The organism is Acinetobacter sp. Root1280, from assembly GCF_001425285.1.
Taxonomy (GTDB): domain Bacteria; phylum Pseudomonadota; class Gammaproteobacteria; order Pseudomonadales; family Moraxellaceae; genus Acinetobacter; species Acinetobacter guillouiae.
On sequence record NZ_LMED01000003.1, the window covers coordinates 171,657 to 226,079 of the forward strand.

Annotated in this window: 54 protein-coding genes and 1 riboswitch (1 of these 55 cut by a window edge); of the genes, 28 read left to right on the forward strand and 26 right to left on the reverse strand. The window is 39.1% G+C overall.

Features of this window, described 5'->3' with window-relative positions; translation table 11 throughout:
* The 4 genes from bamB to ASC84_RS05245 all read left to right on the forward strand — a co-directional run.
* On the forward strand, nucleotides 1–2 hold a 2-nt sliver of the coding sequence (gene bamB, locus ASC84_RS05230; RefSeq protein ID WP_056512306.1) for an outer membrane protein assembly factor BamB. Its footprint begins 1,147 nt before the window's first position; just 2 of its 1,149 coding nucleotides fall inside the window; its start codon lies off the left edge, out of view; only part of the stop codon is in view: it crosses the left edge, with 2 bases visible at nucleotides 1–2.
* 200 nt (nucleotides 3–202) lie between these two features.
* Nucleotides 203–1,612 (forward strand): ribosome biogenesis GTPase Der, encoded by a 1,410-nt coding sequence (gene der, locus ASC84_RS05235; RefSeq protein ID WP_004725892.1) that lies wholly within the window; start codon nucleotides 203–205, stop codon nucleotides 1,610–1,612.
* A gap of 59 nt (nucleotides 1,613–1,671) precedes the next feature.
* Nucleotides 1,672–2,343, forward strand: coding sequence for a 4'-phosphopantetheinyl transferase superfamily protein (locus ASC84_RS05240; protein WP_056512309.1), 672 nt, complete (start codon nucleotides 1,672–1,674; stop codon nucleotides 2,341–2,343).
* 380 nt (nucleotides 2,344–2,723) lie between these two features.
* Nucleotides 2,724–3,956, forward strand: a complete 1,233-nt coding sequence (locus ASC84_RS05245; RefSeq protein ID WP_056512312.1) for an ammonium transporter — start codon at nucleotides 2,724–2,726, stop codon at nucleotides 3,954–3,956.
* A gap of 84 nt (nucleotides 3,957–4,040) precedes the next feature.
* On the opposite strand, the gene rsfS is transcribed toward ASC84_RS05245, so the two are convergent.
* The 5 genes from rsfS to ASC84_RS05270 form a co-directional block, all read right to left on the reverse strand.
* Entirely contained in the window at nucleotides 4,041–4,442 is a 402-nt protein-coding gene (gene rsfS / locus ASC84_RS05250) for a ribosome silencing factor (protein WP_056512315.1), read from the reverse strand.
* A 102-nt stretch (nucleotides 4,443–4,544) separates the two neighbouring features.
* Complete coding sequence (locus tag ASC84_RS05255; RefSeq protein WP_056512317.1) at nucleotides 4,545–5,339, reverse strand: hydroxypyruvate isomerase family protein; 795 nt, start codon at nucleotides 5,337–5,339, stop codon at nucleotides 4,545–4,547.
* A 91-nt stretch (nucleotides 5,340–5,430) separates the two neighbouring features.
* Nucleotides 5,431–6,306, reverse strand: a complete 876-nt coding sequence (locus tag ASC84_RS05260; protein WP_056512320.1) for an NAD(P)-dependent oxidoreductase — start codon at nucleotides 6,304–6,306, stop codon at nucleotides 5,431–5,433.
* Between the two features lie 36 nt (nucleotides 6,307–6,342).
* Nucleotides 6,343–7,131: a crotonase/enoyl-CoA hydratase family protein gene (locus ASC84_RS05265; RefSeq protein ID WP_004725906.1), complete on the reverse strand. Its 789-nt coding sequence runs from the start codon at nucleotides 7,129–7,131 to the stop codon at nucleotides 6,343–6,345.
* A gap of 333 nt (nucleotides 7,132–7,464) precedes the next feature.
* On the reverse strand, nucleotides 7,465–10,272 hold the full coding sequence (locus tag ASC84_RS05270; RefSeq protein WP_056512323.1) for an ATP-binding protein: 2,808 nt from the start codon (nucleotides 10,270–10,272) through the stop codon (nucleotides 7,465–7,467).
* A gap of 314 nt (nucleotides 10,273–10,586) precedes the next feature.
* On the opposite strand from ASC84_RS05270, the gene cysM reads away from it, so the two are divergent.
* Genes cysM through ASC84_RS05290 form a run of 4 tightly spaced genes read left to right on the forward strand, consistent with a single transcriptional unit; the run spans nucleotide 10,587 to nucleotide 16,125 of the window.
* Complete coding sequence (gene cysM, locus ASC84_RS05275) at nucleotides 10,587–11,507, forward strand: cysteine synthase CysM (protein ID WP_004725909.1); 921 nt, start codon at nucleotides 10,587–10,589, stop codon at nucleotides 11,505–11,507.
* Between the two features lie 59 nt (nucleotides 11,508–11,566).
* A complete protein-coding gene (locus ASC84_RS05280) occupies nucleotides 11,567–12,388 on the forward strand; it encodes a 3'-5' exonuclease (RefSeq protein WP_004725911.1) in 822 nt (273 codons plus the stop codon).
* An 8-nt stretch (nucleotides 12,389–12,396) separates the two neighbouring features.
* Nucleotides 12,397–13,791 carry a 23S rRNA (uracil(1939)-C(5))-methyltransferase RlmD gene (gene rlmD, locus ASC84_RS05285; RefSeq protein ID WP_056512326.1) on the forward strand — a complete coding sequence of 465 codons (1,395 nt, stop codon included), beginning with the start codon at nucleotides 12,397–12,399 and terminating at the stop codon, nucleotides 13,789–13,791.
* Between the two features lie 27 nt (nucleotides 13,792–13,818).
* Nucleotides 13,819–16,125 (forward strand): bifunctional (p)ppGpp synthetase/guanosine-3',5'-bis(diphosphate) 3'-pyrophosphohydrolase, encoded by a 2,307-nt coding sequence (locus ASC84_RS05290; RefSeq protein ID WP_004725915.1) that lies wholly within the window; start codon nucleotides 13,819–13,821, stop codon nucleotides 16,123–16,125.
* A 152-nt stretch (nucleotides 16,126–16,277) separates the two neighbouring features.
* On the opposite strand, the gene ASC84_RS05295 is transcribed toward ASC84_RS05290, so the two are convergent.
* Nucleotides 16,278–17,060 carry an SDR family oxidoreductase gene (locus ASC84_RS05295; RefSeq protein ID WP_056512328.1) on the reverse strand — a complete coding sequence of 261 codons (783 nt, stop codon included), beginning with the start codon at nucleotides 17,058–17,060 and terminating at the stop codon, nucleotides 16,278–16,280.
* 105 nt (nucleotides 17,061–17,165) lie between these two features.
* Between ASC84_RS05295 and mazG the strand changes: the two genes are divergently transcribed.
* The 9 genes from mazG (at nucleotide 17,166) to yjgA (ending at nucleotide 23,896) form a co-directional block, all read left to right on the forward strand.
* Nucleotides 17,166–17,945, forward strand: coding sequence for a nucleoside triphosphate pyrophosphohydrolase (mazG, locus tag ASC84_RS05300; RefSeq protein ID WP_056512331.1), 780 nt, complete (start codon nucleotides 17,166–17,168; stop codon nucleotides 17,943–17,945).
* The gene (locus tag ASC84_RS05305) at nucleotides 17,938–18,399 is read left to right on the forward strand and encodes a ComEA family DNA-binding protein (protein ID WP_056512333.1); all 462 of its coding nucleotides are present in this window, start codon (nucleotides 17,938–17,940) and stop codon (nucleotides 18,397–18,399) included. The genes mazG and ASC84_RS05305 overlap by 8 nt, the downstream gene beginning before the upstream one ends.
* Before the next feature lie 147 nt (nucleotides 18,400–18,546).
* Complete coding sequence (pcnB, locus tag ASC84_RS05310) at nucleotides 18,547–20,028, forward strand: polynucleotide adenylyltransferase PcnB (RefSeq protein WP_056512336.1); 1,482 nt, start codon at nucleotides 18,547–18,549, stop codon at nucleotides 20,026–20,028.
* Nucleotides 20,022–20,507: a 2-amino-4-hydroxy-6-hydroxymethyldihydropteridine diphosphokinase gene (folK, locus tag ASC84_RS05315; protein WP_056512338.1), complete on the forward strand. Its 486-nt coding sequence runs from the start codon at nucleotides 20,022–20,024 to the stop codon at nucleotides 20,505–20,507. The genes pcnB and folK overlap by 7 nt, the downstream gene beginning before the upstream one ends.
* Nucleotides 20,508–20,553: 46 nt before the next feature.
* Nucleotides 20,554–21,363: a 3-methyl-2-oxobutanoate hydroxymethyltransferase gene (gene panB / locus ASC84_RS05320; RefSeq protein WP_004725927.1), complete on the forward strand. Its 810-nt coding sequence runs from the start codon at nucleotides 20,554–20,556 to the stop codon at nucleotides 21,361–21,363.
* A 2-nt stretch (nucleotides 21,364–21,365) separates the two neighbouring features.
* Complete coding sequence (gene panC, locus ASC84_RS05325; RefSeq protein WP_004725929.1) at nucleotides 21,366–22,211, forward strand: pantoate--beta-alanine ligase; 846 nt, start codon at nucleotides 21,366–21,368, stop codon at nucleotides 22,209–22,211.
* Between the two features lie 25 nt (nucleotides 22,212–22,236).
* Nucleotides 22,237–23,088 (forward strand): RNase adapter RapZ, encoded by an 852-nt coding sequence (gene rapZ / locus ASC84_RS05330; RefSeq protein ID WP_004725931.1) that lies wholly within the window; start codon nucleotides 22,237–22,239, stop codon nucleotides 23,086–23,088.
* Complete coding sequence (locus ASC84_RS05335) at nucleotides 23,085–23,354, forward strand: HPr family phosphocarrier protein (RefSeq protein ID WP_004725933.1); 270 nt, start codon at nucleotides 23,085–23,087, stop codon at nucleotides 23,352–23,354. The genes rapZ and ASC84_RS05335 overlap by 4 nt, the downstream gene beginning before the upstream one ends.
* A gap of 2 nt (nucleotides 23,355–23,356) precedes the next feature.
* Nucleotides 23,357–23,896 carry a ribosome biogenesis factor YjgA gene (gene yjgA / locus ASC84_RS05340; RefSeq protein WP_004725935.1) on the forward strand — a complete coding sequence of 180 codons (540 nt, stop codon included), beginning with the start codon at nucleotides 23,357–23,359 and terminating at the stop codon, nucleotides 23,894–23,896.
* A 61-nt stretch (nucleotides 23,897–23,957) separates the two neighbouring features.
* On the opposite strand, the gene ASC84_RS05345 is transcribed toward yjgA, so the two are convergent.
* Nucleotides 23,958–24,578 (reverse strand): hypothetical protein, encoded by a 621-nt coding sequence (locus ASC84_RS05345; protein ID WP_004725937.1) that lies wholly within the window; start codon nucleotides 24,576–24,578, stop codon nucleotides 23,958–23,960.
* A gap of 138 nt (nucleotides 24,579–24,716) precedes the next feature.
* Here ASC84_RS05345 and baeS point away from each other — a divergent pair, with 138 nt between their 5' ends.
* Complete coding sequence (gene baeS / locus ASC84_RS05350; RefSeq protein WP_056512390.1) at nucleotides 24,717–26,459, forward strand: sensor histidine kinase efflux regulator BaeS; 1,743 nt, start codon at nucleotides 24,717–24,719, stop codon at nucleotides 26,457–26,459.
* A gap of 16 nt (nucleotides 26,460–26,475) precedes the next feature.
* Nucleotides 26,476–27,162, forward strand: a complete 687-nt coding sequence (locus ASC84_RS05355) for a response regulator (RefSeq protein WP_004725942.1) — start codon at nucleotides 26,476–26,478, stop codon at nucleotides 27,160–27,162.
* Nucleotides 27,163–27,365: 203 nt separating this feature from the next.
* Here ASC84_RS05355 and ASC84_RS05360 read toward each other — a convergent pair whose 3' ends face one another.
* The 8 genes from ASC84_RS05360 to ASC84_RS05395 form a co-directional block, all read right to left on the reverse strand.
* Entirely contained in the window at nucleotides 27,366–27,746 is a 381-nt protein-coding gene (locus ASC84_RS05360) for an MmcQ/YjbR family DNA-binding protein (protein ID WP_056512341.1), read from the reverse strand.
* A gap of 24 nt (nucleotides 27,747–27,770) precedes the next feature.
* Nucleotides 27,771–28,370 (reverse strand): murein L,D-transpeptidase family protein, encoded by a 600-nt coding sequence (locus ASC84_RS05365; protein ID WP_004817028.1) that lies wholly within the window; start codon nucleotides 28,368–28,370, stop codon nucleotides 27,771–27,773.
* A 179-nt stretch (nucleotides 28,371–28,549) separates the two neighbouring features.
* On the reverse strand, nucleotides 28,550–30,007 hold the full coding sequence (locus ASC84_RS05370) for a YdiU family protein (RefSeq protein ID WP_056512344.1): 1,458 nt from the start codon (nucleotides 30,005–30,007) through the stop codon (nucleotides 28,550–28,552).
* A 77-nt stretch (nucleotides 30,008–30,084) separates the two neighbouring features.
* The gene (locus tag ASC84_RS05375; protein ID WP_004725953.1) at nucleotides 30,085–30,414 is read right to left on the reverse strand and encodes a DHCW motif cupin fold protein; all 330 of its coding nucleotides are present in this window, start codon (nucleotides 30,412–30,414) and stop codon (nucleotides 30,085–30,087) included.
* A gap of 96 nt (nucleotides 30,415–30,510) precedes the next feature.
* Nucleotides 30,511–31,674 (reverse strand): acyl-CoA desaturase, encoded by a 1,164-nt coding sequence (locus ASC84_RS05380; RefSeq protein ID WP_004725954.1) that lies wholly within the window; start codon nucleotides 31,672–31,674, stop codon nucleotides 30,511–30,513.
* 359 nt (nucleotides 31,675–32,033) lie between these two features.
* Nucleotides 32,034–32,756 (reverse strand): glycerophosphodiester phosphodiesterase, encoded by a 723-nt coding sequence (locus ASC84_RS05385; RefSeq protein ID WP_056512347.1) that lies wholly within the window; start codon nucleotides 32,754–32,756, stop codon nucleotides 32,034–32,036.
* 113 nt (nucleotides 32,757–32,869) lie between these two features.
* Entirely contained in the window at nucleotides 32,870–33,448 is a 579-nt protein-coding gene (locus ASC84_RS05390) for a cob(I)yrinic acid a,c-diamide adenosyltransferase (RefSeq protein WP_056512348.1), read from the reverse strand.
* A 108-nt stretch (nucleotides 33,449–33,556) separates the two neighbouring features.
* The gene (locus tag ASC84_RS05395; protein WP_056512349.1) at nucleotides 33,557–35,437 is read right to left on the reverse strand and encodes a TonB-dependent siderophore receptor; all 1,881 of its coding nucleotides are present in this window, start codon (nucleotides 35,435–35,437) and stop codon (nucleotides 33,557–33,559) included.
* A 35-nt stretch (nucleotides 35,438–35,472) separates the two neighbouring features.
* Nucleotides 35,473–35,681: riboswitch (cobalamin riboswitch) on the reverse strand.
* Nucleotides 35,682–35,823: 142 nt separating this feature from the next.
* Between ASC84_RS05395 and ASC84_RS05400 the strand changes: the two genes are divergently transcribed.
* From ASC84_RS05400 to ygiD, 8 genes are all read left to right on the forward strand, one after another.
* Nucleotides 35,824–36,474, forward strand: a complete 651-nt coding sequence (locus ASC84_RS05400; RefSeq protein WP_004725962.1) for a phosphoribosylanthranilate isomerase — start codon at nucleotides 35,824–35,826, stop codon at nucleotides 36,472–36,474.
* Nucleotides 36,458–37,699: a tryptophan synthase subunit beta gene (trpB, locus tag ASC84_RS05405; protein WP_004725964.1), complete on the forward strand. Its 1,242-nt coding sequence runs from the start codon at nucleotides 36,458–36,460 to the stop codon at nucleotides 37,697–37,699. The genes ASC84_RS05400 and trpB overlap by 17 nt, the downstream gene beginning before the upstream one ends.
* A 152-nt stretch (nucleotides 37,700–37,851) precedes the next feature.
* Entirely contained in the window at nucleotides 37,852–38,571 is a 720-nt protein-coding gene (locus ASC84_RS05410; RefSeq protein WP_056512353.1) for a CPBP family intramembrane glutamic endopeptidase, read from the forward strand.
* 9 nt (nucleotides 38,572–38,580) lie between these two features.
* The gene (locus ASC84_RS05415) at nucleotides 38,581–39,114 is read left to right on the forward strand and encodes a DUF1543 domain-containing protein (RefSeq protein WP_056512356.1); all 534 of its coding nucleotides are present in this window, start codon (nucleotides 38,581–38,583) and stop codon (nucleotides 39,112–39,114) included.
* A 200-nt stretch (nucleotides 39,115–39,314) separates the two neighbouring features.
* Nucleotides 39,315–39,503, forward strand: a complete 189-nt coding sequence (locus ASC84_RS05420) for a hypothetical protein (RefSeq protein ID WP_004725970.1) — start codon at nucleotides 39,315–39,317, stop codon at nucleotides 39,501–39,503.
* A 342-nt stretch (nucleotides 39,504–39,845) separates the two neighbouring features.
* Nucleotides 39,846–41,489, forward strand: coding sequence for a nitrite/sulfite reductase (locus ASC84_RS05425; RefSeq protein ID WP_034612410.1), 1,644 nt, complete (start codon nucleotides 39,846–39,848; stop codon nucleotides 41,487–41,489).
* A complete protein-coding gene (locus tag ASC84_RS05430; RefSeq protein WP_056512359.1) occupies nucleotides 41,482–41,967 on the forward strand; it encodes a DUF934 domain-containing protein in 486 nt (161 codons plus the stop codon). Before ASC84_RS05425 ends, ASC84_RS05430 begins: the two co-directional genes overlap by 8 nt.
* Nucleotides 41,968–42,285: 318 nt before the next feature.
* Nucleotides 42,286–43,140: a 4,5-DOPA dioxygenase extradiol gene (gene ygiD / locus ASC84_RS05435; protein ID WP_004725976.1), complete on the forward strand. Its 855-nt coding sequence runs from the start codon at nucleotides 42,286–42,288 to the stop codon at nucleotides 43,138–43,140.
* 183 nt (nucleotides 43,141–43,323) lie between these two features.
* Here ygiD and ASC84_RS05440 read toward each other — a convergent pair whose 3' ends face one another.
* From ASC84_RS05440 to ASC84_RS05455, 4 genes are all read right to left on the reverse strand, one after another.
* Nucleotides 43,324–43,944 carry a rhomboid family intramembrane serine protease gene (locus tag ASC84_RS05440; RefSeq protein WP_004725978.1) on the reverse strand — a complete coding sequence of 207 codons (621 nt, stop codon included), beginning with the start codon at nucleotides 43,942–43,944 and terminating at the stop codon, nucleotides 43,324–43,326.
* Between the two features lie 83 nt (nucleotides 43,945–44,027).
* Nucleotides 44,028–44,468, reverse strand: a complete 441-nt coding sequence (locus tag ASC84_RS05445; RefSeq protein ID WP_056512360.1) for a VOC family protein — start codon at nucleotides 44,466–44,468, stop codon at nucleotides 44,028–44,030.
* A gap of 143 nt (nucleotides 44,469–44,611) precedes the next feature.
* Nucleotides 44,612–45,547, reverse strand: coding sequence for a mechanosensitive ion channel family protein (locus ASC84_RS05450; protein WP_004725982.1), 936 nt, complete (start codon nucleotides 45,545–45,547; stop codon nucleotides 44,612–44,614).
* 14 nt (nucleotides 45,548–45,561) lie between these two features.
* Nucleotides 45,562–46,383: a hypothetical protein gene (locus tag ASC84_RS05455; RefSeq protein WP_004725984.1), complete on the reverse strand. Its 822-nt coding sequence runs from the start codon at nucleotides 46,381–46,383 to the stop codon at nucleotides 45,562–45,564.
* Between the two features lie 111 nt (nucleotides 46,384–46,494).
* Between ASC84_RS05455 and gspE the strand changes: the two genes are divergently transcribed.
* Complete coding sequence (gene gspE, locus ASC84_RS05460) at nucleotides 46,495–47,982, forward strand: type II secretion system ATPase GspE (protein WP_004725986.1); 1,488 nt, start codon at nucleotides 46,495–46,497, stop codon at nucleotides 47,980–47,982.
* Nucleotides 47,983–48,048: 66 nt separating this feature from the next.
* Here gspE and ASC84_RS05465 read toward each other — a convergent pair whose 3' ends face one another.
* From ASC84_RS05465 to ASC84_RS05495, 7 genes are all read right to left on the reverse strand, one after another.
* Nucleotides 48,049–49,143 carry a hypothetical protein gene (locus ASC84_RS05465; RefSeq protein WP_056512363.1) on the reverse strand — a complete coding sequence of 365 codons (1,095 nt, stop codon included), beginning with the start codon at nucleotides 49,141–49,143 and terminating at the stop codon, nucleotides 48,049–48,051.
* A gap of 133 nt (nucleotides 49,144–49,276) precedes the next feature.
* Nucleotides 49,277–49,702: an organic hydroperoxide resistance protein gene (locus tag ASC84_RS05470; protein WP_004817050.1), complete on the reverse strand. Its 426-nt coding sequence runs from the start codon at nucleotides 49,700–49,702 to the stop codon at nucleotides 49,277–49,279.
* A gap of 89 nt (nucleotides 49,703–49,791) precedes the next feature.
* Nucleotides 49,792–50,229 carry a MarR family winged helix-turn-helix transcriptional regulator gene (locus tag ASC84_RS05475; RefSeq protein WP_034612440.1) on the reverse strand — a complete coding sequence of 146 codons (438 nt, stop codon included), beginning with the start codon at nucleotides 50,227–50,229 and terminating at the stop codon, nucleotides 49,792–49,794.
* Between the two features lie 87 nt (nucleotides 50,230–50,316).
* The gene (locus ASC84_RS05480; protein WP_056512366.1) at nucleotides 50,317–51,141 is read right to left on the reverse strand and encodes a carbon-nitrogen hydrolase family protein; all 825 of its coding nucleotides are present in this window, start codon (nucleotides 51,139–51,141) and stop codon (nucleotides 50,317–50,319) included.
* A gap of 32 nt (nucleotides 51,142–51,173) precedes the next feature.
* Nucleotides 51,174–51,698, reverse strand: coding sequence for an anti-anti-sigma factor GigB (gene gigB, locus ASC84_RS05485; RefSeq protein ID WP_016539397.1), 525 nt, complete (start codon nucleotides 51,696–51,698; stop codon nucleotides 51,174–51,176).
* 113 nt (nucleotides 51,699–51,811) lie between these two features.
* Nucleotides 51,812–52,780 carry an RsbU family protein phosphatase GigA gene (gigA, locus tag ASC84_RS05490; protein ID WP_004725998.1) on the reverse strand — a complete coding sequence of 323 codons (969 nt, stop codon included), beginning with the start codon at nucleotides 52,778–52,780 and terminating at the stop codon, nucleotides 51,812–51,814.
* A gap of 123 nt (nucleotides 52,781–52,903) precedes the next feature.
* Nucleotides 52,904–53,857: a VacJ family lipoprotein gene (locus ASC84_RS05495; RefSeq protein WP_004726001.1), complete on the reverse strand. Its 954-nt coding sequence runs from the start codon at nucleotides 53,855–53,857 to the stop codon at nucleotides 52,904–52,906.
* Nucleotides 53,858–54,423 lie beyond the last annotated feature (566 nt).

Genomic DNA, 54,423 nt, shown 5'->3' on the forward strand with positions numbered 1-54,423 from the left:
AACAGTTAATCAACAGACACGATTAGGATTCTCTATTTTTTTAGTCTTGTGTTAAAATAGAGCAATCCGTATGAATTCCATACACGGGGTGATTGAAAATCAATACCCCGTGTTTTTATTTTAGGTTTTTCCTATTCTTCTTCCTATACATTTCTGATGTTCAGACCAGTCATACTGGCTGATCTTGAATAAAGGTTATTTTATGAAACCCGTAATTGCGCTCATTGGTCGTCCAAACGTCGGCAAATCAACGTTATTCAACCAGATTACCAAGAGCCGTGATGCACTCGTTGCTGATTTTGCTGGTCTTACCCGAGATCGTAAATATGGTGATGCAACTTATGAAAATAAATCTTTCATTGTCGTTGATACTGGGGGTATCGGTGAAAATGAAGGTGGTATCGACTCATATATGGCAGAGCAATCAAAAACTGCGATTAATGAAGCCGATATCATTGTTTTTGTTGTCGATGCACGTGCTGGTCTATTGGCTTCTGATGAGCAGATTGCCCGTGAGTTGCGTACACTTGGTAAAAAGGTTTACTTGGTTGCCAACAAAGTCGATGGTGTACATGCTGAAGCTGCATTAGTTGAATTTTATAAACTTGGTATGGGTGAACCCTTACAAGTTGCGGCGAGTCATGGTCGTGGTGTTCAACAAATGCTTGAGGATATCTTGGTGGATGTCCCTGAAGATGAAAACCCAGAAGAACACGATAAGGCAACAGGTTTACGCTTAGCAATTATTGGTCGCCCAAATGTAGGTAAATCTACTTTGGTTAACCGTTTGTTAGGTGAAGATCGCGTTGTTGCATTTGACCAACCGGGTACAACCCGTGACTCGATTTATATTCCGTTTGAGCGTGATGGTCGTCAATATACCTTGATCGACACTGCTGGTGTACGTCGTAAAGGTAAAGTTGATGAAATGATTGAGAAATTCTCAATCGTTAAAACGCTACAAGCGATTAAAGATGCACATGTCATCGTGGTAGTTTTAGATGCACGTGAAGGTGTGGTTGAACAAGATCTACATTTGATCGGTTATGCACTTGAAGCTGGTCGTGCCATGGTGATTGCCATTAACAAATGGGACAACATGACAGAGTATGATCGCAAACAATGTAAATTGGATGTTGATCGTCGTTTTGACTTCATTCCTTGGGCAAAAGTGCATTTGATTTCTGCTTTGCATGGAACAGGTGTAGGTGAGATGTATCCAACTATTCACCGTGCTTATGATTCATCACACTTAAAAGTTTCACCTGCAAAATTAACTCAGATTTTGAATGATGCAACTGAAGCACATCAACCGCCAATGATCAGTGGTAAACGTATTAAAATGCGTTATGCCCACATGGGTGGACAAAACCCACCAACGATTGTGATTCATGGTAATAAGGTGGATAAGACACCTGCGGACTACCGTCGTTATTTGGAAAATGTCTTCCGTAAAGTGTATAACCTTGAAGGTACACCGGTTCGCGTTGACTTTAAAACAGCTGAAAATCCATTTGAAGGCCGTAAATCTCAAATTGATGAGCGTGTTGCAGCACGTCGTCGTCGTTATGTACAGAAATTTAAAAAGGCTGAAAAGAAATTTAGAAGCTAAATTTAGCGTTGAACACATCAAAACCCAAAGTGATCTTTGGGTTTTTTTGATTTAAGATAATGAAAAATGTTTGGGAATGGATTGTGAATCGTATTATTCAATTGGATGTTAATTCTATTCAAAATATTCTTCCGAGTTACCATTCGATCGATCGAAAGGGGCAGATCCAAGAACTGAAACAGGCGATTTATCAATATAGAAATCAATTGTTGTCCGATATTTTTTCAGTTGAAATCAGTAACCACTCGTTTGAAAAAACAGATTTTGGTAAACCCTATTTAATTGATTATCCAAAGTTTCACGTGAATCATTCACATAGCCAGCAACATTATGCTTTGGCGAGTAGCCAGCAGATACAAGATTTGGGTGTGGATGTTGAGGATTTAGATCGAAAGGTTCGCTTTGACGCTTTAGCAAAACATGCTTTTCATCCTCAAGAATATCAGGCTTGGCAAGCGTTAGACTTTGATCCTACTTTTTGGTTTAAGGTATGGACCACCAAAGAGGCGATTTTAAAAGCATCGGGCCTAGGGATTCGTTTGAGTCTAAATGAGCTAAATACTGGAGTGCATGTGGTGAATGATGGTGGAATCTCTACGCATCCGCTATTGGGCAGTTTTGCCTATCAAAATCTCCAGCTGAGCCGAGTCATGCTGACGGTGGCATGGCGTTCTGAATTATCCTGTAAGGGCTTTGCATTTCCACAGATTCAAATCATTCAACATGGTTGATTAAAGACCGTATAGACGTTTTTATTCTGCATAACACATAAATTGCAACAACGTTATTCCATATTAGAGTGTGGCATCTATACGTCTAAGTGTTGAAATTTTCAACCTTAAGCCACATGTATTGCAAATCGGCATTGTTTAATAAAACCAGTTAAATGTAAGCTGCTTATCTTTAAATAAAAATAAATAGTAATCGATCACGATCAAACAATCTTGCTCGTCGCGTGTACTTTGTAAGCTATATTTTTTACATAAAAATTAGTTTATTTCTCCATGAAATTCTCTATACTTGATAAATTAAATGATAATTAAGTAGCGAAAATACTAATTATTGTGAATTTAAAGCGATGAAAAAGCGATAGGTTAGGATTAATTATATAGTGCGATTTAAATACTTCATCAGCTTAATTTGCATCATATTTTTTTATCCAAATTTTAGTTTTGCTTCAAGTTTAGAAAGTGATCTTGCTGCTTTTAATCTCATTACCAACTACGAGCTTTTATTCTTTGGTGGAATATTTGTCATTCTGATGCAAGCTGGCTTTGCTGTAGTTGAAGGCGGATATGAAAATACCTATAAGTCAATTTCCGCATTATGGGTCAATTATGTTTCAGCAGTTTTAGGAACGCTTATTTTTGGTTTCTTCTGCGCAAAAATTCTCCTTGCAGGCGATGCCACCTCCGAAAAATATATGAATGGCATGCTGCATGGTTGGCATTGGAATTTATTATTTTTTTATACCCTAATGGCCACCACAATAACCACTGTGGTTGGGCGAGTGATTCCGAGTAAAGTTCCCTTATTTGTCAACTGGATAACTGGTTTAATGATCGCAGGTGTGATCTTTCCTTTCTTTAGTAGCTGGACTTGGGGAAATATCTTATTCGGTAAGGGCTGGTTAAAAGAGTTAGGATTTATTGATTTTGCGGGTTCAACAGTGGTGCATTCCACCGCAGCATGGATTGTGTTGGCGGGCTACTTAACTTTAAAACCTCAAGACCGACAAGAAATCTTAAAAAAAGACTTAATCTTTGAAGATTATAAAATCTTATCTTTGGCATTGGCTGGCTTTATTCTTTGGCTGGCATGGTCAGGTCTAAATGTAGTTTATATCTCAGCACTCTATGCGGATATTGGAGTCATTGTCATCAATGCCTTTGCTGCACTCTTTGGGGCAATGATTGCCCCCTTGATTTTTTCCTTGGTACTCAACAATAAAATTATTTCATGGGTTGAAATGATTAAAGGTGCTTTGGGTGGCTTGGTGGCGATCACGGCAAGTTGTGGTTTAGTGAATTTGTCATCGGCATTGATTATTGGCTTAGTTTCTGGATTATTCACAATCTATTTACCCCGTTTATTGACCTATTGGATTGATTCTAAGCATATTCGTGAAGTTGTTGTGGTACATGGTATTTGTGGAGCATGGGGCACACTGGCTGTTTCTTTGACAGATAACCCCGTGATTAATTTAGCCAACAAGGCCAGTGTTATCGATCAAAGTATTGGGATTACGGTAAATTTTGTGTGGAGTTTTGGCGTTGCATTCTTAGTATTTAAACTGATTTGTAAACTGCGTAATGCATACTCAATTAAGTCGTTAAAAAATTGAGTACTTAAAAGCTTTGAAAAAAGCCAAGCACTAAAAAAAGCGACATAAAGTCGCTTTTTTCATATTTAAGTTCTGTATTAAAAGTTAGGCAACACTTTCAGGTGTCACACGCCATAAACTTTCCAGATCATAAAATTTACGTGCTGTTGGTAGCATCACATGTACGACTACAAATCCTAAATCGATAAGGATCCATTCAGCGTCTCGTTCACCTTCAACACCAATTGGGCGAAAGCCTGCTTTACGTGCTTCTTCAGCAACATTGTCAGCAAGTGCTTTAACATGGCGTGTTGATGTCCCGCTCGCGATGACAATTGCATCTGAAACGTTGCTAATAGCGCTGACATCAAGTTGAATAATATCTTTGGCTTTTACATCAAGTAGAGCTTCTTGTACGACTTTTAAACAAGTCTGTACGTCTTGATTTTGAGTGTTCATTGCAAGTTCGTGAGAATTAGAAGCGCTGGGCGATGGTTCTAAATTCATATAAGGTATATTTTCCAGAAAATATCTCATCTTCTAATATAGCGCTTTTGTCTAAAAAATACAAATTATACAATGCAACCGTTTGCCTAAGCATACACCCATTTAATAGCTATGGTTGTTTGAAAAATATTTTTCTTTCCATGCAAATGACTGATTTGAATGCGATTGTGGCTTGTATTCTGCTGCAATAAAGCCCGTATAGGCGCTTTGTTTTAACCATGAAAAAATTGCAGAATAATCAATTTGTGCGGTATCTGGTTCGTGACGTCCTGGGCAGTCAGCAAATTGGATATGCCCAATCCAATCAATATTTTCTTGTAAGGCTGCCAGTACATCTTCGCCCATCATCGCCATGTGGTAACAGTCAAATTGCATTTTTAATGCAGGATGCTGTACTGCTTCTAACATTTCTTGGCCTTGTGCAATATTTTGAACCAAGAAACGCGGCATGTCTGTACCATTGATCATTTCAAATACAGGCTGGATATCACGATTAGAGAGCAGATGACAAGCCAGTTTTAAATTGTTTGATAAGGTGTTTAAACAGGGGAGTAAGTCGGCATCTTGTGGTTGTTTACCTGCCAAAATATTGACGTTTGGAACATTGAGCGCTTCTGCATATTCAATTGCAAGTTCCAAGGCTTGATGAAATGCCAGTTCTTGACCAGGCACACCAGCAAGTCCGTTTCCACCTTGCATCAAGTCACCGGCGGGAACGTTGATCAGGCAAAGGCTGAGGTCATATTGTTCAAGTTGCGCTTGAATCTCTTCAATGCTTAATTCATACGGAAATTGAATTTCGACATTGTGGAAGCCATGAAGATGTGCCAAAGCAAAGCGTTCAATGAGCGGCACTTCAGTAAAAATCAAGGATAGGTTTACTGCGAGTTTAGTCATAAGAACGCTCCTTGCTATATTTGGACTCTCATCTTCAATGTAGTAGGCAATAGATTATTTTTCAACTTATTTATGTGTAGTTCCGTGTATTTTAACCCGATTTATTTTCCACTTGATGAATGACTGTGGCTAAATCCGACTCAGCAAATCCGTTGTTTTGATGGCTTTGTAATTGCCCAAGTGCACGTTGAGCCACAGGGATTTCTAAATCAAATTGCTGTGCAAGTTGAATGGCATTATTTAAGTCTTTAGAAAGCGTTTGTACCTTCCATTGTACTGGCTCAAAAGTATGTGTTGCCATACGTGGGGCTAAAATTTGGAAAGGTTTTGAGTCAGCAAAACCACCAGCCAAAGCTGGCGCCAATAGGGTTGTATCTACACCTGCTTTACTGGCAAGCGCAACAGCTTCCGCGATCAAGGTGCTATTGGCAGCAACGATAAGTTGGTTACAGATTTTAGTGGCTTGTCCAGTACCTGTTTCACCCATACGTGTGACACGCTGTGACAGGATATTGTAAACGAGGCTCAGTGCTTGGATCACCTCAGCATTGCCCCCAGCAAAAATAACCAGCGTGCCATTTTCGGCGCCTGCAGTTCCACCTGAAACAGGTGAGTCAATCCAAATCACCTGTTTTGTTGTTGCGCTTTCAGCCAGCTGCTTGGTTTTATCCACAGATAAACTGGAGAAATCCACAATCACTTGCTTGGCTTGTAAATAGGGCTCAATGTGCTCATAGACTAGCTGTACAGCTTTATCATCAGCAAGGCAGCTGAGAATAATCGGATATTCTGCAATATTCTCAAGCTGTAATGGGTGAGCACCTAGATCAATAAGGGCGTCACAAGCAGATGCTGTTCTGTTCCAGACAGCGACATGCAAGCCTGCTTGGATTAATCGGGTTGCCATACGGCTACCCATTAATCCCATCCCTAAAAATGCAATTTTACTGTTACGATCAAAATTCATTTTATAACTCAAAAAGCTTTCAATAATAATTTTGGATTATTTGTATTGGCGCGGTAAAAATTTTAATTCAGGATTTTTATCCTTTTTACGTGCAATTTGACTATTTTTACCCAAGAGTAATTTTAACTGCCAAATCTTCTCTAAACGTAAAGATTTCTGAGGTTGATGTTCCATAGCATCTAAAACACGTTTAGCAGCCATCAGCGCATCTGGCGAGCGTTGCAGCATCTCTTCTGCAATGGCTTGAGCTTTTGCCAACGGTGAGTCGTCTACATGCGTCACCAAACCAATGTCTTTGGCATAATTGCCATCAAAAATACGTGCAGTGAGGGTAAGCTCTTTGGCTAAATCAATACCAATCACGCCCTTGATTGAACGGGTTAAGCCCATGTCAGGCACAAGCCCCCAACGGCTTTCCATGATTGACATTTTAGTCTCTGGGTGTGCGATACGAATATCAGCAGCCAAAGCAAGTTGCATCCCAGCACCAAAACAGAAACCTTCAATTGCTGCAATGACAGGGACAGGCAGTTCTTGCCAGATCAAAAATGCTTTTTGGAATAGGCTTTGACCAGGTTTAATCAGTTCCCAAGCAGCAAAAGCTGTATTTTTTGGACTATTTAAGTCAGCAAGGTCAATACCCGCACTAAATACATTGGCTTCACCCGTCAGAATCACCACACGAATACTGCGGTCTTTTTTAATCTGTTGTGCGACGCTTACCAGTTCACGGAGTAAAGCAAAACTCATGGCATTGCGTTTATCTGGACGATTTAATGAAACTGTTGCGATACCATTGTTTTTTTCTATATGTAGTAGTGCCATGATCTTGACTCATTTTTTCCTTGGTCATCAGCATAGCATGTGAATTGAATAGTTACATGACAGTAGAGTCACCGAAACTGTGTTGATGTGCCAATTGGGTAGTAAAGCCAAAACAGGATTGCAATAGTGACTTGTATAATTTTATTGGATCTTTAAAAAGATGATTGCAATAAAAAGATTGTTCTAATTCATGCTGTTTTAAAGAAACAATAAAAACCATACGCAGGATAAAACCCAGAGTCAACTTGGGTTTTATCCTGCGGGTTTAAAAACAGCTTAAAACGCGATAAGAAAAGCGTTTATAGCGCTGAATCGGCTAGAACTGCGCTGTATTTATGAAGCGGGTAAAATCTGCTGTGCAGCTGTTTCAACTTCATGAATCGCCAATTGAAGCTCATCAAAGCGTTTCATCACGTCTTGGATAAAGGCTTCATCTGCTTTACGGCGCTCTTTGCGTAGCATGGAAATAAATTGTTCAAAATCACCCGTAATGCGTTGCAATTTTGGTGTGCCGACATAACGGGTAGCGCCATATAAGCGATGTAACACATGTTCTAATTGCGGGAAGTCCTCAAGCTCAATGAGTTGCTCAATTTCAGCCAACTCCGTTGGGAAGCTGTCGACTAGCATTTTTAACAAATCTTGTGCGAGATCTTCTTTATTGGCCGCTAAAGCAAGGCTTTGTTTCCAATCTAGAATATAAGAGTCCAGCGCTTCGATATATACTGTATTTTCGATAGGCTGTTGATGTTGAATAAATTTATCGCTTGTCCAATTGGTGAGAATTTGAATAATTTGTTCAATCTGGATCGGCTTGGTTACATAGTCATCCATACCCACTTTGAGTAGTTTTTGCTTCTCATCAGCCAATGCGTGAGCTGTCAATGCAATAATTGGCATTCGCATACCATCTAAGGTAGATTCCAGCGAGCGAATTGCCCGTGTGGTATCTATCCCAGACATGACTGGCATTTGAATATCCATAAAGATAAGATCAAACGGTTTAGCGCCTTGTTCAACCCCTTGCTGAATAATGGTTAAGGCTTCTTGACCACTGAGAGCTTTGGTGGTTTTTACATTTAGCTCGCCTAATAGCGCTTCTAGTACGATCAAATTCGGTAAATGATCATCTACTGCTAAAACGTGTAAATCTTGCCCTTTAAAGTCTTTATGATGTTCTTGTTCAAAAACAGGCTGATTACTTAATAGTTGAATCACTGAACTACGGCTCAGTGGTTGATACAATGGACGCGCTTTATATTCAGTCAACATATTTGGATCAAGTGACATTTGATAGCCATATACCGCCAAATGACCTTGATAACGACCACGAATTTCTTTAAGTAAGGCTTCAGTATCTCCACTGTGATCAACGATCAACCAAGTATTTTCAGTATTTTTTTCTAAGCTATTTAGGCGGCTAAACAGATCTAAAATTGATTGCGCTTCTGTATGCTGGACTTGATAGTCTTCTAAGTAATGACGTAATACATTGGCGGTTGCAGGGTGTGCCAAGAAAGATACCACATTTAAGTTTTTAAATGATGGATGAACAATTTCTTCATCTTCATTTACCGTTAACATGGCAGTAAACCAGAAGGTTGAACCTTTTTCTGTTGGTGCACGTTCTTGGTTATCTTCAAAGCCAATTTGACCATGCATCAAATGTACAAGTTGCTTAGAAATAGCTAAACCGAGTCCTGTACCACCGAATTGGCGAGTGACAGAAGCATCACCTTGAGAGAATGATTCAAATAGTCGTTTACGATCGGTACCACTTAAGCCAATACCACTGTCTTGTACACTAAAGTGCAGCAAACATTGCCCGATATCATCATGTTCCATACGCGCACGAACAATAATTTCACCATCAGGGGTGAATTTAATCGCATTGGAAATAAGATTGGTCAGCACCTGTTTAAAGCGTAAGGCATCACCAATGACATGTTTAGGCACATTGTCTGCGAAATAGAATGCCATCTCGATATGTTTTTGTGCTGCCAATGGCGAGAGCATGTCCATCACATCGAAAATTGCTTCTTCAAGATCAAAAGGTGCAGTTTCGAGTTCTAATTTACCTGCATCAATTTTCGAGAAATCGAGTACATCATTAATCAATGCCAATAAATGTGCAGAAGACTTACGGATGGTCTGTAAATATAAACTTTGATCATTGCTTAAATTGTCTTGGCGCAACATCAAATGAATAAAGCCATCAATACTATTTAATGGGGTACGTAATTCATGACTGATATTGGCAAGGAAGACCGACTTCGCCTGATTGGATGAAATCGCCTGATCACGGGCTTGTTTATAGGTAATGTTCTGGACTTCTAAGGTGTCTAATGTACGACGTAAATCATCTTCCGTTTGTTCAGTATGTTCTTTTAGTTCAAGGAAACTGAAATGTAGCCGTTTCACTACATTGGCAATATCACGCTGTAATAAGCGCAGCTCCCCAGTACTGTTGATCACCATATGTTGATCAAGTGTATCTGCATTTAAACGTTGCAATTGCATCCGAATTTCGTACATCGGTGCAATCCAGCGTCTTGAATAGAAATTTAGACACAATAGAAGCAACAGTAGCGTTAATAAGGCAGTCGTAATCAATACGATCATGACGCGATAATGTGAAATTTCTAAAGGTTGATTATCAAGTTCAATCACCAACCACATATTTTCAGCAGATTTGCTGGGGTTTAGTTTAATCCCATAAATATTGTTGTACTTATTTTGAATTGGTCCAAAGAAAGTGCCTGATTTTGGAATTTTTGGCCAAGCACGTTGATTTTGGTAGCCTACACTTAAATGATTGACGTTATTTTCATCTAAAATCGCTGCGCTGAGTAAATGCTTTTCGTTAAACATTTTTTGTAAAATGCTTTCAGCTTTGGCGTGTTGAATTGGATCTTGTTCCATGACTGCGGTGAGTTGCTCAGCAGTATATTGGTAACGGCTCAATATCGCGATGGCTTGGAAGCGCTGTTTAGACTTGGCGGCAGCTGATGTTTCAGAAAGAACCAGTGCTGCTCCAACACATGCCAAAATCATAATTGGCACGAAAATTAACGCAATAAGTTGACCATAAGCGTGATTGAGTTTTAAGCGTTTAAAGAGTTTTTTATTGAAATTCGACATTGTTCCAGCAACTCATTGCCCATGGCAAAGATATTAACATGCTTTAATCATCCTGCATGACAATATGACTAAAAATCTTGTGAATTGAAAACGAGTTATGCTGTTTTATAGATAACTTTATCATTTCTAATTCTAAGTAAAGTTTATTTTTTTATATGTATTTAATTTTATTCAATAAAGAAAATCATGCTCCTACTTGGGTGTGTTGATATATATGAATTTAGTTTGATCATTCCAAGCAAAATGAAGCGGAAAGATGTGCAGTATGTTTCTTTTTTTCATACAATATGCCCACCTCGATATAGGTGCAACCGATGAGTCACACACAACCTGATTTCTTAGCCGACGAATTTTTGTTAGATCACTATGTAGGAAAAACTCCTCTGGTGCGTTTACAACGTTTGGCAAGTCATACTCAAGCAACAGTATTGGCAAAGCTAGAAGGCAATAATCCTGCTGGTTCTGTTAAAGATCGTCCTGCATATAACATGATCATGAAAGCTGAACAGCGTGGTCAAATTAAGCCGGGTGATACGTTGATCGAGGCGACGAGTGGAAATACTGGGATTGCGTTGGCAATGGTCGCCGCAATGCGTGGTTATAAAATGAAATTGATCATGCCAGGGAACTCTAGCCAAGAGCGTAAAGATGCGATGCGTGCCTATGGGGCTGAATTGATCGAAGCAACCAATATGGAGGTTGCGCGTGATATGGCTTTGCAAATGCAAAGTGAAGGCCAAGGTTTAGTCTTAAATCAGTTTGGCAACCCAGACAATGTGGAAGCACACTACCTGACTACAGGCCCTGAAATTTGGCAACAAACCGCAGGGAAAATCACCCATTTCGTGAGCTCTATGGGCACAACGGGCACGATCATGGGGATCTCTAAATATTTAAAAGAACAAAATCCAGATATTCAAATTATCGGATTACAACCTTCAGAAGGTTCAAATATTGCGGGTATTCGTCGTTGGCCACAAGAATACTTACCGACTATTTTTGATCCAAGCCGTGTCGATCAGATCATGGATATTCCGCAAATTGAAGCAGAAAAAACCGCACGCCGTTTAGCACGTCAAGAAGGCATTAGTGCTGGGACTTCTTCAGGTGGTGCTGTATGGGCATCGGTTAAAATTGCTGAAGAAAATCCAGACGCAGTGATTGTCTGTATTGTCTGTGACAGAGGTGATCGTTATCTTTCTACAGGTTTGTTCTCTGTTGAGGATGAAGAATAGTTGCTTCGAAGTCATAAATTGCTTCATGATGGCAAACTTGAGTATTGAGTAAAGCTTTTATGCGTCTTCCAGTTTTAGTTTTTGATATCGAAACCCTGACCGATCTTAAGTCTGGGGCGCATTTATATGGCTTGGATTTACCACAGGACGATTTAGAACAGGCGTTGGCAAAACTACGCCGTCAAGAATCGGGGATGGATTTTCAGCGCTTGGCTTTACATGAAATTGTTTGTATTTCGGGATTGTGGATTGATGAAAATGGTGTGATGAAACTGTTTTCATTTAGTCGAGAGCACTATACTGAAACTGAAATTTTACAAAAATTTTTATCTATCTTTGATAAAAGACATCCAACACTCGTGAGCTGGAATGGCTCACAGTTTGATTTGCCTGTGATTTTATTCCGCGCCATGTATCATGGACTATCTGCGCCAAGTTTGTTCGATCAAGGTGAGATTGACACACAAAAAAGGTATAATAACTATCAGAACAGATACCACAACCGTCATGTCGACTTAATGGATGTCATGGCGATGTTTAATGGACGTCATTTCCAGAAATTGGATGATGTTGCACATTTATTGGGTTATCCCGGTAAACGTGGTATTTCAGGTTATTTTGTTCCCGAATATGTGAATACACAGCAATGGTTGAAACTCACCAGCTATTGCGAAGGTGATGTTTTAAATACATGGTTGATTTTCTTAAGATGGGCTTTGCTTAAAGGTCAGATTTCTTTGCAAGATCACCGTTTATGGATTCAAGCCTCTATTCATTATTTGCAAGGACAAACTCAACAACATGAGTTTTTAAATGTTTGGCGTGAAACCTCACAACGAACTGAATTTACTCAAGCAGATTTTTCCTCCACACCCGATTAGGTATCCCTTTGAAACATAGAGCCAAACCTCGACCATCTCAGCTTCCACAATATATTTTTAAAGTTGAAAGATTGTCACACGAAGGGCGAGGGATTGCGCATTATGGTACAGAACTCAATCATCCAAGTGAAAAGCAGGGTAAAAAAGTTTTTATTCGCTATGCACTGCCTGGTGAAATCGTAAAAGCTCAAGTGACGCGTCAAGTATCCAAACTTGAAGAAGCGGACAGTATTGAATTACTCAGTGAGCCAAATCCACATCGTATTCAACCGATCTGCCCACATTTTGGTACTTGCGGTGGATGTAATATGCAACATATTCATCCAGATGAGCAAATTCGCTTAAAACAAGATGTTTTAAAGTCACATCTCAGCCACTTTGCGGGTTTAGTGCCTGAACAGTGGTTAGCGCCATTGCGTTCAACACGTACCGACTATCGACATAAAGCCCGAATAGGGGTGCGTTATTTAGCTAAACAAAATAAATTACTGATGGGTTTTCGTGAAGCACAGAGCAACCACTTAACTGCAATTGAAACCTGTAAAATTTTAGATATTGAATTAGATCAGGCCTTACCGGAAATCAAGGCATTACTCGAAAGTCTAAAAGGCAAAAGCAGCATTGGTCATATAGAATTAGCCAAAGGCGATAGCGAAATTTCATTATTGGTTCGCCATACTGAAAAATTAAAAGCCCATGATGTCAACCTATTGCAACAATATGCGTTACAGAAACAGTGGCAGTTGTATTTGCAACCTGCGGGTGTGGAAAGTGTACAACGTCTAGATGATGCTCAGGCAGACATGCATTTGCATTACCGTTTAAAAGATTTTGATATTGAGTTTGCGTTTAATCCAACAGATTTTACCCAAGTGAATCCCACTGTAAATCCGCAGATGGTTAATCTGGCATGTGATTTGCTTGAGTTGAAAGCAGGTGAAACTGTTTTGGATTTATTTTGTGGATTGGGGAATTTTTCTCTGCCGCTCGCTAAACGTGTGGGTGCTACAGGAAAAGTCATTGCTGTTGAAGGTAGCGAAGCGATGGTGAAGCGTGGTACAGAAAATGCACTGAACAATCGCATAAGCAATGTTAAATTCTATTCACAAGATTTAACAAAAGACTTTTCGCATTATTCTTGGGCAAATCAAGGATTTGATGCATTATTGATTGACCCTCCTCGTGCGGGTGCAGAACAAGTTATGCATTATTTGCCCAAATTTGGTGCGCAAAGAATCGTTTATGTGTCGTGTAATCCCGCAACATTGGCGAGAGATGCTGGAATTTTGGTACAACATGGTTATCAACTCACTAAAGCAGGTGTGATGGACATGTTTACGCACACAGGGCATGTAGAATCGATTGCTTTGTTTGAAAAGAAATTAGAGATAAACGATTTATAATGAAATATAGAGTTAGAGGAGTAGGGTATGGTCACAGTACGTGAGCAACTTCCTGATCAGCTCAATGAGCTATCAGAGGAAGCGACTGTAGAACATGCCGATGAAGCGCAACAGGCTCTAGCAACTTGGCTAGATCGAGTGCGTGGAATTTTAGACGGTGCTGAACTTAAGCAGTTAGAAGAAGTCGCGCAATTAGTATTACAAAAAGAATTGGCGACCACAGTAAATTCCAGAACCAATACCTTTGCAACAGGCATTGGAATGGCCGATATCCTTGCGCATTTACACGTCGATGAAGATACGCTGGCAGCAGCTGTGCTTTATCGTAGTGTGCGTGAAGATCTCACGACTTTAGAGGAAATACAGCAACAATGCGGTGAGCAAGTTTACAACCTTGTCAAAGGCACTTTGGCGATGGGTAAACTTTCTGAACTGATTGAAAAGAATAAACGTTTAGAAGATCACTTTAATAATAATCAGCGTGAACATCTGACAGGCATCTATAAGATGTTGATTTCTGTGACAGAAGATGTTCGAGTGGTCTTGATTAAACTGGCTGAACGGACCTTTGCTTTACGTGAATTGGCGCATTCTTCAAAAGAACGTCAAGAGCGTGTTGCACGAGAAATTCTCACCATCTATTCACCTTTGGCGCATCGTTTAGGCATTGCGCAATTAAAGTGGGAGCTCGAAGATCTTGCTTTCCGTTATTTGGCACCAGAACGTTATAAAGAGATTGCTTCTTTACTCAATGAAAAGCGTCTAGAGCGTGAGCAATATATTCAGTTTGTGGTGGATAAACTCAAGAATGAGCTGGCTGGGCATGATATCGAGGCCGAGATTTCAGGTCGGGTAAAACATATTTATTCGATCTACCGCAAAATGAAGAGTAAAAATCTGAGTTTTGATCAGCTTTATGATATTCGCGCGTTACGCGTCTTGGTTAAATCTGTCGCAGAGTGTTATCACGCTTTAGGCATTGTGCATCAAATTTGGCGTCATATTCCTCATCAGTTTGATGATTATATTACTAACCCCAAAGCCAATGGTTATCGCTCTTTACATACTGCGGTGATTGCAGAAAATAAATCTTTGGAAATCCAGATCCGAACCAAAGAAATGCATGAAGAAGCAGAGTTGGGCGTGTGTTCACACTTTAATTATAAAGAAGGCTCGAAAACCACTGACTATTCATTTAATCATCGTTTGCATTCTTTACGTGCAGTGCTTGAACATTATCAAGAACGTACCGAAACCAGTGCGCATCCCAATGAAGATGAAACAGAAGATTTTGAACAAATTCAAGATTTTGAAGGTTTTGAAAAAATCTATGTGTTTAGTCGTGATGGGGATATTAAAGAATTACCACGCGGATCGACGGTGCTTGATTTTGCTTATCACGTGCATACCGAGGTCGGCAATAAGTGCTATGCATCACGGGTCAACCAACGCTATGTGCCTTTAACCTATACCTTAAAAACAGGCGAACAGGTTGAGATTTTAACCAAGAAAGATCGTGAACCCAATCGTGATTGGTTGGTTAACTCTTTGGGTTATATTAAAACAGCACGTGCACGTGACAAGTTACGCCACTGGTTTAGACAACAGGATCGCAGTAAAAATCTGGAAGTTGGGCGTGAGCTACTCAATAAAGAACTTTCACGTTTAGCGATTCACCCGAAAAGTATTGATTTAAGTGATTATTGTAATCATTTCAATGTGAAAACTGGGGATGACATCTTGGTGTCATTGGTGAGTGGGGAAATTAGCCTGCATGCCTTGATCAACCAAGTCAATCGCCACATGCACTTAGATCAGGATGAACCAGAGCTGGTTTTAAAACCAACATTAAATCCACGCGCAAGTCATACCTTGTCGGCGCATGGAATTTTAATTGATGGTTTGGACAATGTTGAATTACATATTGCACAATGTTGTCAGCCTGTTCATGGTGAATCGATTGCTGGATATATCACATTGAATCGTGGTGTCAGTATTCACAAGGTTGCATGCCCAGATTATATGCGCATGATCAAGTTAGAACCTGATCGTGCGGTTGAAGCGGATTGGGAAATGCAACCGACACGTGGGCAAAGTGTGCAAATTGTGGTGGAAGCGTATGATCGCCGTGGTTTGTTAAAAGATTTGACCCAAGTGATTTTTTCAGATCAGATCAATATCCGTCAGGTGAATACGATTTCTGAAGCAGATGGTATTGCCAATATGAAATTGTTGATTGAAGTTAAAGGTTTGGCGCAATTGTCTCGCCTCTTAGCAAGATTGGAACAACAGCCTGGCATTATTAGTGCTCGACGTTTGGTTCAAGGTAATTAAGCTATGTTGGCTTGATCAGATTTTATGATTTGAACAATAAAAAACTCGCGAAATGCGAGTTTTTTATTATCTAATATAATGGTTTGCTTTATATAATTGATTTATAAAAAGAAAATTGGTCTCTATTGGGTTGGTTTTTACAGTATTAAAGCTTAGGTTTTAGATTTTCTCGTGAGTATTAAATTGCTCAAGCGATTGATAAATTGAGGGCTAATAGCAGAAAGTGTAAACATTACTTTGGTTTTTAACCCGACTGGGCGATGTGTAGCCGTGAAAAGTGAGCCTTTGGCTTTAACCTGTGCAAACACTTGTTCGGCAACATCTTGGGGCGTGAGACTGACTCCAATATTTTGAATCGCGCCTGCATCCATGTCTGTCACCATCGTTGTTTGGACAAAAAGCGGCATCACATCCAGTACGCGAATACCATATTTTTGCCATTCGATATCTAATCCTTCTGTAATACCGCGTACGGCAAATTTACTGGCAGAATAAGAGACTAAATCTGCTTGTCCATAAATGGCTGATGCTGAGGAAAGATTGATGATACGCGCAAATTTTGCTTGTTTCAGATAGGGAAGTGCGGCATGACAGCCATTTAAAACGCCATTGACATTGATATTGATTGTGCGGTGATGGGCACTAATCTCAGTTTTTTCAAAATCTCCAGAATACAGAATCCCAGCATTATTGACTAAAATGTTGAGACCATTTGCCCATTGAGAAAATTCTTTAAGCGCGGTTTGCCATTGCGCATAATCGCTCACATCTAATTTGCCCGCTTTGGCATTGTCACCCAATTGATCTGCTAAAATTTGAGCCTGCGCTTCATTGATATCATAAATACCAACTTGATAACCTTGTTGGTAGAATAGACATGCAATCGCAGCCCCAATCCCTTGCGCAGCACCACTAATGAATATGCTTTGACTCATTGCAGCATCCTTTTTAGTTTATTTTGATTGCAAAGAGTTGAACATAAAATATGCATAACAACAAGTGTTGTGCAGTCATTTGTTATTGATCTTAAAGGACATAAAATGCAACAGCTATTCGCCATCATGAAACAATTACGTGCAGAATGCCCTTGGGATCGTGAACAGACACCTGAAAGTTTAACACGCTATGCGATTGAAGAAGCGTATGAAGTGGAAGAAGCAGTACGTTCTGGTGATATAGATGAAATTAAAAATGAATTAGGTGATTTATTGCTACAAGTGGTTTTTCAATCACAGATGTACAGTGAGCAGGGGGCTTTTGATTTTAACGATGTTGTCGATGTACTTTGTCAAAAATTGATCCGACGCCATCCACATGTTTTCCAAAAACAACAATTTGATAATTTAACCCCTGAACAAGTGTCGGTGTTGTGGCAGGAAATTAAACAACAAGAAAAACAGGGCAAAACTCAATCTCGATTAGATGCAGTAAAACATGGTCCCGCTTTATCTCAGGCAGAAAACATTCAAAAAAATGTCGCAAAAGTAGGCTTTGATTTTCCTGATGTGGCGCAGGCCTACGATAAAGTCAAAGAAGAATTGGCAGAGTTTGAAGAGGCGCTGCAATCGGAAAAACCTGATGAAATTATAGATGAATTTGGTGATTGTTTATTTTCTTTAATCAATGTAGGGCGTAAACTAGGCATTTCAAGTGAGATGGCGCTGTTAGGAACCATTTATAAATTTAAATCTCGCTTTGCTTATATTGAAGATCAAATCAATTTTAAAAATAAAAGATTAGAAGATGCGTCTTTAGAAGAAATGGATCTCCTTTGGGATCAGGCAAAGCAACAATTAAAATCAAAGGTTAGCAATGAGTAATCAGTATTTTTATTTTAATCGTGTAGTAAAACTAATTAAATTATCTTTTTTATTGGTGCTTTTGAGCTGCTCCTTGAGCTTGTATGCACAACAGTTTGATCAAGCTTATCTCAACTGGAAAGCACAACAACAGGCCCATGATGCACAATTAAAAAAAGTCGATGATCAATACTATCTTTCGCGACCGAATAGCAAAACATCACCATCGAATAGCAATCACAAAGGCCCATCATCACCTACTCAATCTTTAAACAGCTCAGCTTCAAAAGTCAGTTTAAACTCTGCAAGTGTCGAGCAATTACAACAGCTCACGGGTGTGGGAGCAAAGAAAGCACAGGCGATTATTGCTTATCGCAATCAGAATGGCGGATTTAAAAGTATTGATGACTTAAAAAAAGTGAAGGGGATTGGCGAGAAACTTTTCGAGCAGAATAGGGCACGACTGAGTTTATAATGGGTTTAAGAGCCTGTAGATCGACGAATTATCAATAGTCCATAAATTCAAGTGAAGTTTGCGAGAATCAAATTGCCCTTTAGCTGTGTAAGCGATATCATTAGCACAATTATGATTTTTACGTCCTGACGTAGGAGACAGTGTCTTTTGCAAACTTTGCGTGCGTCAAAGTGTGGGTTATCCACCGCTCAATTACCTTCCTCCATTTTAGATGTTATTGATTCTTTAACTAAAGCTGGCTATGAAGCTTATATAGTCGGTGGTGGTGTACGTGATTTAATGCTTGGCTTAAATCCGAAAGATTACGATGCTGTGACCAATGCAACACCTTCACAGGTGAAAGAGGTATTTGGTCGTCGTTGCCGAATTATTGGGCGACGTTTTGAATTGGCACATGTGTATTCAGGTCGTGAATTGATTGAGGTGGCGACATTCCGTGCCCCACCGAAAAAAGCCATTACCTCTGCACAAGGGATGATTTTACGTGACAACAATTGGGGAACAATAGAGCAAGATTTTGCTCGACGTGATTTTTCGATTAATGCCATGTATTACCAACCTCGAAAAGGGGAAGTGCTCGATTTTTGTAATGCTATTGATGATATAAAAACCAAAACTTTAAGACTATTGGGTGATCCAGCACTTCGTTTTGAAGAAGATCCAGTACGGATGTTGCGTACATTACGTTTTGCTGCGAAGTTAAATTTTAGTATAGATCCTAAAATATTAGACGTTTTTACCCAAGAAATGACACAATTGCTGCGTGATGTTTCTCCGCATCGTTTATATGATGAGTCGCAAAAATTATTCACCATGGGGCATTTGCATCGTGTGATGCCGATGTTGATTGAATTTGGTATTTGGAAGCAATTATTTGCTGATATTAGCCCTGAGATTACCCAATTTATAGAGCGCGCAGCGAAAAATACCGATCAACGGATTCAAATGGGTAAAACCATTAATCCTGCATTTTTCTATGCGGTATTGCTTTGGAATAATTTCTTAGCGCGTTGTGATTTCTACCATGCTAAAGGTGTAGTTGCTGCAGAAGCACGAGCTCAAGCAGGCTTAGATGTGTTAAAACGTCAAGCGACACGAACCATTATTCCTCGTTTTGCCGAAACCTTTATTCGTGAAGTCTGGGAAATGCAAAGTCGTTTGCTCAACCCGAAACCACAACAGATTGAAGCGCTTTCGGGTCATGCACGTTTCCGTGCAGGATTTGATTTCTTGCTGTTGAGAGAGAAGTCAGGTGATGCTTCTACCAATGGCATGGGTGCATGGTGGGAAGCTTACCAAGACATGTCGACTGATGAGAAAGAACGTGCAATTGGCAGTTATAATCGTCAGCGTGCCAAAAGTCGTAAGAAACTTGCTGAAGTTGCCCCTGTTGAAGATGTAAAAGCAACAGCTTCCACGCAAATTGAACCATTGGTGAAAGAACAAGAATCTCGTAGCCGTCGTTCACGGGCTAAACCAAACTCAACATCATCTCAAGATTTTAGAAGTAGAAGTGATGCTCGAACGGCAGTAAACAAAGGCGAGATTACAGCGGATCATCCAATCACCAAGCGTAGACGCGTACAACGTGATTTAAGCAGTGTGATTTTTGGACCGACCCAATCATGATTAAAACCTATATTGGTTTAGGCAGTAATTTAGGTGATTCTGAGCAAATTCTACGGGAAGCTGTAGAAAAACTCAGAAACTTAGGTGTTGTTACTGTTTCAAAGCTGTATCAAAGCCCACCGATGGGGCCTCAAGATCAGCCAAATTATCACAATGCAGTTGCAGAATTACACACTGATTTAGCGCCTTTGGCCTTGCTGGATGAGTTGCAAGGTATTGAAAATGAATCGGGTCGAGTACGGTTACGCCGTTGGGGTGAGCGTACTTTAGATTTAGATCTTTTGCTTTATGCTGAAAAAAACATTATAAATGAGCGGCTCACAGTACCTCATATTGGTATTTTAGAGCGTGATTTTGTGGTGATTCCATTGTTGGATCTCGATCCTGAGCTTCAAGTCAATGGACAATCATTGCAAAAGTTAGATTTCGTGCAACATTCAACCATAAGTGTTTTAGCAGATCAGTCATGGGCTGATTAAAGGATTGAATGGGCAGAGGAACTCTCATTGATAGAGGAATATCGTCATGATTAGCCTAAGTGATTTAAGACAATTCAAAACTCAGGGACGTAAATTTTCATGCTTAACTTGCTATGATGCAAGTATGGCAAAAGGTATGGAAGTTGCTGAGATTGACACCATTTTGATTGGTGACTCTTTAGGGATGACAATCCAAGGGCATGATTCTACCTTGCCTGTGACTGTTGCAGATATGGCCTATCATACTGCTGCTGTACGTCGTGCAAATCAACATGCGTTTGTCCTGTGTGATTTACCCTTTATGAGTTATGCCACGCTCAATGATGCGTTGCTCAATTCAAAAACCGTGATGCAAGCGGGCGCTCAAATGGTGAAAATTGAGGGCGGTGAGTGGCTGGCTGAAACTGTAGAAGTTTTGACACGAAATGGTATTCCTGTTTGTGTACATTTGGGTTTAACACCACAATCGGTGCATGTTTTTGGTGGTTATAAATTACAAGCGAAAACACGTGAATCAGCAGATCAACTGATTGCTGACTGTAAAGCTGTAGTCGAGGCAGGTGCCGCTGTGTTATTGCTCGAATGTGTTCCGGCACAGATGGGTAAAGAAATTGCTGAATTATTCCCACACGTTCCTGTGATTGGCATTGGTGCTGGTGCAGATACCGATGGTCAAGTACTTGTGGTGCAAGATATGCTTGGTTTGACGTTTGGTAAAGTGGCACGTTTTGTACGTAATTTTATGAAAGAACAAGCAGGGGAAACTGCAATCGTGGATGCATTCAAGGCATATCATGTTGCTGTACAAGAGCAATCATTCCCTGCCAAAGAACATACTTTCCAAGTAGAGCTGTAAACATGAAAACAGAAACGACCATTCAAGGATTAACAGCATCACTTCAGCCTGCTCGATCGGCACGTAAAATCATTGGTTTTGTACCGACGATGGGAAATCTACATCAAGGCCACTTAAATCTGGTTCGTGAAGCTCGTAAATTATGTGATGTGGTGGTGGTCAGTATTTTCGTCAATCCAATCCAATTTGGACCGAATGAAGATTTTGATAATTATCCTCGTACACTTGAGCAAGACAGTAATTTACTTGCTGAAGTGGGTTGCGACATTGTTTTTGCACCTTCTGTGGAACAAATGTATGGTAAATTCCCACGCTTAACCAATATTAGTGTGGGCGAAATTACCAATGATTTGTGCGGTTTACAACGTCCCGGTCATTTTGATGGTGTCGCTGTCGTTGTTACCAAATTGTTTAATATTGTACAGCCGAACTTTGCATTTTTTGGACAGAAAGATTATCAACAATTGGCTGTGATTAAGCAGGTTGTTCGTGATTTGAATATGCCAATTGAAGTGATTGGTGTACCAATTGCACGTGCTGAAGATGGTTTGGCCTTAAGTTCTCGTAATGGTTACTTATCTGAACAAGATCGTCAAACAGCTCCTGTTATTTTTAAGAGCTTAACGACTGCTGAACAAGATTTACATGCAGGTAAAGCACTTGCAGATGTCTTGGCGCAAATTCGTGAAAGTTTAAATGATGCAGGATTGATTGTGGATTATGTCGAAGCACGTAGCCCAGCGTTGCAAAAAGTTGAACAATTCGACCAAGATGTTGTATTGTTTGTTGCAGCGAAATTAGGCAAGACTCGTCTGATTGACAATTTACAAGTAAAACATTTTACATAAACTTTGCTTTTAGGATCGCCATGCCATGAAGCGCATACTTATCGTAACAGGACAGTCTGGTTCAGGTAAATCATCTGCTTTGCAGGTGCTTGAAGATTTGGGTTATTACTGTATCGATAATTTGCCTTTGGCATTGCTTCCTGAAATCGTTGAAAAGCTTGATAGAGAAAACAATTTAGAGTTATTGGCACTCGGTGTCGATGTTCGAAGTGCCAAAGAAGATTTACAAGGTTTTGATCAGGTTTTTCAACAGTTACAGAAACATGGTAGTGTAGACGTTATTTATTTAACGACTCGTGATCAGGAGTTGATTTCGCGTTTTAGTGCATCGCGACGTCCACATCCTTTATCAAACCGCTTCCAAAGTTTGAATGAATGTATTCAAGAAGAAAAAAATTTATTGCTCCCAATTCAACTGCGAGCAACAGTACATATCGATACAACGGATAAAAGTGTACACGATTTAAAAGATACCTTATTGTCCAAACTGGGACAGTCCGATAAACTCATTTTAATTTTGCAATCTTTTGGTTATAAACATGGTATTCCATTAGATGCAGATTTTGTTTTTGATGTAAGGCATTTGCCGAATCCACATTGGGATTTAGAGTTACGTAAATATTCGGGTTTAGATGAACCAGTACGTAAATTTTTAGAAGCCAGCGAGCAAGCAAATGAGATGTATCAAGACATCTATCAGTTTTTAAATAAGTGGTTGCCTGCTTTTTCGGAAGGTCATCGTCACTATATTACAGTGTCAATTGGCTGTACGGGGGGGCAACATCGTTCGGTTTATATTGTGGATAGGTTGAAAAAGGCTCTTGAGTCGAAATGGACTATTCAGGTATTACATAGAGAAATGAAGCACTGGTCATGATTGACACAACTGTTGACGTAATTAATAAATTAGGATTACATGCGCGTGCATCTGGAAAACTAATCGAAGTCACGACTAAATTTAAATGCTCTATTCAAATTGGTAAGGGTGACAAGTTAGTCGATGCCAAGAATATCCTTTCTTTACTTATGCTCGGAGCTGGTAAAGGAACCACCTTGCGTCTAGTGATTGATGGTGCAGATGAAGAAAAAGCTTTGTCTGAAGTTCAAGCACTGTTCGCAGATAAATTTTACGAGGCAGAATAATCGTGGCACGTCGTCCGCAACGTTTTACTGAAGATGATTTTGAGTCTTTAGAAGGGCGTGCAAGTAAAACCGAACAGAAAAAAGCTGTACAACGTATGGCTGCTTTAGGTGAACAACTCGCAGAGTTGTCGAAGAAACAAATTGAATCTTTACCTGTTGAAGATCGGTTGATTGAGGCTTTGCTTGATGTGCAATTGATCACATCTTTTGAAGCACGTCGCCGTCAATTTCAACGGATTGGTAAGCTTTTGCGTAATGAAGATGAAGCCATCATTTTGTCTTATTTAACCCCTAAACAAGGGATTAAAAAGTTGGCGCAATTGGATCGTTGGGTTGATCGAATGATTGAACAGCGTGATCCTGCAATTAAAGAATTCTGTAAATCTTACAATGCTGCAGAAAGTCATTCTTTACGTCAGCATGTATTGCGTATTCATCGGGATATCACCCGCCAAGCCACTGCTGAAGAATTAGCGGCTTCTAAACTTAAGTTATTAAATTATGCCCAACAAGTGGCTTTGATTTCGGATAATTCCAAGTAAACTATCGTGACAAATAAAAAACGACCCTTTTGGGTCGTTTTTTATATTTAGCCGAGATAGATTAAACTTTTGATGGCATCATGGGCATGTTTTCGCCTGCTTTAAATTCTGGCTGGAATTTAACAACGCATTTACCATCGATGATTTTGTCATTCATTTTTACTTGAATTGCCTTGCCATCAGTTTGGCCTGCACATGATTTTTGAATCGCATCCCACTGCGCTTTACGTTCCGCTCGTTTTTGTGCAAATTCTTGCTTAATTTGAGCACGTTGCTCTTCGGTCATGTCTTTCATACGTGGTCCTTCATGATGCATCATACGGCCACGTTGTTCTCCATCACGACGGTAATCCTGTTTCATTTCTTTCATCGCCTTGTGATCAGGCTTGAATACGATATTACATGTACCATTAATGTTTTGCTGACCTGCTGTCACCTGAACCGTTTGACCAATTGCTTTGCCATCACAGGCTTTTTGCATTTGTTGGCGTAACGCTTTATGTTGAGCACGCTTCTGTTTCATTTCTTCACGTTGTTCTGGTGACATTTTATGATGCCCACCATGCATCATTGGACGGCCATCTGGACCTTCTTTAGGACCAGGATTGGATTGACAAGCCGTCAAAGCCCCTGCAGTTAAAATACTTGCTGATACCAGTGCGATTTTTGTCATTGCTTTCATTGTTACTACTCCAATGAATATTTTGATGTTCTGTTGATACAGTAAAGATTAAATAATAATGATGTAGAAACAATGGAGAGAATTTTGAGCAACTGTTGGGTACAATGTTGAAATGAGAAGAAAAACGTGAGACCAGTTTTGAAAATACGTCGAGTTCCCATTGCATTACGCTTATTTCTGACCGTTTTATTGACAACTTTAGTCATTACAACAGTGAGCTTGGGTGTTTTACATTGGACCATGCAAAAGAACTTTGCCAGATATGTTGCAGATGTTGAAATGCAGAAACTTGATCATCTGATCGAAAACTTGGCAGATGTATATGGAGTCTATCAAGACTGGGGTAACGCGGTTCAAGCACAGATTTTGCAAATTGAAGGTGATGCTGCGCCTGATGATTATGATAAATTATCACGCTGGTGGCTACGTCGTCAGTATGATATCGCTTTACAGCAACGCTACTTTAAAGAACATACAATGGTGGCGACTTTGGGACAAACGGACGGTGCCGTTCATAAGTCTCAACTGGATAAAGAAGAACTGAAAATTCTCGAAGAAAATTTACCCTCAGCTTATCAACCCTTTGAAGGTTTGAAATTTCCGCTTAGTTCAAATCAAAACTTATATAGACCCTCAGATCGTAAAGCAAATAAACCGCCTATAGGTAAAGATAAAGGTCATCTTTCAGCAGGACACGAAGCACCAGCTTCTGCAGCGAAAGAAGCATCAACGCGAGATCCGATGCGAACGGTAAATCCGCAGAATGGCAAAAAAATATTTGTGTCATTGCCTGACCGTTTGGGTCTGAGTTCACGACTTTCTTTATATGATGCAAAACAACAGTTTATTTTAGGTGAGCCGTCAGATGATCAGGTGTCTTATCGTCCGATTTTAGTCAATGATGAAGTGGTCGGTTACTTGGGTTTAAAACCAGTTTTAGATCAGGATGATGCACTGAGTATTAACTTCTTTAGTAATCAAAAGCGTTATTTAGTGCTGATTTATATCTTCACCTTCTTATCCAGCTTGGTTGCCGCATTGTTATTGGCGACTTATTTTAAAACACCGATTCAACGTTTATTGAACGCAACTCGCGAATTAACCAAAGGTAACTACCAGCATCAAGTGGTGATTAACCGTAATGATGAATTGGGAGACTTGTCGACAGAGTTAAATCAACTGGCTGTCATTCTCGACCAGCATGAAACATCACGCCGTCAGTGGGTTGCAGATACTTCACATGAGTTAAAAACGCCATTGGCAGTATTGCAAGCACAGATTGAAGCCATGCAGGATGGAATTCGCAAGCCGACACCAGAACATTTTGAAGCGATGTTACGTCAGGTCACGAGCTTGAAAAAGCTCACACAGGATTTAGCCGATTTGGCGCAAGCTGAAGCACAACAATTAAAATGCTACTTTGCAGAAATTGATCCTTGGTTGGTGGTTTTACAGGAAATCGAGAATTTTAAACCTAAATTTGAACAGGCTGATTTAACAATTTCAGCCACAGGTGAGGGAGCGAAATTACAATTAGATATAGATCGCTTTAAGCAAATTATGGTCAACTTACTTGGAAATAGTATTCGCTATACTGAAGCAGGTGGTGAAGTCCAAGTGCATACAGAGCAAGATGCAGATTCTTGGAGTGTGATCGTTGATGATAGCCCATTGGGTTTGAGTGATGAACAGATTGTACACTTGGGCGAACGTTTCTATCGTGTGGATAATTCACGTACACGTAGTACAGGCGGTACAGGATTGGGATTGGCTTTATCAGGTAAAATTGCACAAACACTCGGTGGTCAGCTTACTTTTGATCATTCGCCATTAGGCGGTTTGCGTTGCAAACTGACATTTTCAAAACATACTAAAGTTTAAAAAGGAATAGTACAACATGAAGCATATCATGCTGGTAGAGGATGAAGTTGAACTTGCGCAATTGGTGCGGGATTATCTAGAAGCAGCGGGCTTTGAAGTCAGTATGTTTCATGATGGTCAAGAAGCTTATGACAGCTTTCTGCAACGCAAGCCAAGTTTAATGGTGTTGGATTTGATGGTTCCGCGTATGGATGGTTTGACCATTTGCCGTAAAGTGCGTGAGCAAACCGACTTACCGATTATCATGGTGACTGCACGAACTGAAGAAATCGATCGTGTCTTGGGTTTAAATATGGGAGCAGATGACTATGTCTGTAAACCTTTTAGCCCAAAAGAGTTGGTGGCACGTGTACAAGCGGTATTACGCCGTTTAGAACGTAAAGCTGAACCTGAAGCCAATGACTTATTTCGTATTGATAAAGCACAACAACGTATCTGGTATCAACAAAAATCGTTGAATTTAACGCCAACTGAATTCCGCCTTTTAGAGCTTTTCCTCGAACATTTGGGACAAGTCTATTCTAGAGCTCAACTTTTAGACCATATTAACCCAGATAGTTTTGATGTTGCTGACCGTGTTATTGATAGTCATATCAAGAACTTACGTCGTAAAATATCTGAAGCAGCGGAAACCGGAAATCGTCATGAATGGGTACAAGCTGTTTATGGCGTAGGCTACCGTTTTGAATATCCAGAAGATTAAGTTTTCGACATTTTAAGTTCATCGTTGTGGATAAACACAGGTTTATCCACAGATATTGTGGGTAAATGTTTATAAATGTAAAAAGTTATGTTTGAAAAATAAACATATAACTTTATGTTTATTGATACATTCTGATTTTGACTGAATCGTGTATAGATAGAGGTTAGGTCTGTTGATCAAATGTGCGATCCAAAGCCCGCTAATTATTTAATGTGTTGATAAACCGCCAATACCTGCTTTTGGGCTTTGGTCAGGCTCTTGCTCACAAGCTCATAAGAGCCTTCAACCAAGTCTTGAATCAGATCAGCACTGATCTGTTCGCCTTCATAGATTGAAATCCAATGACGTTTATTCATATGGTAGCCCACCTGAATCGAGGGGTAGAGATCTCTCAACATTTCTCCATGATCAGGTTCAACTTTTAAATTAATCAGTTTTTTGCCATGCAGTTCAGAGCCTAACATAAACATTTTTCCCATCACTTTAAAAACAGGAACATCCTCACCAAAAGGATAGTCAAGTTCGGATTTAGGCAAATGTGACGCAATCTTAAATGCTAAAGTTCGGATTTCTTCACCAGTCATCACTGTCTCTTTTTAAAATATTATTTATGAATAAATGCTAATCACTGTTCCATCATCGACCAGTTTCCAAATTTCATCCATATCTATATTTCTAACGGCAATACACCCCCATGTCCAGTCATTTCTAGGTAAGTAGGTCATTAAACTCGGGAGTTTTTCCACTTGTGAGCGTGTTGCTGAACCATGAATCATAATGTCGCCACCAGGAGAAACGCCAAGTTGGTTGGCTTTAGATTTATCCTGTTGGTTTGGATAGGACACATGCAGCGATTTATAAAATGCACTATTGGGATTACGCCAATCTAGAATATAACGACCTTCAGGGGTTTTTCCATCACCTTCTTTAACTTTATGTCCAATAGGATCAAAGCCTAAGCGCATTGGATATGTTCGTATGTCTTGATCATGATGCATGAGTTTAACAATACGATCCGATTTATAAACTTTAACTTCGGTGATTGGCGTGTTTTGACGAAGACGTTGAATCTCTTGCTCAGATAAATTCTGCACATGTATGGCAGCATTTGCGGTTGGAATAAATTGATTATATTTTTGATAAGTCCAGACACTTGCTATAGCTATAGCCAAAAGAATCAAGCATGGAATGAGGTATTTTTTATTCATTTTAGAATACTAATGTTGTAAAACCCTGTATTGCCTAAATTTTATTCATTCTAAAGACAAAAGCTGTAGTTAATTTGTGATTGTGGATTTATCCTGTGGATAAACACAAGTTTATCCACAGAAATTGTGGGTAACTATGATGGGGCAGATCAAAGAAAGTGATTCGGCAATTTATTTGATCAAGAAGAACAACTCACCATCACTTCAGGAACGTCGCTCGGTAAAGGCGCTAAATCTTTGGCTGTTTCTAAATCCGTTTGTTTGGTAAAGGGCTGACCAAGCAATTTAAATAGGCGATCAACCTCAGAAAAATCATCACGTTCAGCCTGTTCAATGGCTGTTTGTAGCATATGATTTCTTAAAATATAGACTGGATTGGCCTTTTTCATTTCCGCATCAAGTACATCAACATCTTGCTGCTCACGAATATTGTGATATTGCGTCAAGAAGTTTTCAAATTGAAAGCGATCTAGGCAATCATCTTTAATAGCTTCATATTCTTTATTCTGTAAGCGAAGAAAACTGTCGGTATAGTCGAGTTGCTCACTTTGTAGAATTCTTAAAAATGCCATACCACAATCAAAACTATCTTTGTGGAAGCTGGGTAGTCCAAGTTTTTGGCATAGCCCATGGGTATAATGTTCTAGAAAGGTCGGTTCAAAATGCTCTAAACATTCGACGAGGTCTTGCTTAAATTGTTCTTTATTTTCTGCTTGTGCCAGTGGAATTAAATTGTTTAACCAATTCCATAAGTTCCAATGTGCAATACTCGGTTGGTTTTGGTAGGTATAACGACCATTGTAATCACTATGATTGTTGATCCAATTGGGACGGAAACGCTCCATAAAACCATAAGGGCCAAAATCGAGGGTAGAACCTGTAATATTGAGATTATCTGTATTCATAACCCCATGTGCAAAACCAACCAATTGCCATTTTGCGATCATGACAGCGGTGTTTTGAATCACTTGCGTTGCAAATGCTAGAACAGTGTCTTCAAACTTTTGCTGTTCAGTACTCAAACATTGTGGATAGTGCCATTCAATACATTTTTGGGTAAATTCAGTGAGTAATTCAGGCTGATATTGATTAATCCATTCAAAATGCCCTAAACGGATGTGGCAATCCGAAGTGCGTAACATCATTGCACCAAGTTCAAGTTTTTCTCGTTGTACGCCTTGGGTTGAAGAAGTAAAGCCTACAGAATTGCTTGAAGGAACCCCCAGTGCATTGAGTGCATGACCCGCTAGATATTCACGAATCACAGAACGTAATACAGCACGTCCGTCTCCCATACGAGAGTAGGGGGTTGAGCCTGCACCTTTTAAATGTAGGTCAATGGTTTGACCTTGTCGATTTAAAATTTGCGCTATCAATAGGCCACGTCCATCCCCCAATTGACCTGCCCATTGTCCAAATTGATGCCCTGCATAAACCATGGCAAGGGGATGAAATTCAGCAAAGGTTTTTTGTCCGCTACAAATCTCGACCCATTGGGCTTTTTCATCTTCAGACCATTGTAATTCATCCGCAAGCGCAGCATTAAAATGCCCAGCCTTTGCACCTTTCAGTGGACTAGGCATTTGCTCATGGTAGAGCTTTGAATCGAGAGATGGATAACGTGGGGCAAATTGCATAGCGATCGGTCACAATGGTTTTACTTGTCCCTCTCAATATAGCAAAGTTTTAAGCTGTTGAGATAATGTCGACTGTTTTAGTCAACAATAAATAGTTTTGCACCAAATGCGGTAGAAGAACGATGCGCTTCAGCTTGGTCTGCAACTTGATAACTCATCCCTGCTTTTAAGGTAAAGGTACGTCCATCATCAAGTTCAGTGTGCAATTCACCTTCTAAGCAAAACAGGATATGACCTTTAAGACACCAGTGATCAGCCAAATAATCGACAGAATATTCGACCATTCGCACTCGAATATTATCAAATTGTTGTGTGCGCCAAAGTGCAAAGCCTTGCTCACCCTCATGGCGCGTTGTTGGAACTTCTGCCCAGTTGGTAATGCCAAAGGGGATGTTATTAATTTGCATATTATTTTCTCTCAATATTCTCAGTATGAGTTTCTGTAAAAAATGGATAAAAGAAAAGCCCCTTTCGGAGCTTTGCTTTTGATGTGTATTGAGAATTTAAGAAACAACGTTCTTTTTGATTCCACGCATCAATGTTTCTAAACGTTCACGATGGAAAGCAAGTTTCTGTTCGACCAATTGGAAATCAACTTTGAGTTTGACATCCATTTGGTGGATTTTTTCAGCAACAGATGCTTTTTTCGCTTGTAGCTCTTGTTCTTTTAACGCAGCCCAATCATTTAACGTATTGGTGAATGCTTCATATTCTTGCGATACTTTTTGTTTCATCGCGATGATGTCTGCATTGACGTTATGACCATAAATCGCTAAATCCTGTTCAGCATATTTAAATCTCATCGCCAATTCCGCTTTTTTGATATTAAAGCTTGGGATACGACGTAGATTCTTGGCTAAACCGATTTTAGAGCACGACCAAATCAACCATTTTGTTGGATCATATTGCCACCATTTCACACCATTACGATAATCGTATTGGAAAATATGGTGATAGTTATGATAACCCTCGCCCCATGTTGCAATGGCAAGAACAAAGTTATCACGTGCAGTATTTTCGTCAGTATAAGGACGTTTGCCCCACATATGGCAGAGTGAGTTGATAAAGAATGTTACATGGTGGCTAATGATTAAGCGGAGTAAACCACCTAAGAGTAATACGCCCCACATGTCACCTACAGCCCAACCCAGTGGAACTAAAATCGCAGCATGTACAGCAATCACAAGTGGAACATAATACTTGTCTTGGAACATAACCACTTTGTCATTCAACAAATCAGGTGCATTTTTATAATTTGATTCAGCAGCAGGATAATTACGTAACATCCAGCCAATATGAGCGTACCAAAAACCATTGTTAATCGAATACGGATCTTGATCCACATCATCCACATGGCGGTGATGTGTACGGTGACCAGAAGCCCAGAACAAAATACTGTTTTGAACAGCAAAAGTTCCCATGATCATCAAAATGATTTTAAGTGGTAAAGTCGCTTCGTATGCACGATGTGCCCACAAGCGATGATAACCTGCAGTAATACCTAAACTACTGAGACCGAGTAAAACGAATAAACTAATCCAAGCTGCCGCACTAAAATCATGGTGGTAGGCATATAAAGGGATCGCAATTACTGCCACAAGAGGTAAAAAAACCAAGGCAAAAACACCGATCCAATTTATTGGGGCTTTGGGTAGGGGAGCATTCATCTCCAACAGCACTCCTAAGAACCTTAATCAGGTAAAGTTAAACGCATAGCTTCAGCATTTTTCTAGGCTATACTTTCACAGATATTATCATGGGCGAACATGTGTTCACTAGTATTAGTGTACATCTGTATTGTATAAAACAGTAACAGAATAAAACATGAATTCTAGCGGTTTGATCGAAAAAAATGAATGGTTAAAACGTCGTATTTAAATGTCACAATAGTGTAAGAATTTTTCTGTCTTATCCAATTTGATTTTTAGGGGGTTAGATAATTGATTCTCAAGTTAAATTTTAATTTTGGAACCCTCAAAAGTTCAAAATAAAATTCTACTTTATTGTGTTATTAAATGGATTTGAGTTATTGAATTTGCGCTAAGGCAAGCTGCATCATTTTTGGGAAATCAGTAATTAATCCATTGATCCCCAAATCTCTTAAATGCTTAGCGCGCTCAATATCATTGACGGTCCAAACACTGATGCCCAAACCTGCACGCTGAGTTGCTTGAATGAGCTCATCTGTTGCCAATTGATTCATCCATCCAATCTGGCAGCATCCCAGTTGTAATGCTTGTTCGATCGCACGTTGTTGGATGTCATCTTCAATCAGTAGACCACGTTTAAAACTTGAGTTTTGCTGTTGTAAGGCTTGATGTATTTTTAAATCAAAACTGGTAATCACTGCGACATTTTCAAAACCTCGCAGTTGTTTTTGTAATTCGATGATGAGTTGTTCAGCGTGTTGCAATGTTTCTACAGCTTTCACTTCAACTTCAATATGCTCAAAGTCCTGCATAATCTTTAGGCTTTGGCTTAAGGTAGGGGTAATTTGTTTTTCCCAATCCATCCAGATATTGGCTTGGTTATAGGCCGCTAATTCAGTGCTGTTTAAATCATACAGTGCTTGATCTATTCCGGTCGTTCTTAAAAAATTATCATCATGCATGATAATGAGTTCATCATCTTTTAATTGTCGAACATCGAATTCAACTGCACGGATACCTAAATCGTGAATATATTGAAATCCCGCTAAGGTATTTTCAGGTGCTTCACCACGCGCGCCACGATGTCCGATAATTCTCATAATGAACTCACATTCTCATTTTCATCTGTCTAGTAATCGTTTAAGTCTTACTTTTAGCAATAACTTGACTTTATCATACTGTTAAAAATTTACTTCTAGACAGTGATTTATCGTTAAATCGTATCATTGATGTTCTTTTGCCAAAGCACTTCACTACCACCTTCTGCACGTTGTAAGGTGCGTGAAGCAACAAAAAACCAGTCGGATAATCTGTTAATTAATTGTAGAGCAGTTGCTTGAATATTTTGATCACGACTGTGTACGGTCATTAAGCTGCGTTCTGCACGACGACATACAGCACGTGCTTGATGCGCATAGCTACATGCTAATGTTCCTGAAGGTAGAATAAAGTCCTTAAGCATTGGTAAGTCTTCATTCATTTTGTCGATTTCCTTTTCAAGAAATTCAACACAAACAGGTTGAAGCAAGTTGTAGTTAGGAATACAGACTTCACCACCTAAATCAAATAGCCAGTGTTGAATTAAACTCAGTGATTTATCCCAATCGGCTTTATCGACGATGTTACTCATTGAAATTTGTGAACGTAATACACCAACAATAGAATTTAGTTCATCTACATCACCGAGAGCGGTAATACGTAAGTCATCTTTCGCTACGCGAGAACCATCTCCTAATCCAGTGGTGCCTGAATCGCCTGTACGGGTATAAATTTTACTTAAACGATGTCCCATAATTTTGTCCTAGAGAAAAATGAAAAGATAAAGAATAAAAAAGGATAATGTCGGTCAAAACATTATCCATAAACTGCGCTGTTTTAGATATTTTTTTGGGTGTCGCTTTTAGTAGCGGAAAGTTACCCCTGCAGATGCAAGTCGACCACCGTTGATGTAGTAGTAACCATTACTGTATGAAGTTGTTTTGTATTCAACATCACCAATGTTTTGGATGTTTGTAAATAGTTTTACATTTGGATTTACATTCCAAAAAGCATTAACATCGACAGTAGCATAACCAGAAACTGTACTATTTTTAGGTCTAGATTTTGCAGAAAGTGATGTACTAATGCCATAAACTTCGTTCTGTATACCTGCTGTCAATGTTAGACTTTGACGCGAACGACGATTCAAGTCTTGATCTATCTCTTTGTCTTTAGGTTGTACATATGCATAAGAAAGATTAGTAAATAATTCATCATTTGCCCAATCTAAATTAAACTCACCACCTGTAAAGGTTGCTTTTTTGACATTGTATAATCTGCTTTCATATGTGATTGGATCTGTCACATACGTGATCAAATCATCAACCTCATTACGATATGCAGATAATCCTAGGCTTAACTGATCAGTAATTTTTTGATCTAAACCAATTTCATAAGAAATACTTTCTTCAGGCTTCAAATTTGGATTTCCACCCCAATTTAGCGCATAAAGGTCATTGTTGGTTGGAGCTCGAAATGCTGTACCAATATTGGTATAAATACTTGTTGCAGGTGAAATTTGATAGCGTGCAGCTGCTTGGCCTACTGTATGCGTGCCAAAGGTTTCGTGATCTTCTACACGTAAACCCAATTGAGTATGTAGTTTATTTGATTGGTATTGATGTTGTACAAAATAACCTGTGCTATCTACATCTTTGTTGTAATCCACACCATAGGCACCACTACCTGAAAGCACATCAGATTTTATATTTTTAGTGGCTACACCAGCTAAAATATTCTGAGTTGGGGTAAATTGCCATTTACTATACAGTTCAGCTTCTTTTGTCGTGTTATAAATAGCATCATGTGAATCATTTTGTTCTAAGTCATCTTTAAATTGTGACAAACGTGTATTAACTGACAGATTATCATTAATGTTGACACGACCTTTAATATTGATCACTTCATTTTTAAAATCTTGCGATATATTTTTTAATCCAATTAGATTCCAATTGGTGTCATTTATACCATCAATATAAGTCGCAGTCCCTTGATTTTGTGAATAATCTATAGAAGCAGCATAATGTTCTTTTTCGATACCTACTTTTGCACTTAAGCCTTTTTGATCATATGAGCCCGCTTTGACATGAGCATCTTTAAAATCTGTAACTTGAGTACCATCGGATTCTAAACGTTGTCCTCGGATTTGTGCATAAAAACCATTTTCTGCGAGATCAGCACCTACAACAGATTTATAGGTATTGTGTTCACCAATTTCACCTGTGATGAACGCACCCGTTTTTTCAGGAGTTTTTGAAATGAGTTGTACAACGCCTCCAATTGCATCTGTTCCATATAAGACTGATGCAGGGCCTTTTAGTACTTCAATCTGTTTGATATCAGTAGTATCAATAAAAGCTAATGATGCAGAACCAGCAGAACCTGTATTTAAACGAACACCATCACGGAGTACCAAAGTGTGAGTTGAATTAGTTCCACGTGTAAAGATAGAGGCTGCTTGACCATAACCACCATATTGCATCATATCAATAGAGGCATCACTCATAAGCAAATGCGGTAGTTCAGCAATTGGTGATTGTTCTAATATGTGTGGTTCAATAATTGAAATCCGTGCTGGCACATTTTCAATTTTTTCTTCAGAGCGAGTAGCAGTGATTACAATTGTATCAAGTTTCGAATTTGCTTCTGAATTTGAAGAAGTATCTGCAAAAGCAGGAGAAGATAACCCCATCGCAATAGCGACAGCACCTACAAGTGCAGTAGGTTTAAAAATAACAGACATGATATGCTCCATACATTCACTCCCCGTGAATGATTGAGTTTAAGGGCACAACAAGCTGGTATCCGGACTTAAATATAGAACCTAAAGCGATTCAGATTATTCCACCTTCCCACAAAACATTGCAGTGGTGTAAGTCTTTTGACTTATTAAAGAATAATATTTTCATTTTACCGTTGCGGGGGCAGTGTTGGACTTCCACCAACTTCCCAAAGCCTTAAGCTAGACTTGTTGCATTTGTGTGCAGTATAAAGTTTGTTTAGTGTATAAACAATGTAAAACAGATAATCCTATAGAACTTTAACGCAAGTGAATAAATTTGCTTTACAATGATTTGCTTAAAATACTGAAAAAATCAGTTTGGTCTGAACAAATTCGAGTTCAAAGCTATGCGTACCCGTGCCAAAATTTGTGGGATTACACGACCACAGGATATTCAAGCTGCTGTACAAGCAGGTGTGGATGCGATTGGTTTTGTGTTTTATGAACCTAGTCCACGTTATGTCACGATTGAATTGGCTCAGCAATTGGCACAACTTATTCCACCGTATATCAACATTGTTGGATTATTTGTCAATGCCAGCGCACAAGACATTGCACAAGTATTAGAACAAGTGCCTTTGGATATTATTCAGTTTCATGGTGATGAAACTGCACAACAATGCCAGCAGATCGCACAGTATAATAAGCGCCGTTGGTACAAAGCGATTCAGATTAAACCTGATGCAAAAAATTCAGATATTATTACGACAATTCAGCAATACCAACAGGCTGGCGCGAGTGCTATGCTTTTAGACGCATGGCATCCTGAACTGAAAGGAGGGACTGGACACAGTTTTGACTGGTCTCAATTCCCTAAACTCGATATTGCTTTAATTTTGGCAGGTGGTTTAAAACCTGAAAATATTGAAGACGCTATACAAACGACTCAAGCGTATGCAGTCGATGTCAGCGGAGGCGTAGAATCCGCAAAAGGTATCAAAGACCAACAACTCGTAGAACGATTTATGCAAGGAGTCCAACGTGGATCAGCAAAGTAATCAACAAAATAGTGTGATTGACTATACCCAATTCCCAGATCAAAACGGGCATTTCGGTATCCATGGCGGACGTTTTGTGTCAGAAACTTTAATGGCAGCTTTAGAGGATTTAGAGAAACTCTATTTCCGTATGAAAGATGATGCGCAGTTTCTGGCAGAATTCGACCGTGATCTCGCTTATTATGTCGGACGTCCTAGTCCGCTTTACTATGCTGAGCGATGGTCGAAAGAGTTGGGTGGTGCGCAAATTTATCTTAAACGTGAAGACTTAAATCATACAGGCTCACATAAGGTCAATAACACCATTGGTCAGGCGCTACTTGCGAAGCTTTCTGGCAAAAAACGTATTATTGCGGAAACGGGTGCAGGTCAACATGGTGTGGCAACTGCAACAATTGCCGCGCGTTTAGGTCTTGAGTGTGTGGTATTCATGGGTGCTGAAGACGTAAAACGTCAGGCCATGAATGTCTACCGTATGCGCTTGCTTGGCGCAACAGTTGTGCCTGTAGAAAGTGGTTCTAAAACATTAAAAGATGCCATGAACGAAGCGATGCGTGACTGGGTAACCAATGTAGATTCGACTTACTACGTGATTGGTACGGTTGCAGGTCCACATCCATATCCGCAATTGGTACGTGATTTCCAGTCGATTATTGGACGTGAAGCACGTAAACAAATTCAAGAGCAAGCAGGTCGTTTACCAGATGCTTTGGTTGCATGTGTCGGCGGTGGTTCAAATGCAATGGGCTTGTTCTATCCATTCTTAAATGATCAAGATGTTAAAATGTACGGTGTTGAAGCCGCAGGTTTAGGCATTGAAACAGGGAAACATTCTGCGCCATTAAATGCAGGCCATGTTGGCGTTTTACATGGTAACCGTACTTATTTAATGTCAGATGAGCAAGGTCAGATTATTGAAACACATTCAATCTCTGCAGGTTTGGATTATCCTGGTGTAGGTCCTGAACATAGTTTCTTAAAAGACATGCATCGTGTGAATTATGTGCCAATTAATGATACAGAAGCACTTCAAGGCTTCCGTGATTTGACTCATATTGAAGGGATTATTCCTGCATTGGAAAGTTCACATGCAATGGCTTATGTGACTAAACTCGCGCCAACAATGTCGAAGGATCAAATTATTATTGCGACGGTATCGGGTCGTGGTGACAAAGACTTAATGACTGTTGCACGTATTGATGGTGTTGAAATGGTCGAGATGTAATTCATCTTACTCGATCAATTTAAAAGCCTCTTTTATAGAGGCTTTTTTATTTCTGGACTAGACAGGATCATGGGGAAACTCTACAAAAAGCACATGGAAATCATGAGCTAAATTACCCAGAATTTACCAAAAATAATCGGTTAATTTTTTATATGCGTTTTTTACAACGGGTTCGAGCTGAACCTTTTCCTGAAAAAATTGCCTGGGGATGGAAAGACACATTTGCGATTTGTATCATCCCTTTAATTATTTTAAATGGCTTTATTTTAGAAAAAATATTTGGAATCTCGATAGCTGTTAGTCTGGGCGATACCATTTTAAGAGGCGTGCTGTTTATTTTAGTGTGCTACTTATATAAGGAAATGTTGCTTACGCATTGGCAAAAGTATAAACAGGCCTTTTGGCGCTCAAGTGTCTTAGTGGTGGTTGGTGCAATCGTGCTACAAGTGGTGATCTCACTGACACGTCAGCTTTTACCCCTCGGGCCGAGTACACAAGAAAAAAGCCTGATTGATCCTGAACATATTCCTTTTCTCAGTCTGTTGATCATTAGCTTGGGTCCACTATTTACTGCGCTTTTAGAAGATATTGTGTTTCGCTATACTTTATTGCAAAAGTTATTTATCCAACCGTGGTTATGGCGCATTGTACTGATTATATTGAACTCTATATTATTTGGTTTGATCCATTATCATAATTTTGACGGAAATTTAATCGCGACAATCAGCTTTATGAGTGCAGGTTTATTTTTAAATCTGATCTATTTGTGGACACGCAATATTTGGCATGTATTACTCATTCATTTTTTGAACAATGCCGTATTATCTGTGGGTGGGATTTTATTATTAAAACTTGTTCAAACATTAACTTAGTGACTGAATATGTCTAGTTTATTTATCGTTATGTTGGGTGGCCGTCATGCACGTGCCAATGTTGAAGTTCATGATGTGGTTCTTGCCGTAGGCGATTCACTTGAAGAGGTTTATCCTCAATTAAAAAATGCGTGGTTTGGTGAGCAACAGGGCTTACACATCGACGCATGGCAAAAATTACAGGCTTTAGTGTTTGAAAATAAGAAATATCAAATACATTTTACTGATGCGCAACCGAATGCATCAGATCAGAAGCTTTGGCTAATTAATTTAGGCGGCTATGATGTAAATGAGTTTGGTGAGTTACACCGCTATATCCTGATTGTTGCTCAAGATGCGATTGAAGCGAAAGCCAAGGGTAAACAGCATTTTGCAGGGCATTGGCAAAAACCACATACCGATCGAGTTTTAGAGGTAGATGATTGTCTGGCGATAGATCAGGTATATGGCCGTTATGTGCAATTGATTGAAGTAGATTTGAATGCTGATTCTCATGCAGAGCTTGACCAAAGTGTTTGGGAGAATACCTATTTGACCATCTGAGTTGTCATCGCTTGATCTGCTTAAAAAGGGCGCTGTATTGCAGCCTTAAAAGATTAAGCGGATCTTAATTTTAAAAAATTGACATCAATCATTGCATTGCTCTCTCATAATCTAGTCAGTGTAACAACAGAAACTTCGCAATGTTTTCAACAAGTTTACATAGACTAAAAACTCAAACAAAACACTGCGGAGTGTGATCAATGAGCGGTTTATTAGACGAGTTAGGTAAAATTGCAGGTGCAGTGATTGCTGAGCAAAGTGTCGATACGTTAGATCCTGATGCTGGCTTTCTAGAAAAAGCAGCTGGCGCATTTGCAGGTTATGAAGCCGCAAAAATTGCCGAAGACAAACTAGAAAATAGTGATGAGCAGCAGAAAGCAGAGGATTAACTCAAGATCGCTAAACTCAGCTTTGGGCATTGATCTTAATCAATCCTGTGTACATATCAATAAGCTACAGGGTTGAATAAGTTCAGTATCGGGATGACAGCTGTGATCAAAGAGAGGGCATATTCGATATGCTCTTTTTATTATCTAAAATAAAGATAAGCAATGAAGAAAATCATCCATAACGTAATAAAAGCATGCTTTGCCCGTAAAGCATTGCCAATTCGATCTTTGCACAATGCTTATCAATAAAACCGCTATAAAATATGGAAAAAAAGCATTTCTTTGATAGATCAATACTCGTTATATTGTGCATCGTTATAATGAAACTACTAGCTGTACGCCATGTATTTATATACTGATTTCGATCAGCAACTGATCAATGAACGTGTTGCACAATTCCGTGATCAAACGGAACGTTATTTAGCTGGAAAACTCACTGAAGATGAGTATCGTCCATTACGATTACAAAATGGTTTATACGTACAGCGTTATGCGCCAATGCTACGTATTGCTGTACCTTACGGTTTAATGAACTCTAAACAATTACGTAAAGTTTCAGAGCTTGCCAAAGAATATGACCGTGGTTATGCACACGTTTCGACACGTCAGAACATTCAGTTTAACTGGCCTGCGCTAGAAAATGTGCCTGATATGCTTGAAGGTTTAGCTTCTGTTCAGATGCATGCGATCCAAACTTCAGGAAACTGTATCCGTAATACCACAACAGACCAATACGCTGGTGTTGTTGCTGGGGAAATTGCAGATCCACGCCCGACGTGTGAATTGATTCGTCAGTGGTCTACATTCCATCCTGAGTTTGCATTTTTACCGCGTAAGTTCAAAATTGCAGTTTCCGCACTTGAAGAAATTGATCGTGCAGCAACTTCATTCCATGACATTGGGGTGTATTTAACTCGTAATGAAGCAGGTGAGTTGGGTTATAAAATCAAAGTGGGTGGTGGCCTAGGTCGTACACCTATCATTGGTTCTATGATTCGTGAGTGGTTGCCACGTGAAGATTTAATTGCTTATTTAGAAGCGGTTCTGCGTGTTTATAACTTGCATGGTCGCCGTGACAATAAATATAAAGCTCGTATTAAAATTTTGGTTAAAGCATTAACACCACAAGTTTTTGCTGAAAAAGTTGAAGCTGAATTTGCTGAAACAATTAAAACCTTGAAAGTTCAACCTGAAATTTTGCAAAAATTAGACGAAGAGTTTATGCCGTTTGATTATCAAAATTATGTAGATGAAGATTTCAGTGGCTTATTTGCTGAATATCCAAAGTTTAAACAGTGGTTCAATATTAATACCAATGCACATAAAGTTGCAGGCTATCGTATTGTCACTATTTCACTGAAACGTGCGGGTATTGCACCAGGTGATATGACTGTTGAAGAAATGAATTTGATTGCAGATCTTGCAGACAAATATACATTTGGTGAATTACGGACCACACACGAACAAAATATTTCATTGGTTGATGTACCACAGAAAGATTTATTTGAATTGTGGCAAACGCTTGAAAAGAATAATCTTGCTCGGGCACATATTGGTTTTATTACCGATATCATTTGCTGCCCAGGTGGTGACTTCTGTTCATTGGCAAATGCGAAATCTATTCCGATTTCTGAAGCCATTACACGCCGTTTTGATGATTTAGATACAGTCTATAACTTAGGCCATATCGACTTGAACATTTCAGGTTGTATGAATGCTTGTGGTCATCACCATGTCGGCAATATTGGTATTTTGGGTGTGGATAAAAAAGGCGCTGAATTCTATCAAATTACCTTGGGTGGAAATGCAGACCATGACGCTTCAATTGGTGATATTTTAGGACCATCATTTGCAGCAGAATCTGTACCTGACATTATTGATGAAATTTTAAATACTTATCTTGATCTTCGTAACGAAGGTGAAGAATTTATTGAAACTTATCGCCGAGTGGGTATTCAACCTTTTAAGGAGCGCGCATATGCTTAATACCGCACTTCAAGTCCTCTCTAAAGATGGCACTGTTGCAGACAATACCTATCAAATCATTGCTGAAGATGGAGTATTGCCACAAGGTGATGTGTTGTTGACCGTTGAGCAGCTGGATCAGCTTGCGAATGTGACGGGGAAAAAAGCACTATTTCTTACCGTAGATGCTTCACCTGAAACCAATGCGTTTCCATTAGATCAGTTAGATGCGATCTTTATTGATTTCGCAGGTTTTAATGATGGTCGTGGTTATTCATTTGCTGCGTTGTTACGTCGCCAAGGCTATACAGGCGATCTTCGGGCAACAGGCGATGTGTTTAAAGATGTTTTGAACTATATGAAGCGTTCTGGTTTCGATACTTTTGTTGTGAAAGAAGGTAAAGATATCCATGAGGCAGCAGCAGGTTTAGGTGATTTTACTCATCCTTACCAAGCCTCTACAGCTGTACCAAAAGCACATTATCAAACAGGTGCTTGATTGCTCTAAGTACTGATTTTGAAATGAAAGCCGAACGAAAGTTCGGCTTTTTATTGTTCTCAAGTTAAAGCTGGTGTAGCCATTGCTTATTATGAATATGATATGAACGATATAAATTGGTATTCGGCTTTATTTGTATCGTGCCCAAATCAATATTGATTCAACATAAGATCATCTGTTAGTAAAACCTTTCTCTGATTAAAACTATTGATAAAAATTTCATCGTTGCATTTTTGCAATGTTGTAGGCTGGAAAAGTCTATATATCTACAACAATGAACAGCAGATAATTAAACAAAGATGATTCATGGTGGATGAAATGTTAAATCAAACAATGGGTGACTTATCGCTACTCAAAGGCTGGAACGCAACTTTACCCAATACTGAAGTCATGCCTGTACTATTTTTGGGACATGGTTCACCCATGAATGCGATTCAAACCAATGATTTTACCCGTACTTGGAACAGCATTGGTGCAGAAATGGACGTACAGCCCACAGCAATTTTATGTATTTCCGCACATTGGCTTACCCAAGGTGGTACTGCCGTCACTGCAATGCAACAACCGAAAACCATTCATGATTTTGGTCGTTTTCCTCAAGCTTTGTTTGATGTGCAATATCCTGCTACTGGAAATAAAGCTTTGGTTGAGGCAACAACTGAAGCAATTCACAGTATAGAAATTCATCATGATCATAGTTGGGGATTAGATCACGGAACATGGGGCGTGTTATGTCATGTATTCCCACAAGCCAATATTCCTGTTGTTCAATTGAGTGTCGACTATAGTCAAGGTGCCCAATATCATTATGACTTGGCTAAACAATTAGCGCAGTTACGTCGTAAAGGGGTATTGATTGTTGCCAGTGGTAATCTCGTACATAACCTAAGCAAAATTGCCTTTGATAAATTTGATGATCATTATGGTTATGATTGGGCTTTAGAAGCTGATGCAAAGATGAAAAATTTCTTAGCCACGCATAACCATCAAGCTTTAATTGACTGGCAAAAGCAAGGTGCTGAGTTTTTATTGTCGATCCCCACACCTGATCACTATTATCCGATGTTATATGCCTTAGGCTTACAGGAAGAGAAAGATGAGTTACATATTTTTAATGATCAAGCCGTTGCTGGTTCATTAACCATGACCTCATTTCGACTTGATCAACATTAATTTCAAATGTTAAGAATATAAAAGTTGGGTCTAAGGATTCAACTTTTATAGTATTGATGAGATTGAGTTAGTCGTATTTATTCTCTCAAGATAGAACGCTTTTAAGATCATTGCGCAATTTTCAAATATTGAGGTCTTACTTCCTTACAGAGCAGTTTAGATATCACTGAATCCATATGAAATTTAGAATAATGGCGAATTAATAAATTTATAGAAAAATGCTGTAGCTAATGATGGTTCTAACAGTAAAGGAAATAAGAAACCATAGATTGCACCAGCAATATGCGCGCGGTGGTCGATTAATGGCGAATGTCCTGAACGGATTGCATACAGGCTATAGCATAAATAAATCGTGCCAAAAATAATCGCGGGCACAGGTAAAATATAGATATAAATCATGCCCCAAGGATTAAACAGAATCGCACTAAATAATACTGCATTAACGGCACCCGAAGCCCCTAAACTTCGGTATGAATTTAGGGTTCGATTATGCAAATAGCTGGGAATCGCAGCAATGATGATAGCGCTACAATAAAATAAGACAAAGCCCATACCACTTAAGTAATCACGGAAAAACCATTCAACATTTCGCCCAAAGAAGTACAAGGTAAACATATTGAAAAATAAATGCATACCATCTTTATGGATAAAACCATGGGTTAAAAAGCGATCATATTGACCATGCTTAATCGCTGAAACATTGAAAATCAAACGATTCATTACATTGCGTTGCTGCCAAGCAATAAAAGAAATCGCAAGTGTGATTAAAATAATCAGAAGGGTATGGGTAAGACCAGTGATCATATTGTTATAAATGACGTTGTTATCGTAATAGCAATATAACCTATATCATTGTCAATCAATAGGCTATCGCAATATTCTGTTCATTATCCTTCACTCAGTTGACAGTTCACCATCCAGCGAATACCAAACTGATCGGTGAAAGCACCATATAAAGCACCCCAAAATGTAGGTTCTAGTGCCATTTCAATATGACCATTGGTAGAGAGTGCTGTAAATAATCGCTGAGCTTCATCCGCTTCGTGAGCTTCTAAGTTGATTGAAATATAATGGTTGGTGCCTTTGCTAAATGGCGCACTATTAGGTGCACAGAACTGCTCGCTGGTGTCTGAACCCATCAATACAGTAAATTCATTAATCGGCAGAGAAACATGTAAAATATAGTTTTTCTCTTGGTCTGGCACTTGGACATCGGGCAGTTCGGAATAACGTTTTAAAAATGAAAATTCACCGCCAAAAACAGATTTATAAAAATTAAAAGCAGCTTCCGTCTGACCTTCAAAGTTTAAATAGTGATTAAGTTGCATTGTGATTGTCCATTTTGTTGTTTTGAAGTGATTAATTTATCAGCTGATGGTTTAAAACTTGATGAATATTTTGTAATTGAAAACAAAAATCCCTCAATCATAAATGAGGGACTTTTGTTTTCTAGGTTATCGCTTTGGTCTGCTTAAAGCTGTTTATCTTGTTGTTGCTCTAATTTTAAATCCTGTTTATTGGCATAACCATCAATATCTTCATTTTGCAGAACTTCATTGGGATTTGGACGATCTACAAAGCCAATTTTAGGTACAGGGATTTCAATCTGATTTTCCACAAAACGATTGCGGATTAACTCATGAATTTCATCTTTGACTTGTAGATAGTTTGCTTGCATACACCACAGCGCAAATAAAATTTCAATGGAGGATTCTCCAAAGGCTGAAACAGTCACACGCGGTTTAGGATCTGCTAAAACCAACGGGTAATCGTTGGCGACATCAATTAAAACTTCACGGACTTTATTGATATTTTCATTGAAGTTAATTGCAACCGTAATCGACAATCGCCGTATCGGGAATTTTGATAGGTTATGTACGGGGGCGCGAATCAATTGCTCATTGGGGAGGCGCACATAGACATTGTCCATGGTCAAAAGCTTCACGGAAAGTAAATCAATCGAAATCACCTCACCTTCAATGGTATGTCCACGAATCAGAGTGATTTGAATGGTATCGCCAACTTCGAATGAACCTTCGCCAATTAAAAATAAGCCACTGATTAAATTTGATGCTGAAGTTTGTGAGGCAAAGCCTAATGCAACAGTTAAAATCCCTGCTGCACCTAAAAATACGCTGAGTTTAAAGCCTGCTTCTTTTAAGCTGGCAATCACAAACAGTAAGAAAATAAAATAAAAAATACCTCTACGCCAAACCAAACGTTGATGCGCATTAAAGCGCGCGCCTATGGTACGGATAAAGGTATTGGAAATGACACGTGCCAGTACAAAACCCACAAAGCAGAGGATCAGAGCAACAGCAATTTCACTTAAGCGGTCGACATTTACATTGGTAAAGATGCCTTTTAGGCTATTGGCAATGTCTTTGGGAATATTGGATTCAGCCATTTTTACCTCATCCCTTAGAAAAATGAATCAAACATATTGAACAAAGCGCCACCTGGTGAGCGTGGCGGATGTACATAAATCACTTCGCCGGCCAAAGGTGGTGTACGATTTTCAATTCTTACACGGGCAGGGCGGTCATTGCCTTCATACACGACCTTGATTTGTGATGTCCATAAACGTCCTGTGCTTTCACTATAAAATAAAGGTAGCGCAGGAACAGGCACATTCATACGGTCAAATCGAAGCTGATGACTACTGACATTGTGGAAATCAATCGGTGTTACTGCACGAAAGGCACGTGGACGTAATAAATTTAATTCGGTACGACCATCGACTGAGGTGGCATAACACATTTCGCCTGTGCGGTGATCAGGGCCAAACCATGTATCCTTAGGTAAAATTACAGGAATATCAAATAAGGGTTCTTTTTGGGCTTGCACAAAACCTGAAATCCACAGTGGTGTACTGATATAGAGTGTGCCGCGTTGACCTGCTGGAATATAAATTGGATCAACAGGACGAATCACCACAGAGCGGTCAGCTAAACGGGGCATGAGTTGAAATGCTTTATGGGTCTCGCGAAACATATAACGTTCAACATGTACAGGTTCAGGAAAACCAAAGTTTACATCATGGATTTTATGCCATTGCTGCTCATAGTCATATTGGAATTTTGGACGATAATATTCCAAGCGCCATTCTTGTAAACCACGAGTAATGCGCATCATCATAGAACCAAATTGCCATGCTTTGGATTGGTTCAATTCAAACAGTTGTTCTCCCCACCACTTTAAATCAGGGAGTTCTGGCTCCAGATGTTCTTTCTTCTTAGACAAAAGTGTTTATCCCATTCATAAAATCATCATCAAATCTTTAACAAACAGACTTCACGCTGTCATGAGCATAGAGTACACTCAAAGCAATTTAAATCATTAATATAAGTTGTAATGCAAGTTCTCAAACAATTACAAATACCATATAGTTTTGCAAAACGGCATGGAGTGCTGTTGCGTTATGAAGGTGATCAAGTTTTTATTGTTCGCCGTCAGGATACCGCACAAATTGCGATTCAGGAAGCCCGCCGCTATCTTGGTCGTACAGCACAACATCAATTATGTAATGAAACTGAGTTTAATCACATGCTCAGTTCAAGCTATGCTGGTGAAACGGGCGAATCGCAACAGGTTGCAGCTGGTCTTGAAGATCACCCTGATCTATTGAGTCTGGCCGATCAGATTCCTGAAACTGAAGATTTGATGGATCAGGAAGATGATGCTCCAATCGTGCGACTCATCAATGCTTTATTGTCTGAAGCGATTCGAGTCGGGGCTTCTGATATTCATATTGAAGCTTTTGAAAAGAAATTATCTGTTCGCTTACGGGTAGATGGGCAATTGCGTGAAATCGTACAGCCTCGTCGTGAACTTGCGCCATTGTTGGTATCGCGTATTAAAGTCATGGCAAAACTCGATATTGCGGAAAAACGTATTCCACAAGATGGTCGTATTTCTTTACGTCTTGCAGGACGTGAAGTCGATGTCCGTGTTTCGACCTTGCCATCGTCGCATGGTGAGCGTGTCGTTATGCGTTTGTTGGATAAACAAGCGGGTCGACTCAACATGACTCATTTGGGTTTAATGAAGCCTGACTATGAACGTTTAACGCAATTGGTTCATCGTCCACATGGCATTATTCTTGTCACTGGCCCTACAGGTTCGGGTAAAACGACGACTTTGTATGCTGCGCTTTCTGATTTGAATGACGGCTCTAAAAATATCCTCACGGCTGAAGATCCGATTGAGTATCAACTTGAAGGGATTGGGCAGACTCAAGTGAATACCAAAGTAGATATGACTTTTGCCCGTGCGTTAAAAGCCATGCTGCGTCAAGATCCAGATGTGGTGATGGTGGGTGAGATCCGTGATTTGGAAACGGCTGAAATCGCAGTTCAAGCGTCTTTAACAGGTCACTTGGTTTTATCTACGCTACATACCAATACGGCAATTGGTGCTGTGACCCGTTTAAAAGATATGGGAATTGAACCCTTCTTATTATCCAGTTCATTGATTGGGGTGATTGCCCAGCGTTTAGTTCGGACATTGTGTTCTCATTGTCATACATGGCGTGAAGCTGATGACTTTGAAAAAGATGTGTTTAAACCTGTGAGTCTGGAATCCAATTTAAAACTGCCTGTGCCGAATGGTTGTGATTTTTGTTCCCATACGGGCTTTACAGGACGTACTGCGATTTATGAAATTGTACCGATTGATGAGCAGATGCGCCGTTTGATTCATGGCAATGCAGCAGAGTATGAACTTGAAGAATATGCCCGTAAAGATGCAGGTTCAATTCGAGATGATGGTTTACGTAAAGTATTGGCGGGTAAAACCACAATGGAAGAGGTTTTACGTGTCACCAATGAAGCGGCTGAATGATGATCTTTTTAAGTGAAAAGATGTGCTAGTTAAACACATCTTTTCACTTTTGATATATGGAATAGTTTATTTGTCTAAAATATCTTTTATTTCTTTGGTCAATCTTTCATGAAAATCTTCCAATGTCATTTTTTTAAAAAAACGATGCCTTTGAATATATGGCAGAGCTTCATCAACTAATTGATCATATAAAGGATCATTCATATATTTCGCAAACACCAAACGAGAAATAACCCCTAAACCCGTAATATATTGCTTTTCATCACCATGATTTACCCACTGATTTAAAGTATTTAAATTTTTATGCTTTTCTGCATCATAAATTAAGAAATCATAAACCTGTTGAAGGACAAATTGTAATTGACTAGGATCATCAAAATGACTGGCTTCACCTTCAACACCATGAATATTTGGAAAATATTGTAAAGTGTAATTATTTATATAATGTGTTCTGACTATCCTAATTGCTTTCTGGGTTGAAATTTGTATATAACTTGATAGCGTTATTTCACTATATGTAGTTACATTTTTTTTATTTGCACATAGAATTAAAATACTCTCATATATTAAGTCATTAAAATCCCTATAATAACTATGTTTTTTTGTATATTGATTATTTTTAACAGACTCATTGAATTTTAATGATTTTTTATTAATTTTTAACCATTCTTTTGCAAATACTATCAACTTATCTCCATTCTCTGGAATAGCTTTAAATTGCAATAATTGTTCTTTGGTAATGGGATTAACTGCACCCAACATTTCCTCAATACTTTCTTGATCAGGAAAAATAACATCTTGACTAAAAAACACATAATGTTTTGCATCAAAAGCAACGAGCTTATGTTTACGTAATGTTTCGACTAATATTTTATAAAGATATTTACTCTTTTCTTGTAAATGTTCAATCACAAAAACATTTGATGAAAAATTAAAGAAACCTTGTACTTTAGTAAAAAATTGGATTATTTCTTCATCAAAATTCTCAGCAAGTTCAGGGCTTGTGACAATTTGTTCAACATCTAACAACCAGCTTTTTAAGTTTTCAGTGAAACCTAAATCTTGAGGATTGGTTGCAAAAAATTCAGCTTGTTCTAATGTGGAAATTGTTTTTTGCGGATGATGTTGAGTTGCATCCCATACATAAAATAATGCTGCCATTCTTATAAGCTCGGTTGTAATTATTTGCCTAATATAGTGTATCTTTTTTATTCTAAAAAATATTTTTTATAAATTTATTCGAGATTTAAGCATCTACCTCAAAACATACTTGATTTGAGGTAGAAACAATAAATTAAACAATCACATTTAACGTAACATCAATATTGCCACGAGTCGCATTTGAATATGGGCAAACGATATGTGCAGCATCTACTAACTTTTGTGCTTCTTCTTGCTCTAAACCTTCTAAATGAATATTTAAAGTCACTTGAATACCAAAACCAGTAGCGATTGGACCAATACCAACATCACCTTCGATATAAACATCTGGGGTAATTTTCAAATGATCACGATTCGCAACAAATTTCATCGCACCAAGGAAGCAAGCAGAATAACCTGCTGCAAAAAGTTGTTCAGGATTGGTACCACCACCAGCACCACCCATTTCTTTAGGCACTGCTAATTTAACATCTAAAATTCCGTCTGATGATGTTGCACGACCATCACGACCGCCAGTTGCTTTTGCATGTGCTGTATAAACTACTTTTTCTAAAGACATCGGAAACCATCCATTTTTGATTGCGTTCAATTATATCGTATACGATATAAATATTTAAACAAGTAGCGTTTGTGTAAAATTTGATAACTTTATTTTGAAATGTTTTCGCGTAAGTTTGAAAGAAGATCTTTCAATTGAGTAATGCTGTCTAAATCACAGGCACTGGCTTGAGCAACTTGTAACGGAATATCCACGGCTTTTAATTTTAGCGCATGGCCCTGAACAGTGAGGCTAATAATCACTTGACGTTCATCTTTCGTAGAACGTTCGCGGTTAACAATACCATTACTTTGTAATTTTTTGAGTAAGGGGGTCAGGGTAGATGATTCTAAAAAGAGTTTTTCACCGATTTCAGATACAGTTAGACCATCTTTTTCCCAAAGCACTAACATAACTAAATACTGTGGATAGGTCAGTCCTAGTGGTGTGAGTAATTTACGATAAAGTTGATTTAATGCTAAGTTTGTAGAGTAAACAAGAAAGCAGAGTTGATGATCAAGATTTAAGTTTGAATAGTCTTGTTGCATGCTTGTCTCGTGAAGATATTACGCCTCACAAGTATAACGTTGTTTTGTCTCGTTCAGGAAATAAAAGTCATTAATGGCAATACAGGCTTAGAATGACATCAATTTGCGATGTTGCATTAAAGGCATTGATTCACGAATTGAGCGCTGCTCATTCAAGTCAAAAGGAACCGTCATCAATTGCGCGCCTTCTGCATCTGTAATCGCTAAAATCTGCCCACGACTATTGGTTGCACCAGCATGTCCCCAGGTTTGACGTTTTTCACCATGCCAACCTTGTTGTGCTGCACCTAAAACATGACATTGACTGTCCATCGCACGTGCTTGAAGTAATAACTGCCAATGCATTTGACCTGTGGTATAGGTAAATGCAGCTGGTGCAGTCAAAATATTTGCCCCTTGCGATCGCAAGGTGAGAGCAAGTTCTGGAAAACGTAAGTCGTAGCAAACCATCAAACCGATTTGTCCAAAAGGTGTTTTCGCGACAACAATATCACTGCCTGGTTCAAAAAACTGAGATTCTTGATACCCGCCAACAGCGTCACCCACTTGTACATCAAACAAGTGAATTTTGTCATAACGTGCTTCAGTACCTTCTGGACTGATACATAGGCTGACAGTACGAACTCGACCGTCAGCAATAATTGAACCATCTGGACGGAAAGGGCAAGGCAATGTCCCTGCAACAATCCATATTTGATAATGATGTGCTAAGTTTTCTAAACGCTTTTGAATTTCTTCAAAACGTGCAGCAGTTTCCCGTTGTTTACCTGCGGCAAAGCAGACAAAATTTTCAGGAAACACAATCAAAGATGCGCCATCAGCTTTACTTTGTTGTATCAACGACTCAATCACACTGAAGTTTGCTTCAATGTCATTTTGAGAGTTCATTTGAACAACGGAAAGTAAAGTCATGGGCTATCCCTGATAAAGCAATTTTGAAATTATTAAGCGTTTTGCTGGTTTGAAGATACACATTCCATTGTATCTTGCTGCTTTTCAAGTTGTTTAACTAATGGCTCGAACATATTTTGGTTGTTTTCATTGAGCTTCATTAATGTTTTGTGTGCATCGAGAACGGTACACAGCATTGTGCTGTGATTAACGTTATCGTCAATCAAAGCATTGGTGCACACTTGAGGGTCACCACAGTAATTTAAAATGACAAAAACCTGCCCTAAGCCCATGCTATTGGCTAGAGTGGTAATATCTGGATTTGTGGACAGCATCACCGCTTGGATGTGGTGTACTTGTTTCAACTTTAAGCCAAGCTTGGCAAGTATTCCAAGAACTGTACTATCAATAAATGTGGTTTGGGTTAAATCAACAATTGCGCCAATGACGTTTTTCTGTTGTTCAATCCTTGCCAAAAGTTTGTCTAAACTAATACAAGATTGGGCTCGCACTTCACCAATAAGTTTGAAAATATGCGTTCCATTCAAGCTTGCATATTCAACATGACCTGTTGACATATAAATGCCATTTGCAGAGAAGGATAGGAAAATTATCACATAGCGCAAGTCTATACTCAAGCGTTTGCGTATAGGTTATTAGTCTAATTTATTATATGTATTTGATTATGTTGTTAATTCATTCTGCGGAGACTGAGGATTGCAATGTCATCTGCTACATGTTCTGGTGCGCGGAATGATTGATTTTGCAAATGATAGACCAATTGTGAGAACTGTTCATTCAAACCACCTGAGAATGGTTCAAGGGCACCATCAGAACAAATAATGAACCGCGCATGCTTGGTTAAGGTACATTGGAATTCTTCAACCTCTAAATCTTCTGTGAGTCCTAAAGGAAAACTGCTGGTATTTAAGACACGAGGGGCTTGGTTGGGCTCAAAAATGATGGGGGGAGGGTAATGCCCCGCACTTGACCATTTTAAAGCATGTGTTTCTAGATTTAGAATTCCAGCTAACATCGTGATATGTTTTTCAATATTTTCTTGAACCAGCATACCATTGAGTTTTTTAATCAACTCCCTTGGTGTTTTCGAGCGACCATGAAAGGCAGCCATCCAAGATGTCAGTAACGAGCTGGTTACCCCATGTCCTGACACATCAGCCAAATAGAACATGATCTCTTTATCACTGATTTTCCAGTAGTCATACCAATCACCAGACAAATATGCTGACGGCTGGAAAAGCGTCTCAACTTTATAGTTTTGTAGTTCAATTGGATTTGGAAGAAGTTTCTTTTGTAGTTCTGCAGCAGAAGGTAAATCACGGCTATCTTGATTACGTTTATATTGCGCATCAATTTTTAATAAAGAATCTTCAAGATTGGCTGGAAGCTTGGTCCAGATCCAACCAGCAAGGGCGCCAAGTTCCCATGCTTGAGAAAGTTCGCTTCCTTCATTTTCTTGTGCAATGACAATGGTAGGCAAAGCCCATTGGTATTGTAAAAAATCGTGGACGTCTGCAATTGCAATAATTGTTGGATCATAACGATGAATGTCTTCAATGGTAATCATCTGCAAGCTAGGAAGCGTATCTAATACTTGTTCTAAGCTTGAAATTTGGCGACTGGGTTGAATGAAATACATAGAAGAAATGAATGATCCTTAATCGGTATAAAAGCATTATCCAGTAGATTTACTATAGATGACACCACAATGCTAGTAAAACCATATGAATTACTAGCAAATAAGTTTAACAAAATATTGTGGTTATTTGTCTGCGTTTGTATCAGCAGGACTATTGCTATCATCCTCGTCATCATCTACAAACGCTACAGCTTCCTGTCCACGGCCTTTTTTCTCAGCGATTTGGAATGCTAAACGTTGTAAATAGATATCGCGAATTGCTGAGTAACGATCACCTTGCAATACACTTTCAACATCTAGAAGTTTAGAGCGCGTATTAATCCCACCTAAAGTACGATTACCCCAGATTAAACCTGTTTGATGGTTATTATCCATTGGGTAAGTAAGCGGATTGGCATAACCTTCAGCAACATAATCAGCTGAGTGACGAAGGGTACTTGGTCCTAAAATAGGTAGCATCACATAAGGACCACTTGGAATACCGTAGTAACCTAATGTTGTACCCAAGCTTTCTTCTTCAGTTGCTAAACCTAAGCGAGTTGCAGGATCGGCTAAACCTAGAGAGGTGACTGTGTTAATAGTAAAACGACCTAAGGACTTTGCTGCACGGCTAAAGCGTCCTTGAGCAAGTTGGTTGACCGCATTCCATGGTTCACTTAAGTTTTTACGAAATAAACTATATGAGGAACGTACATCACCTGGCACTTTCTCTTTGTACTGAACTGCGATAGGTCGAGCCACATTACGGTCGATCATGTCATTAAACGCATAAATTTCACGGTTCAATGGTTGAAGTGGATCTTTTACAGCATCTGGTTGTGCTGCATTGGCATTCACTTTTAAGTCATTTTTTGTGATGTTTTTAAGCTCTTTAAGCGCTTCGATTCTTGGATGTTTTGACGTTGCTTCGTTTTCTAGTGTCGAAGAATTCTCTTGAGACGACTTATCATCTGAAACAGAGTCTGTAGAAACCGCATTGTCAGAATTCTCTTGAGTAGATAATTCGTCTTGAGCAAATACATGGCTAGTCAGACCAATGCTAAGTAAACAAGCCCAGAGTACATGATAAGGACGCATAGAATTCCTTGAAATATTCTTAAAGTAAAAGTAGTCAATAACGATATAGCTATATTAAAGACTTCATAATCGTATTCTAACAGCAGTTATTACATATGTATTAAAGCAAATTTGATTAAAAAGTGTGAATAAATATGATAAACGAACAATATTTGTTCGAACAATTAAAATAATTAAAAAAAGGGGTTGTGTTGGGTTGGGAATGCTGTAGAATGCACATCCATCGGCGGTGATGTTAAATAAAACTTCTGATAAATCAGGTACTTGATTAAGTTGTTAAGATTTCGAATTGAGATTTTAAGATGAGNGGGTTGTGTTGGATTGGGAATGCTGTAGAATGCACATCCATCGGCGGTGATGTTAAATAAAACTTCTGATAAATCAGGTACTTGATTAAGTTGTTAAGATTTCGAATTGAGATTTTAAGATAAGGTTAAAGTTGGGTTTATTAGAAAAAATAATTAACATTATTGATTGACTTTTTAGAGATAGAGAGTAGTATAGCCGACCTAGCTTGATGCTGACGAAGCATTGAGAAGATCATTAAGAGAATATGAAGAACAACT

Coding starts and splice junctions, on each gene's coding strand:
- ASC84_RS05265 (WP_004725906.1), bottom strand. CDS start 7,131: ATGGCACTACTACATATAGAAAAAAACAATGGTATCGCAACAGTTTCA.
- ASC84_RS05470 (WP_004817050.1), bottom strand. CDS start 49,702: ATGTCTTTAGAAAAAGTAGTTTATACAGCACATGCAAAAGCAACTGGC.
- ASC84_RS05260 (WP_056512320.1), bottom strand. CDS start 6,306: ATGAATTTTGATCGTAACAGTAAAATTGCATTTTTAGGGATGGGATTA.
- ASC84_RS05410 (WP_056512353.1), top strand. CDS start 37,852: ATGCGTTTTTTACAACGGGTTCGAGCTGAACCTTTTCCTGAAAAAATT.
- panC (WP_004725929.1), top strand. CDS start 21,366: ATGAAAACAGAAACGACCATTCAAGGATTAACAGCATCACTTCAGCCT.
- ASC84_RS05495 (WP_004726001.1), bottom strand. CDS start 53,857: ATGCGTCCTTATCATGTACTCTGGGCTTGTTTACTTAGCATTGGTCTG.
- ASC84_RS05425 (WP_034612410.1), top strand. CDS start 39,846: ATGTATTTATATACTGATTTCGATCAGCAACTGATCAATGAACGTGTT.
- ASC84_RS05335 (WP_004725933.1), top strand. CDS start 23,085: ATGATTGACACAACTGTTGACGTAATTAATAAATTAGGATTACATGCG.
- ASC84_RS05370 (WP_056512344.1), bottom strand. CDS start 30,007: ATGCAATTTGCCCCACGTTATCCATCTCTCGATTCAAAGCTCTACCAT.
- ASC84_RS05420 (WP_004725970.1), top strand. CDS start 39,315: ATGAGCGGTTTATTAGACGAGTTAGGTAAAATTGCAGGTGCAGTGATT.
- ASC84_RS05355 (WP_004725942.1), top strand. CDS start 26,476: ATGAAGCATATCATGCTGGTAGAGGATGAAGTTGAACTTGCGCAATTG.
- ASC84_RS05255 (WP_056512317.1), bottom strand. CDS start 5,339: ATGACTAAACTCGCAGTAAACCTATCCTTGATTTTTACTGAAGTGCCG.
- ASC84_RS05445 (WP_056512360.1), bottom strand. CDS start 44,468: ATGCAACTTAATCACTATTTAAACTTTGAAGGTCAGACGGAAGCTGCT.
- ASC84_RS05375 (WP_004725953.1), bottom strand. CDS start 30,414: ATGCAAATTAATAACATCCCCTTTGGCATTACCAACTGGGCAGAAGTT.
- ASC84_RS05440 (WP_004725978.1), bottom strand. CDS start 43,944: ATGATCACTGGTCTTACCCATACCCTTCTGATTATTTTAATCACACTT.
- ASC84_RS05475 (WP_034612440.1), bottom strand. CDS start 50,229: ATGCAACAAGACTATTCAAACTTAAATCTTGATCATCAACTCTGCTTT.
- ASC84_RS05240 (WP_056512309.1), top strand. CDS start 1,672: ATGAAAAATGTTTGGGAATGGATTGTGAATCGTATTATTCAATTGGAT.
- ASC84_RS05400 (WP_004725962.1), top strand. CDS start 35,824: ATGCGTACCCGTGCCAAAATTTGTGGGATTACACGACCACAGGATATT.
- ASC84_RS05305 (WP_056512333.1), top strand. CDS start 17,938: ATGAGTAATCAGTATTTTTATTTTAATCGTGTAGTAAAACTAATTAAA.
- ASC84_RS05480 (WP_056512366.1), bottom strand. CDS start 51,141: ATGACTTTACTTTCCGTTGTTCAAATGAACTCTCAAAATGACATTGAA.
- ASC84_RS05430 (WP_056512359.1), top strand. CDS start 41,482: ATGCTTAATACCGCACTTCAAGTCCTCTCTAAAGATGGCACTGTTGCA.
- mazG (WP_056512331.1), top strand. CDS start 17,166: ATGCAACAGCTATTCGCCATCATGAAACAATTACGTGCAGAATGCCCT.
- rapZ (WP_004725931.1), top strand. CDS start 22,237: ATGAAGCGCATACTTATCGTAACAGGACAGTCTGGTTCAGGTAAATCA.
- gspE (WP_004725986.1), top strand. CDS start 46,495: ATGCAAGTTCTCAAACAATTACAAATACCATATAGTTTTGCAAAACGG.
- ASC84_RS05385 (WP_056512347.1), bottom strand. CDS start 32,756: ATGAGAATTATCGGACATCGTGGCGCGCGTGGTGAAGCACCTGAAAAT.
- cysM (WP_004725909.1), top strand. CDS start 10,587: ATGAGTCACACACAACCTGATTTCTTAGCCGACGAATTTTTGTTAGAT.
- ASC84_RS05450 (WP_004725982.1), bottom strand. CDS start 45,547: ATGGCTGAATCCAATATTCCCAAAGACATTGCCAATAGCCTAAAAGGC.
- der (WP_004725892.1), top strand. CDS start 203: ATGAAACCCGTAATTGCGCTCATTGGTCGTCCAAACGTCGGCAAATCA.
- gigB (WP_016539397.1), bottom strand. CDS start 51,698: ATGTCAACAGGTCATGTTGAATATGCAAGCTTGAATGGAACGCATATT.
- ASC84_RS05465 (WP_056512363.1), bottom strand. CDS start 49,143: ATGGCAGCATTATTTTATGTATGGGATGCAACTCAACATCATCCGCAA.
- ASC84_RS05280 (WP_004725911.1), top strand. CDS start 11,567: ATGCGTCTTCCAGTTTTAGTTTTTGATATCGAAACCCTGACCGATCTT.
- ASC84_RS05345 (WP_004725937.1), bottom strand. CDS start 24,578: ATGAAAGCAATGACAAAAATCGCACTGGTATCAGCAAGTATTTTAACT.
- ASC84_RS05295 (WP_056512328.1), bottom strand. CDS start 17,060: ATGAGTCAAAGCATATTCATTAGTGGTGCTGCGCAAGGGATTGGGGCT.
- panB (WP_004725927.1), top strand. CDS start 20,554: ATGATTAGCCTAAGTGATTTAAGACAATTCAAAACTCAGGGACGTAAA.
- rsfS (WP_056512315.1), bottom strand. CDS start 4,442: ATGAATTTAGAACCATCGCCCAGCGCTTCTAATTCTCACGAACTTGCA.
- gigA (WP_004725998.1), bottom strand. CDS start 52,780: ATGTATTTCATTCAACCCAGTCGCCAAATTTCAAGCTTAGAACAAGTA.
- ASC84_RS05365 (WP_004817028.1), bottom strand. CDS start 28,370: ATGAATAAAAAATACCTCATTCCATGCTTGATTCTTTTGGCTATAGCT.
- ASC84_RS05290 (WP_004725915.1), top strand. CDS start 13,819: ATGGTCACAGTACGTGAGCAACTTCCTGATCAGCTCAATGAGCTATCA.
- ASC84_RS05395 (WP_056512349.1), bottom strand. CDS start 35,437: ATGTCTGTTATTTTTAAACCTACTGCACTTGTAGGTGCTGTCGCTATT.
- ASC84_RS05415 (WP_056512356.1), top strand. CDS start 38,581: ATGTCTAGTTTATTTATCGTTATGTTGGGTGGCCGTCATGCACGTGCC.
- ASC84_RS05360 (WP_056512341.1), bottom strand. CDS start 27,746: ATGACTGGTGAAGAAATCCGAACTTTAGCATTTAAGATTGCGTCACAT.
- ASC84_RS05390 (WP_056512348.1), bottom strand. CDS start 33,448: ATGGGACATCGTTTAAGTAAAATTTATACCCGTACAGGCGATTCAGGC.
- ASC84_RS05380 (WP_004725954.1), bottom strand. CDS start 31,674: ATGAATGCTCCCCTACCCAAAGCCCCAATAAATTGGATCGGTGTTTTT.
- ygiD (WP_004725976.1), top strand. CDS start 42,286: ATGTTAAATCAAACAATGGGTGACTTATCGCTACTCAAAGGCTGGAAC.
- ASC84_RS05270 (WP_056512323.1), bottom strand. CDS start 10,272: ATGTCGAATTTCAATAAAAAACTCTTTAAACGCTTAAAACTCAATCAC.